45 protein-coding genes and 4 pseudogenes (1 of these 49 cut by a window edge) are annotated in these 55,876 nt (G+C 45.3%); 11 read left to right on the top strand and 38 right to left on the bottom strand.

Annotated elements, in window-relative coordinates; genetic code table 11:
• Positions 1-351: 351 nt before the first annotated feature.
• A pseudogene (locus A372_RS35120) lies at positions 352-1,025 on the bottom strand (ABC transporter ATP-binding protein).
• Positions 1,026-1,165: 140 nt separating this feature from the next.
• Between A372_RS35120 and A372_RS0130905 the strand changes: the two are divergent.
• Positions 1,166-2,194 (top strand): LacI family DNA-binding transcriptional regulator, encoded by a 1,029-nt coding sequence (locus A372_RS0130905; protein ID WP_019424819.1) that lies wholly within the window; start codon positions 1,166-1,168, stop codon positions 2,192-2,194.
• A gap of 159 nt (positions 2,195-2,353) precedes the next feature.
• On the opposite strand, the gene A372_RS0130900 is transcribed toward A372_RS0130905, so the two are convergent.
• The 4 genes from A372_RS0130900 to A372_RS0130885 form a co-directional block, all read right to left on the bottom strand.
• A complete protein-coding gene (locus A372_RS0130900; protein WP_019424818.1) occupies positions 2,354-4,801 on the bottom strand; it encodes a glycoside hydrolase family 31 protein in 2,448 nt (815 codons plus the stop codon).
• 53 nt (positions 4,802-4,854) lie between these two features.
• Entirely contained in the window at positions 4,855-5,697 is an 843-nt protein-coding gene (locus A372_RS0130895) for a sugar ABC transporter permease (protein WP_019424817.1), read from the bottom strand.
• A complete protein-coding gene (locus A372_RS0130890; protein WP_019424816.1) occupies positions 5,694-7,085 on the bottom strand; it encodes a carbohydrate ABC transporter permease in 1,392 nt (463 codons plus the stop codon). Before A372_RS0130890 ends, A372_RS0130895 begins: the two co-directional genes overlap by 4 nt.
• A 177-nt stretch (positions 7,086-7,262) precedes the next feature.
• The gene (locus tag A372_RS0130885; protein ID WP_019424815.1) at positions 7,263-8,567 is read right to left on the bottom strand and encodes a sugar ABC transporter substrate-binding protein; all 1,305 of its coding nucleotides are present in this window, start codon (positions 8,565-8,567) and stop codon (positions 7,263-7,265) included.
• 275 nt (positions 8,568-8,842) lie between these two features.
• Here A372_RS0130885 and A372_RS0130880 point away from each other — a divergent pair, with 275 nt between their 5' ends.
• The 4 genes and pseudogenes from A372_RS0130880 to A372_RS38940 form a co-directional block, all read left to right on the top strand.
• On the top strand, positions 8,843-9,871 hold the full coding sequence (locus A372_RS0130880) for a LacI family DNA-binding transcriptional regulator (protein WP_019424814.1): 1,029 nt from the start codon (positions 8,843-8,845) through the stop codon (positions 9,869-9,871).
• A gap of 64 nt (positions 9,872-9,935) precedes the next feature.
• A complete protein-coding gene (locus A372_RS0130875) occupies positions 9,936-11,708 on the top strand; it encodes an alpha-glycosidase (protein ID WP_019424813.1) in 1,773 nt (590 codons plus the stop codon).
• A gap of 120 nt (positions 11,709-11,828) precedes the next feature.
• Entirely contained in the window at positions 11,829-11,918 is a 90-nt protein-coding gene (locus A372_RS39200; protein ID WP_254912210.1) for a putative holin-like toxin, read from the top strand.
• Positions 11,919-12,183: 265 nt separating this feature from the next.
• Positions 12,184-12,429: pseudogene (locus tag A372_RS38940) on the top strand (IS1380 family transposase); the annotation flags it as partial.
• A gap of 155 nt (positions 12,430-12,584) precedes the next feature.
• Here the strand turns inward: A372_RS38940 and A372_RS0130865 are convergent.
• Positions 12,585-13,124 carry a hypothetical protein gene (locus A372_RS0130865; RefSeq protein ID WP_019424812.1) on the bottom strand — a complete coding sequence of 180 codons (540 nt, stop codon included), beginning with the start codon at positions 13,122-13,124 and terminating at the stop codon, positions 12,585-12,587.
• Positions 13,125-13,324: 200 nt separating this feature from the next.
• Here A372_RS0130865 and A372_RS39735 point away from each other — a divergent pair, with 200 nt between their 5' ends.
• The 3 genes from A372_RS39735 to A372_RS39370 all read left to right on the top strand — a co-directional run bounded on the left by A372_RS39735 (position 13,325) and on the right by A372_RS39370 (position 14,010).
• Positions 13,325-13,528, top strand: coding sequence for an alpha-amylase family glycosyl hydrolase (locus tag A372_RS39735; RefSeq protein ID WP_083858984.1), 204 nt, complete (start codon positions 13,325-13,327; stop codon positions 13,526-13,528).
• Complete coding sequence (locus tag A372_RS36850) at positions 13,488-13,808, top strand: DUF3459 domain-containing protein (RefSeq protein WP_083858983.1); 321 nt, start codon at positions 13,488-13,490, stop codon at positions 13,806-13,808. The genes A372_RS39735 and A372_RS36850 overlap by 41 nt, the downstream gene beginning before the upstream one ends.
• Positions 13,809-13,920: 112 nt before the next feature.
• Positions 13,921-14,010, top strand: a complete 90-nt coding sequence (locus A372_RS39370) for a putative holin-like toxin (protein WP_254912210.1) — start codon at positions 13,921-13,923, stop codon at positions 14,008-14,010.
• 182 nt (positions 14,011-14,192) lie between these two features.
• Here A372_RS39370 and ligA read toward each other — a convergent pair whose 3' ends face one another.
• The 6 genes from ligA to A372_RS0130825 all read right to left on the bottom strand — a co-directional run bounded on the left by ligA (position 14,193) and on the right by A372_RS0130825 (position 22,557).
• The gene (ligA, locus tag A372_RS0130850; RefSeq protein ID WP_036705727.1) at positions 14,193-16,205 is read right to left on the bottom strand and encodes an NAD-dependent DNA ligase LigA; all 2,013 of its coding nucleotides are present in this window, start codon (positions 16,203-16,205) and stop codon (positions 14,193-14,195) included.
• A 97-nt stretch (positions 16,206-16,302) separates the two neighbouring features.
• A complete protein-coding gene (pcrA, locus tag A372_RS0130845; RefSeq protein WP_019424808.1) occupies positions 16,303-18,699 on the bottom strand; it encodes a DNA helicase PcrA in 2,397 nt (798 codons plus the stop codon).
• A gap of 200 nt (positions 18,700-18,899) precedes the next feature.
• Positions 18,900-19,610 (bottom strand): heptaprenylglyceryl phosphate synthase, encoded by a 711-nt coding sequence (locus tag A372_RS0130840; protein WP_019424807.1) that lies wholly within the window; start codon positions 19,608-19,610, stop codon positions 18,900-18,902.
• Positions 19,611-19,968: 358 nt separating this feature from the next.
• A complete protein-coding gene (locus A372_RS39195; RefSeq protein WP_019424806.1) occupies positions 19,969-20,094 on the bottom strand; it encodes a hypothetical protein in 126 nt (41 codons plus the stop codon).
• 83 nt (positions 20,095-20,177) lie between these two features.
• Positions 20,178-21,584: an undecaprenyl-phosphate glucose phosphotransferase gene (locus A372_RS0130830; protein ID WP_019424805.1), complete on the bottom strand. Its 1,407-nt coding sequence runs from the start codon at positions 21,582-21,584 to the stop codon at positions 20,178-20,180.
• Positions 21,585-21,657: 73 nt separating this feature from the next.
• Positions 21,658-22,557 carry a glycosyltransferase gene (locus A372_RS0130825; RefSeq protein WP_019424804.1) on the bottom strand — a complete coding sequence of 300 codons (900 nt, stop codon included), beginning with the start codon at positions 22,555-22,557 and terminating at the stop codon, positions 21,658-21,660.
• A gap of 1,090 nt (positions 22,558-23,647) precedes the next feature.
• Here A372_RS0130825 and A372_RS0130820 point away from each other — a divergent pair.
• The gene (locus A372_RS0130820; protein WP_157259870.1) at positions 23,648-24,529 is read left to right on the top strand and encodes a class I SAM-dependent methyltransferase; all 882 of its coding nucleotides are present in this window, start codon (positions 23,648-23,650) and stop codon (positions 24,527-24,529) included.
• On the opposite strand, the pseudogene A372_RS39730 reads toward A372_RS0130820, so the two are convergent.
• The 10 genes and pseudogenes from A372_RS39730 to A372_RS0130775 form a co-directional block, all read right to left on the bottom strand.
• Positions 24,530-24,699: pseudogene (locus A372_RS39730) on the bottom strand (sugar transferase); the annotation flags it as partial.
• 198 nt (positions 24,700-24,897) lie between these two features.
• The gene (locus tag A372_RS0130815; protein ID WP_157259864.1) at positions 24,898-25,098 is read right to left on the bottom strand and encodes a hypothetical protein; all 201 of its coding nucleotides are present in this window, start codon (positions 25,096-25,098) and stop codon (positions 24,898-24,900) included.
• 52 nt (positions 25,099-25,150) lie between these two features.
• Positions 25,151-26,095 carry a glycosyltransferase family 2 protein gene (locus A372_RS0130810; protein WP_019424801.1) on the bottom strand — a complete coding sequence of 315 codons (945 nt, stop codon included), beginning with the start codon at positions 26,093-26,095 and terminating at the stop codon, positions 25,151-25,153.
• 18 nt (positions 26,096-26,113) lie between these two features.
• The gene (rfbD, locus tag A372_RS0130805) at positions 26,114-26,953 is read right to left on the bottom strand and encodes a dTDP-4-dehydrorhamnose reductase (RefSeq protein ID WP_019424800.1); all 840 of its coding nucleotides are present in this window, start codon (positions 26,951-26,953) and stop codon (positions 26,114-26,116) included.
• Between the two features lie 3 nt (positions 26,954-26,956).
• Positions 26,957-27,973, bottom strand: a complete 1,017-nt coding sequence (gene rfbB, locus A372_RS0130800) for a dTDP-glucose 4,6-dehydratase (protein ID WP_019424799.1) — start codon at positions 27,971-27,973, stop codon at positions 26,957-26,959.
• Positions 27,974-27,984: 11 nt separating this feature from the next.
• Positions 27,985-28,533 carry a dTDP-4-dehydrorhamnose 3,5-epimerase gene (rfbC, locus tag A372_RS0130795; RefSeq protein WP_019424798.1) on the bottom strand — a complete coding sequence of 183 codons (549 nt, stop codon included), beginning with the start codon at positions 28,531-28,533 and terminating at the stop codon, positions 27,985-27,987.
• A gap of 14 nt (positions 28,534-28,547) precedes the next feature.
• Positions 28,548-29,291, bottom strand: coding sequence for a sugar phosphate nucleotidyltransferase (locus A372_RS0130790; RefSeq protein WP_019424797.1), 744 nt, complete (start codon positions 29,289-29,291; stop codon positions 28,548-28,550).
• Between the two features lie 75 nt (positions 29,292-29,366).
• Positions 29,367-29,708, bottom strand: a complete 342-nt coding sequence (locus tag A372_RS0130785; RefSeq protein ID WP_019424796.1) for an EamA family transporter — start codon at positions 29,706-29,708, stop codon at positions 29,367-29,369.
• On the bottom strand, positions 29,705-30,082 hold the full coding sequence (locus A372_RS0130780; RefSeq protein WP_019424795.1) for a DUF2304 domain-containing protein: 378 nt from the start codon (positions 30,080-30,082) through the stop codon (positions 29,705-29,707). Before A372_RS0130780 ends, A372_RS0130785 begins: the two co-directional genes overlap by 4 nt.
• A gap of 8 nt (positions 30,083-30,090) precedes the next feature.
• Positions 30,091-30,792 carry a glycosyltransferase family 2 protein gene (locus A372_RS0130775; protein ID WP_019424794.1) on the bottom strand — a complete coding sequence of 234 codons (702 nt, stop codon included), beginning with the start codon at positions 30,790-30,792 and terminating at the stop codon, positions 30,091-30,093.
• Between the two features lie 246 nt (positions 30,793-31,038).
• Here A372_RS0130775 and A372_RS39725 point away from each other — a divergent pair.
• Positions 31,039-31,162: pseudogene (locus A372_RS39725) on the top strand (IS3 family transposase); the annotation flags it as partial.
• A gap of 726 nt (positions 31,163-31,888) precedes the next feature.
• On the opposite strand, the gene A372_RS0130770 reads toward A372_RS39725, so the two are convergent.
• From A372_RS0130770 to A372_RS0130735, 8 genes are all read right to left on the bottom strand, one after another.
• A complete protein-coding gene (locus A372_RS0130770) occupies positions 31,889-32,485 on the bottom strand; it encodes a hypothetical protein (protein WP_019424793.1) in 597 nt (198 codons plus the stop codon).
• Between the two features lie 57 nt (positions 32,486-32,542).
• Positions 32,543-33,721 (bottom strand): ArnT family glycosyltransferase, encoded by a 1,179-nt coding sequence (locus A372_RS0130765; protein WP_019424792.1) that lies wholly within the window; start codon positions 33,719-33,721, stop codon positions 32,543-32,545.
• Between the two features lie 248 nt (positions 33,722-33,969).
• Positions 33,970-35,073, bottom strand: coding sequence for a hypothetical protein (locus A372_RS0130760; protein ID WP_019424791.1), 1,104 nt, complete (start codon positions 35,071-35,073; stop codon positions 33,970-33,972).
• Positions 35,074-35,087: 14 nt separating this feature from the next.
• Complete coding sequence (locus tag A372_RS0130755) at positions 35,088-35,927, bottom strand: glycosyltransferase (protein WP_019424790.1); 840 nt, start codon at positions 35,925-35,927, stop codon at positions 35,088-35,090.
• A complete protein-coding gene (locus tag A372_RS35705) occupies positions 35,920-38,307 on the bottom strand; it encodes a class I SAM-dependent methyltransferase (RefSeq protein WP_019424789.1) in 2,388 nt (795 codons plus the stop codon). The genes A372_RS0130755 and A372_RS35705 overlap by 8 nt, the downstream gene beginning before the upstream one ends.
• Before the next feature lie 32 nt (positions 38,308-38,339).
• Positions 38,340-38,906, bottom strand: coding sequence for a hypothetical protein (locus tag A372_RS0130745; RefSeq protein ID WP_157259861.1), 567 nt, complete (start codon positions 38,904-38,906; stop codon positions 38,340-38,342).
• Positions 38,907-39,254: 348 nt separating this feature from the next.
• Entirely contained in the window at positions 39,255-39,983 is a 729-nt protein-coding gene (locus A372_RS0130740; RefSeq protein WP_019424787.1) for an ABC transporter ATP-binding protein, read from the bottom strand.
• Positions 39,984-39,997: 14 nt separating this feature from the next.
• Positions 39,998-40,777: an ABC transporter permease gene (locus A372_RS0130735; protein WP_019424786.1), complete on the bottom strand. Its 780-nt coding sequence runs from the start codon at positions 40,775-40,777 to the stop codon at positions 39,998-40,000.
• 1,173 nt (positions 40,778-41,950) lie between these two features.
• Between A372_RS0130735 and A372_RS0130730 the strand changes: the two genes are divergently transcribed.
• Positions 41,951-43,711 carry an O-antigen ligase family protein gene (locus A372_RS0130730; RefSeq protein WP_237728694.1) on the top strand — a complete coding sequence of 587 codons (1,761 nt, stop codon included), beginning with the start codon at positions 41,951-41,953 and terminating at the stop codon, positions 43,709-43,711.
• A gap of 173 nt (positions 43,712-43,884) precedes the next feature.
• Here A372_RS0130730 and galU read toward each other — a convergent pair whose 3' ends face one another.
• The 8 genes from galU to A372_RS0130685 form a co-directional block, all read right to left on the bottom strand.
• On the bottom strand, positions 43,885-44,766 hold the full coding sequence (gene galU / locus A372_RS0130725) for a UTP--glucose-1-phosphate uridylyltransferase GalU (RefSeq protein ID WP_019424784.1): 882 nt from the start codon (positions 44,764-44,766) through the stop codon (positions 43,885-43,887).
• 292 nt (positions 44,767-45,058) lie between these two features.
• Positions 45,059-46,621 (bottom strand): ABC transporter substrate-binding protein, encoded by a 1,563-nt coding sequence (locus tag A372_RS0130720; RefSeq protein WP_019424783.1) that lies wholly within the window; start codon positions 46,619-46,621, stop codon positions 45,059-45,061.
• A gap of 135 nt (positions 46,622-46,756) precedes the next feature.
• Positions 46,757-47,638, bottom strand: a complete 882-nt coding sequence (locus A372_RS0130715; protein WP_019424782.1) for a carbohydrate ABC transporter permease — start codon at positions 47,636-47,638, stop codon at positions 46,757-46,759.
• A gap of 85 nt (positions 47,639-47,723) precedes the next feature.
• A complete protein-coding gene (locus A372_RS0130710) occupies positions 47,724-48,674 on the bottom strand; it encodes an ABC transporter permease subunit (protein WP_019424781.1) in 951 nt (316 codons plus the stop codon).
• Between the two features lie 170 nt (positions 48,675-48,844).
• Entirely contained in the window at positions 48,845-51,295 is a 2,451-nt protein-coding gene (locus A372_RS0130705; RefSeq protein ID WP_019424780.1) for a helix-turn-helix transcriptional regulator, read from the bottom strand.
• A 715-nt stretch (positions 51,296-52,010) separates the two neighbouring features.
• Positions 52,011-52,736: a hypothetical protein gene (locus A372_RS0130700; protein ID WP_026011396.1), complete on the bottom strand. Its 726-nt coding sequence runs from the start codon at positions 52,734-52,736 to the stop codon at positions 52,011-52,013.
• Between the two features lie 8 nt (positions 52,737-52,744).
• Positions 52,745-53,359 carry an ABC transporter substrate-binding protein gene (locus A372_RS0130695; protein WP_157259858.1) on the bottom strand — a complete coding sequence of 205 codons (615 nt, stop codon included), beginning with the start codon at positions 53,357-53,359 and terminating at the stop codon, positions 52,745-52,747.
• Between the two features lie 718 nt (positions 53,360-54,077).
• Positions 54,078-55,876, bottom strand: partial view of a U32 family peptidase gene (locus A372_RS0130685; protein ID WP_019424778.1) — the 3' portion only. The gene runs 727 nt beyond the window's last position; the window shows 1,799 of its 2,526 coding nt (coding positions 728-2,526); its start codon lies off the right edge, out of view — the gene reads right to left on this strand; it ends in the stop codon at positions 54,078-54,080.

The raw sequence follows: 55,876 nt of genomic DNA, 5'->3' as shown, positions 1-55,876 counted from the left end.
AAAGTTAGTTTGACTTGCTCATTGTATTGCTGACGAGAATTTTCATTCTCTTGCTTTGTCATTTGTTCAGTTTTCAAGGAACTCATATTTCTTATTTAACTTTCGTGCGTTGATGCCTTTCGGCGTCAGCGCTTAACTACTATATCAAATCGACATTTTGTTGTCAACACTTATTTATTTCATTGTGTTTCAGCAAGTTTCGCGTCGAATCGACAAGAAATAATGTACCATATTTGCTTTATTCGATGCAACAAGAAATAAATTACAAATGATATTTGGGGATGCGGTGTCAAGCTGCATCCCATTTTGTCGAGAAACCTAATTCAAAAGAGAAGGAACTAATCACACGAGTCAGCTGCGCGCCATTTCTAATTGTTTCGCCTGAACCGTATGACTTCGCTTCTGCGCTTGCTCTTCCACAAGCGCGCCATCCTTAATAGTGACGATCCGATCACATAAATCCAATACACGTTCATCATGTGTAACCATGACCGCAGCCTTGCGTCTGGCCTTTACTTCAGAAGCAAGCATTTCCACGACCGACCGTCCCCGCTTGGAATCTAAGCTCGCAGTAGGCTCATCGGCCAATATAACCTCAGGATCGTTCATTAACGCACGCGTAATCGCAACGCGCTGACGCTCCCCTCCCGACAGCTTATCAGGATAGTGATGAAGACGATACAGCATGCCGACATCTTCTAATAATTGTACAGCTTTTCGCTCGGCTTCCTTCGCACTCTTCTTACTCAACCGGGCCACTAGCAATAATTGATCCACAACGGTTAAATACGGAACCAAATTAGAACAAAGCCGATATGGTCCAAACGGACACGATTCAGCTTCTGCGTTGTAATTCCCGCAATATCCGTCCCATTAATTAAAATGCGTCCGCTTGACGGCGTGAGCAATGTCCCTGCAATCGATAAAAAGGTGCTTTTCCCCGAGCCAGAAGGGCCCACAACGATAATGTCCTTTGGGCATATCAGGATGTCGCTTCGGACTTTTATATTGTAGAAAGAGAACATGAACCGAATATGAACGACAGATTACAAATGAATGAAATGGATTGTTCAGCGGAGTCTTCATATATTGTTGCAAATGCTTTGCACCCGCTCCGGTTATGACTTATACTCTGGGTACTATTTTGCAAAGCGAGGACAATCCGATGGCAGTAACGATTATTCATGTAGCTGAAAAAGCAGGCGTGTCTCCATCAACCGTATCACGTGTCATCTCGAATGATTCGCGTATTAGCCAGAAGACGAGCCGCAAGGTGCGCAAAGCAATGGAAGAGCTCGGGTATCACCCGAATATGCTTGCGAAGAGTCTGGTCACGAAGACAACGAACAATTTGGGCATCGTCCTGCCTCGCCCTGCGGATGAGGTGTTTCAGAATCAATTTTTTTCCGAAATTATTCGCGGCATCGTTACGAAGGCAGCTTCCAGCCGCTATGATGTGCTCATGACTGCCGGAACAAGTCAGATGGAAGAAGAGAAGGCGGTCGAACGGTTAGTGCATGGCCGAAATGTGGATGGCATCATTTTATTGTCCTCTCGCAGAGACGATCAGATTATTTCCTTTTTACGGGACAAGCAGTTCCCATTCGTGCTGGTCGGCCGCAGCGATCAGTATTTGGACATCATTTCGGTGGATAACGATAATATTGCTGCATCGTATGACATTACACGCAGGTTGATCCAGTTGGGTCACCGCAATATCGCCTTTGTGAGCGGTCCATTCAATTTGACGGTATCGAAGGATCGGCTGGATGGATTCAGCAAAGCATTGATGGAGGCGGGAATCCCATCTCGCGAAGAGTACATATTGGAAGGCGAATTCACTCAGGAATCGTCGGCGCAAATGACGGAGCGAATCTTAAAGCTGGAGGAACGTCCGACGGCCATTGTTGCGATCGATGATGTTGTCGCATTCGGCATCATTCGTTCATTGCGAAGCAACGGCTTGCGCGTACCGGAAGACTGCAGTGTGGTTGGCTTCAATAATACGTTGTTGTCTGAAATGTGCCTGCCTCCGATCGCCAGTATCGATATCGGTATTTATCAGATGGGCAGTTCGGCGGTCCAAGCGCTCATCCAGCGTATTAAGGGCGATGGCTTCGAGCAAGCTCGGATCATCATTCCACATCAGCTCATATGGCGCGACTCGGTAATAGCGTTCAATTCGGATTCGTAAGCAAGGGCGATGACCCGTGTTCATGTTAAGTTAAGCGATTAATCAATTATTTTTGGTGAAATAGAAATGTTTGGCGGGAAAAGTTATCAATAAGAAAAGCGATGGGACATCCCGGCCTCACAGCCGAATGCTCCATCGCTTTTTCAGTTCAATCTACTTTTACAATGTGATATTCATTTCGATTCCATCTGTAGTGTTAGGCAACTTCAACCACAGCTCACCGCGCTCGGCTTCATAAGCCCAGCCCGATGCTTGCTGAGCCAGCTGCGCAGCCTGAACCTGCTCACCCGATCCAGCAACGCCCTTCGGAGCGGCCGCAAGGCCGATGATGCGGAATTGGATGCTTGCCCGCTGCGAATCGTAACCGCGAGTTGTATACTTCGCCGTCACGTTCAGCGCTTGCTCAGACTCTGTCGCTTCGATAAGCATCTTATTCCATTCCCCGTCTTCATAGGCAAATGTCAAGCCGTCATCTTCGTACCATTCCAGACTGCTCGTCCCGCTTCTGCCCTGCAGATAGATGGATGCCGTCACGAACTCATCCGCAACCGCCTCATCCGCATACTGGCGAACCGGACCTTCCAACAGAATAGCGCCTGCGCGGATAAAGATTGGCAGCTTCGCAAGCGGCGCATGCACATGAATGTGCTGCTGGCCCGCATAGCGCTCCCCGCTCCAGTAATCCACCCACTCGCCTTCCGGCAAATACACAGATCGCCATTCCGTATTCGGGCGGTATACCGGAGCAACGATAACCGAATCACCCACGAGGAATTGGTCGCACAAATTATATACTTGTGGATCGTTCGGATATTCGAGCACAAGCGGACGCATAACCGGAAGCCCCGTTTTGGAGGCTTCATAGAACCAATGATACAGGTAAGGCATCCATTGGTAGCGCAATGAAATGTATTGCCGGCAGATGCGCTCGATCTCTTCGCCGAACGACCAAGGCTCCTGACGCAGCGTATCAATGGCACTATGATTGCGGCAGTACGGGAAGAAGACACCCATCTGCATCCACCGTGCCAGCAGCTCGCCGCTTGTATGATGGGCGAAGCCGCCGATATCCGGTCCCGCGAACGGAACGCCGGACATCCCCAGGTTGAGCACCATTGGCATCGCCATCGACATATGCTCCCAGAAGCTGCGGTTGTCGCCTGTCCATACGGCTGCATAGCGTTGAATACCACTGTAGCCTGCGCGCGTCAATACGAACGGACGCTTGCCGTCGAGCAGTGCCTTCAGTCCTTCATAGCTCGCCTGGGACATGCACATGCCGTATAGATTGTGCAGCTCGCCGTGGGTCTTGCGATCGCCTTCGTTGCCGTGCATGACATTGACGTCCATCGTCTTCGTCTCATTGAAGATGGCCGGCTCGTTCATGTCGTTCCAGATGCCGTCGATGCCCAAGTCCGTATAGAAGCGCTGCTTCTCCGTCCACCAATCGCGCACGCGCGATTCAGTGAAGTCCGGGAACGCGCTCTCTCCCGGCCAGACCGGACCGGTATATATGTCTCCTTCGGCCGTTTTGCAGAAGAAGTTCTCGTCGACGCCTTCCATATAGACGGCATACATCGGATCCTTCTTCACGCCCGGATCCACGATCGGAACGATATGGAAGCCGAGCTCGCGCAGCCGCGCCATCATCTGCTCCGGATTCGGGAAGCGGTTCTCATCAAACGTAAAGACGCGATAGCCGTTCATATAATGAATGTCGAGATGGATGACATCGCAAGGGATCTCCTTGTCGCGGAACGTATGCGCCAGATCCATCACTTCTTTTTCATCCATATAGCTGTAACGTGATTGGTGATATCCGAGCGCCCACTTCGGCGGCAGCGGCATGCGTCCGGTCAGCTCACTGTAGCGGACGATAACTTCCTTCATGGTCGGCCCCTCAATCCAATATAGATCAAGCTCGCCAGTCCAAGATTGAATCATCGCCATGTTCGCATAGGTACGCATATCAAATACGGTCTTGCCCGGATTGTCCAAGAACAATCCATAACCGTTGCCGTTATTCAACACCGTCAGGAAAGGAATGGATTGATATAAGGCTTCCATTTCCGGCACATGAGGGGCGTATACGTCGGTATTCCACATCGTATAGCGCTCGCCGCGCTTATCCAGAAATCCTGTCTTTTCCCCGAGGCCATAAATATGGTCATCTTCACTCAGCGAAATAAATGTCGTATAGTCGCCTACAGACTCCCGATTTCGCTGCACACTGAGGATGTTCACCTGTTGTTCTCCGTTGCGGATGGACAAGGAACCTGTCTTCCGATTCATTTCAACCGTTGTGCTTCCGCTAACAACCGACACCCGCTCTTCATCAGCCGTCCACTTCAGCGGCTCTTGAGTACGGGTCTCCGACGCTATAATCGCCGGAGTCGTCTTCCAATTCGGCTGCTGTCCGCGGAATGTCTTGATGCGAATCGAACCGCCGTCTACCGATGTTATGGCCAGATTAAAATGCTCTCCCATAAGCAGAAGCGCATTATTCTGTTCTGTAATCTGTGTAATCATCCCAAGCTGCACGCCCGTGCTTCTCTCTGTATGCTGGCTTGCATTCTCTGGGTGTATCGCTGCACTTGTGTCTAGCATCGTAATCCCTCCTGCTCCTACTTCTTTCTAATTTAATCCCATTCCAGCTCCTACTATCCTTTGCTCGCCCCGGCTGTAAGTCCTTCCACGAGGAAGCGCTGCAGGAATAAGTACAAAAGCGCAATCGGAATGGCTATCAACACGGCACCGGCCGCAAACATCGTAAAGTTGGTCGATGCGTTGTTGACCATATCCCAAAGTCCGATGGCAAGCGTCCACTTTTCTTTCGTCCGCAATACGAGGCGGGCAAAGATGAAGTCGCCCCACGCGCCGGCGAAAGTGGTAAGACCAACGTATGTGATCATCGGCTTGGAAAGTGGCAGCATAATTTTACGAAATACGGTCCAATGGGAGGCTCCATCAATGCGAGCCGATTCCTCCAGACTCTTCGGAATGGTATCGAAGAAACCTTTCACGACAAACGCTCCTAACGGAGCTCCCGCAGAGTACACCAAAATCAGGGCCATATGCGTATCCAGCAAATTAAGCTGCATCAGCAGGATGTATATGGCGATCATGCTCATAAATCCAGGGAACATGCCGAGCACCAGCATCCCCGACATCAAATTTTTGCGTCCGTAGAAACGAAAGCGCGACAAGGCATAAGCGGTCATAACGACCAGAATAACACCGAAGATCATGTTAAAGGTCGCTATCTTTAATGTGTTCAAATACCAGCGGCCATACTGGTATTGGTCCGATGTGAATAAGCTAATGTAATGCTCAAACGTCGGGTTTTTCGGAATTAACGTTTCGCTGTAAATAGACGTTCCCGGCCGGATGGAGGACATCAAAATCCAAATGGTCGGATAAAAGACGCTTATTGCAATGATGATTAACAGCAGGTAGCTAAATGTAAGACGCAGCTTTGAATTTTTCTTTTTCCCCACACTCATTGGATGAGATCCTCCTCTCGGAATGAACGTGTACGGCGATAGCTCCATATCGATAGCGAGGCCACAATAATGAAGATAATGATGCCTATGGCTGCCGCCATATTGAACTTGTTGTTATCCAGCGTCAACTTGTACAGCCAGGTGACAAGCAAGTCGGTGCTGCCCGCATATTGGTATTCGCCGTTAGGCGGGTTCCCGTTGGTCATCAGGAAGATGACGTTAAAATTATTAATATTACCTGCAAATTGCCCAATTAAAATAGGTGCTGTTGAGTACAGAATCATCGGCATCGTGATGGAGCGGAATTTGTGCCATGCCGTTGCTCCGTCAACATCCGCAGCTTCGTACATATCTTTCGGAATCGTAGTCAATATGCCGATGACAAGCACCATCGTAACCGGAATACCTACCCACATATTGACCATAAGCACAGTTACTTTGGCCCAGAACGGATCGGACAGCCAAGGCAGCTTGCCTAACCCGAAATAGCTCAAGTATTGGTTGATTGGACCGAATTCACCGTTAAACATGTTGCGCATAATGAGAAACGACAACATTTGCGGAATCGCATACGGAATAATAAAAATAGTGCGCCACATCGTCTTGAAACGAATTCCCGCCTGCTGCACCAACAGCGCTACTAGAATACCGCCAAAATAACAAGTGACGGTAGCCAAGATGGCCCAAATGATCGTCCACGTCAATACGCCGTAGAACGTGTCACTCCATGATCCAAGCTGCAGCAAATCTTTAAAGTTCTGCAAGCCGACCCAATCGACCAGCTTCGCCGGCGGAATATGCTCAGGCGCCGAATAGTTCGTGAAGGCAAGTAAAATCATGAAGATGATCGGCATAATCGTAAAGAACAATACAGCCGCTGTCGGCAGAGCCAAGAACAAATAGGCGAATTTGTTCTCTTTCACATATTCCAAGCTCTGCAGGAAACGATTCGGTGTATCGCCCCGCTCACGCAGACGTCCGACTGCAAGGGCGTCCTTCACAACTAAAATGTACATCCAAATAAATACAAACAGGACAACCAGGGTAATTAAGCTGCTAATAATGAGGTGGATGGAATGATCACCAGCCACCATCTTGTACAGCTTGCCGACCTTCTGCATTTGGGAAGGCGTCTCGCCGAGTGTGTATAATCCCCATAATGCACGCGGCAATTGATTGATTAAATAGTAAAGCCCCAAGGCTTCACACAGCATGAGCAGAATACCTTTGAGATACTGACGGTTAAATAGTTGCCCTAGACCCCAGAACACCCCAGAAAGAACGGCAGCTTTACTGGCGTATTTCGCATGTGTCTCACCTGGCGTCGGCCCTGTCTGATGAAGTGCAGATGGCGCATCACCCGAAGAAGACGATTGTCGAGTGCTCATAAAGGACTCTCCTTTCTCCATATCCAATATCGTTATGTCACGACGTCCGACCAATTTAAACGACCCGGGCAAGCGATTGCTCCCCCGGGCTTTTTCTCTCTTTATTTATAGGAAGTTAATAAAGCTGCCTTCCATTTTTGATCATGAGTCAAGTTGATCTGTTTGGAGCACGTACTTTTATTTATTGGCGTCTTTAATTTGCTGTACGGCGTTGTCAAGCGCTGCTTTCGGATCTTTTCCTTTGTTCAGCACGTCTGCAAGGCCTGCCGCCATCGGGCTCCACACACTGCCCATCTCTGGAATAGCCGGCATTGGGTAAGAGTTCTCGAACTGCTCTAATACCGCAACGGTGAACGGATCGTTGGCTACTGTTGGATCGGCTGCCGCTTCTTTGTTGGAAGGGACAACGCCGTTCAATTCGAAGGCTTTCAGCTGAGCGTCTTTCGTCGATGCATATTCTGCGAACAGCTTAGCCGCGTTCGGATATTTCGTGTAAGAGTTGACATACCAAGCTTTCACGCCGGAGAACGTCTTGGAAGGCTGGCCATCGATGCTAGGGATCATTGCTGCGCCGAGGTTGATGCCTGCTTTCTTCAAGTCCGGAATCGCCCATGGTCCGTCGATATTCATCGCCAATTGACCGCTGGAGAACAAGCCCTTTTTCACATCGCCCGTTACATCGGATGTCGTCAATGGAAGCACCTGCTTAGCAAACTGCTGCAGGAACGCCGCCCCTTTAACCGCACCTTCGTTGTTCAAGCCAATGTCCGCTTTATCGCTGCCATTGTTGCCGAACACGTAGCCGCCTGTTGTTGCCAGATACATGTAGTCATAATAGAAGTTCCCAATTTCCCACATGTACGTGTACTTTTTGTTAGGTATGTCGTTCATTTTCTTGGATAGTTCAACAACCTCTTCCATGGTCTTAGGTGCCTCTGGCAGCAAGTCTTTGTTATAGAACATGATGAGCGTTTCTACAGAACGCGGATATCCGTACAGCACGCCATCAAAGGATGCTGCATTAACTGCTAATTCGGAGTTCGCTTCACGTGTCTGTGCCTCATGGAAATCATTCGGGAACACGAGACCAGCCGTTACCGCTTTACCCAGGTTGTCATGCGGGAAGACTACGATATCCGCTGCAATGCCGGCAGGACCGTCATTGACCAGCTTATTGACTTGGTCAGGAGCCGCCACTTCTTCAAACTTGACGGGAACGTTGTACTTCTCTGTGAATTCCTTGGTGATAGCCTCGATGAAAGGACGGCTTTCTTTACTCTCCCATACGATCAAGCTTGCTCCTTCTTCTGGAACCAACTGATCGCTTTCCGCTGCCCCGCTGTCCGTCGCCGTGTCTGTCGACTCCGCAGCATCTGTCGTTGCTCCCGCCCCGCTCGTCGAATTATTGCCGCCGCCGGAGGAACAAGCCGTAATTGTAAATACCATCATGACCGACAAAAGCGTTACTACCCATTTCTTCATGTGTGAATCCCCTTTCAATTGTGCAAGTTTGCTGATTTCAAAGCGTGCAAAGTTGAAGCTAGGTACCATGGTGCAAAATTGTTCCTAGATCTATGCAAACCTTTGCACAAATCGTTAAAAAAATAAACCCTTTAATACAAAGGCATTGTAAGCGGTTGCGTATATGTGGATTATACAATTCAACTTTTATCTTGTAAACCGTTTGCACAAAAAAATATTTTATTTTATACTGTGATTCATACTTGAGAACATTTATAGTAAGTGAGGTTTTCCCGATGGCAGTAACCATAATTAATGTGGCCGAAAAGGCTGGCGTCTCGCCTTCTACGGTGTCGCGCGTAATCTCGAACGATTCGCGTATCAGCCAGAAGACAAGCCGCAAAGTACGCAAGGTCATGGAAGAGCTTGGTTACCACCCGAACCTTATGGCCAAGAGCTTAGTTACGAGGACAACGCACAATATCGGCATTGTTCTCCCCCGCCCCGCAGAAGAACTGTTCCAGAATCAGTTCTTCTCCGAAATTATTCGGGGCATCGTGACGAAGGCAGCTTCCAGCGGTTATGATATTTTGATGACCACCAGCACCAATGAAATAGAAGAATGGAAAGCGGTAGAGCGGCTCGTTCAGGGGCGCAACGTCGACGGCATTATTTTGCTCGCCTCTCAACGAGAGGATCCGAATATATCGTTTTTGCGGGAGAAAAAGTTTCCGTTCGTGCTCGTTGGGCGCAGCGAGGATTACAGCGATATCACTTCCGTGGATAACGACAACATTGCAGCCGCGCAGGCGATAACTCGCCATCTAATTGAACTCGGTCACCGCCGTATCGGCTTCGTCAGCGGGCCATTCGAATTGACGGTATCGAAAGACCGATTGGACGGATATAGCAAGGCCTTGCTCGATGGGGGCATTCCGTTCCGGGGCGACTATGTTTTTGAAGGCGCATTCACGCCTGACTCGGCGATGCAAGTCACCGAGCAGATTTTGAAGCTTGAAGAACGACCGACCGCCATCATTGCAATCGATGACGTCGTTGCCTTCGGCATCATTCGCTCGCTATGGAATAACGGGCTCCGAGTTCCGGAGGATTGCAGCGTCGTCGGATTTAACAACACATCGCTGGCTGAGATGTGCTTGCCACAGATTTCGAGCGTCGATATCGGCATGTATCAAATGGGCCAATCTACGGTTCAGGCTCTAATCCAGCGCATCAAGGGCGATGGGTTCGAGCAGGCTCGCATCATCATTCCGCATCAGCTTATATGGCGAAGGTCAGTGACGTCTCCCGATTCCGAAGCGTAAACATCAATCTTTCGTTCGTCAGTCTGCAAGCAGTTCGATATAAGCCAAAGGAGAGGACATTATTATGCTGCTCGAAGCCATTTACCATCGCCCTAAACAGAACTGGGCATATGCTTATGACCACAAAACCATTCACGTTCGCATCCGCACGAAGAAAAATGACGTAAATCGTGTCACCGTCTATTACGGGGATAAGTTCAACAGCTGGGAGGGAATAGAGAAGACCATCTCTGTTCCGATGACGCGCATGTATCAGGATGATCTGTTCGATTATTGGCAAGCGGAGACGATTCCTCCATTCCGCCGTCTCGCCTACGCGTTCAAGCTGGAGGATGCGCATGACGCGGTGTGGATGACCGAACGCGGCTTCCAACGGGAAACGCCGGAGCCGACGAAGAGCTGGTTCGAGTATCCGTTCCTGAACCCTGCGGACATCTTTGCGCCGCCGGCTTGGGTGAAGGATGCGGTGTTCTATCAAATTTTCCCGGAGCGCTTTGCCAATGGCGATGCCAGCAACGATCCGGAGGAAGTGCTGCCTTGGGGCGGCGATCCGAAGCCGGACAATTATTTTGGCGGCGACCTGCAGGGGGTTCTGAACCACCTCGTTCATTTGGAACAGCTCGGCGTAACGGCGATATACTTCACCCCTATTTTTGAAGCGACAACGAACCATAAGTACGATACGAAAAACTACATGATGGTCGACCCGCACTTCGGCACGAATGAAAAGCTGAAGGAATTGGTGCAAGTGTGTCACGACCGCGGCATTCGCGTCCTGCTCGATGCGGTATTCAATCATTGCGGCCACACGTTCCCGCCTTTTGTTGACGTGCTCGAAAAAGGCGAGCAATCCGCCTACAAGGATTGGTTCCATGTCCGTCAGTTCCCGCTCGAGGTGATTGACGACGTGCCGACCTTCGACACATTTGCGTTCACGCCGATGATGCCGAAGTTGAACACGGAGCATCCGGAAGTGAAGACCTATTTGCTCGATGTGGCGCGCTACTGGATTGAAGAGGTCGGCATCGACGGCTGGCGTCTCGATGTCGCCAATGAAGTGGACCACCAGTTCTGGCGTGAATTCCGCCAAACAGTTAAAGCCGTTAACCCAGACGCTTATATTTTGGGCGAGATGTTCCACGAGGGCATGATGTGGCTGCAGGGCGATCAGTTCGATGCGGTGATGAACTATCCGTTTACGTATGCAATGCATGATTTTTTTGCACAGGAATCGATTGACGGACTCGGATTCGCGCAAGCGATCCAGCATCAGCTGGCAAGCTACCCGCTGCAGGCTAACGAGGTCATGTTCAACCTGCTGGACAGTCATGATACGCCGCGTCTGCTGACGCTGTGCGGCAACGACAAGCGCAAGATGAAGCTTGCTGCGCTGTTCCAGCTGACGTTCTTGGGAACGCCGTGCATTTATTATGGCGACGAGGTGGGATTAGACGGGGATCATGATCCAGGCTGCCGCAAATGCATGGAATGGGATGAAAAGCGGCAGGATGCCGGCCTGCTGCACTATTATCGCAGCATGATCGCGCTGCGGCATGCGTATTCCGCGCTGCGGACGGGCAGCTTCCGCTTCGTTCATGCAGAGGAGAACGACCGGGTCATTGCGTATGAGCGGGCAGACGCGAATGGGCGCTGGCTCTTCGTGCTGAACGGATCTGAGCAAAGCCAGACGGTAATTTTGCAGATTTGTGAAGGTGTATGGCAGAGTGTCAGTATCGATGATAGGCCTGATTCGGGTGAAATGCTGGCGGGAAATCACAAGGGCTTGCAGGTAGAGGTCGAGGGTATGGGCTGGCGGATATTGAAACTGGAGCAGTAGTTCGCACTTCGCAAGCAATGCAGGAGCACACTATCTAGTTCAATTGGAAATATTATGATATAGTCATAGGAACACAATAATGGCTTTTGGGCGGTTGGCTAATCTCCTGCAAAGGAGGTGATGCCAGTGAGCGTATTTGAAGCATTGAGTCTAATGTTCCTTTTCGGAATGTTTATTCTAGCTTTGCTCACTTACTTAAAGAAAAAGTAGACCGCCCTGTCTCAAAGGTCTGCGGTCTACTTTCGCACCTTGTAAAAAGCCAACCGCTCTTCATGCGGTTATTGTGGGAAGAAGGTCGTAATTGCCGCTACGATCTTCTTTTTATTATACGCAAATTGTATCATACATATTCTTACTGTTCAACGGTGTGGTCTATCGCATGACGGAACGAGCTGTCGAAGCGAATGGATAGATCCCACTCACGCAAAGCGTGGAAGCAGAAGTGTACTGGACAACCCTAACCTGTTCACCCTCGCAAATCGTAGGTTTGTATCGCGAACACGCCACCAGTGAACAATTCCATAGCGAGTTCAAAACAGATCTGAAATTGGAAAGACTGCCGTCAGGGAAGTTTGCCACCAACGATTTGATGCTGTTGAAAATTTTGATTTGGATGGCCTCTCGATTGGTTCAGCATGCACGGGAAACGAATCTAAGATTTGGCCGCCATAGTCCGTGGTACCTGACCTTACGATGCATTTATATCGTGCTGTCCGGCTGAGAGGTAGATCCAAGACTGGGTTTTCCCAATAGGGTAGGTCTGTTTGCACCTGGCTATTTGCGCTTCGAAAACAAGCCGCACTTCATTTTCTATTCCATTCCCAAGAATCGGGGCTTAAACACCCCCTGGACAACAATCTTTCACGGATTCAGGACTTACTCTATCGTATTTGCAATTTCCAGCAGTTGCTCGTTGCTATAGAGAGGGGACGTCGTTCCATTCGTCTCTTTTCCAGAGAACAGCACATAGGTGAGCCCATCATGTCTCCAATACAAAGCACTGAAAAATTCATTGGCTTGATCCCAAGTTTGAGCTTGATTGTCAAGCTTGCGGTATTTCTTGCCTTTCGGCCCTGTGTCATGCTGGGAATTGGTTATCGTCAACAGGAGATTAAGTCCTTGCTTGGTGTTGAGGTATGATATTTCGATCGCATCGAAATTCATCTGGGTATGAAATACTCTTGCTGATTTGTCCGTTACTTCAAAGGGGACTTCTGGCTGCATTACCGTAAATGGAACTTGCTTCACAGCATCCTTGATGGGGAGCGCTTTTTCGGGTATGTTGTGTGCAGATTCGTTTGACTCCATATAGTTATTTGGTTGCTGATGGATGCTCGTTTCAGTAGGGGCTTGATTGTGGTAGCATCCGGATAAAATGATAAAAGGAAGCAGTAAACGAATTCTCAATCGCCTCATGATAATCACCTCAAAATAATTATACTGCAACACGCGCTTGTATGCGGATTATAAATTAGTAGTGGCTCAACCCTAAAATCAATGCTGCGGAGACGATTTGTCCGGGCAGTGCTATTCGATGTCGAATGGCCTCTTAGGATGCATCATGATCAAAAGGGGACTTTTTAAACAACCGAAATAAGCAAAGGAGAGAACATTACCTGCTGGACAGCCATGACACGCCGCATCTGCTGACACTGAGCGGCAACGACAAGCGCAAGATGAAGCTGGCCGCGCTGTTCCAGCTGACGTTCATGGGCACACCGTGCATTTATTATGGCGACGAGGTCAGATTGGACAGGGAGCATGACCTAGGCTGCCGGCCTGCTGCACTATTATCGCAGCCTGATCGCGCTGCGGCATAAGTATTCCGCGCTGCGGACGGGCAGCTTCCGCTTCATTCATGCGCAGGAGGATGACCGGGTCATCGCGTATGAGCGTGCCGATGCGAATGGGCACTGGCTCTTCGTGCTGAATGGATCCGAGCAAAGCCGGACGATAAGTCTGCAGATTTGTGAAGGTGTATGGCAGAGTGTCAGTATCGATGATAGGTCCGATACGGGCGAAATGCTGGCGGGAAATCACAAGGGCTTGCAGGTAAAGGTCGAGGGTATGTGCTGGCGTATATTGAAACTGGAGCAGTAGTCCTTGTTACGTAAGCAATGCAGGAGCACTCTATCTAGTTCATATTATGATATAGTCATAGGAACACAATAATGGCTTATGGGCGGTTGGCTTGTCTCCTGCAAAGGAGGTGATGCCAGTGAGCGTATTTGAAGCATTGAGTTTAATGTTCCTTTTCGGAATGTTCATTCTCGCTTTGCTCACTTACTTAAAGAAAAAGTAGACCGCCCCCACCAAGGTCTGCGGTCTACTTTTTAGATTGCTCACCTAATTAAGCCAACCGCTCTTCATGCGGTTATTGTGGGAAGAAGGTCGTAGTTGACGCTACGATCTTCTTTTTATTATACGCAAATTGTATCATACATATTCTTACTGTTCAACGGTGTTCCGAAGTGCAACGACTGTTCAATTTAGACTGAGCGCTTCATTCAACAGCCGCACGAGCTCGTTCTCGTCCGTAATTACGGGAATGCCCAACTGTTCTGCCTTGGCCAGCTTGCTGCCCGCCTTCTCTCCGGCGACGACAAGATCGGTCTTCTTCGATACGCTGCCTGTCACCTTCGCACCGCACGCTTCCAGCTTCTCTGTCGCTTCCTCACGCGTCATCAGGTGCAGCGTTCCGGTCAGCACGACCGTTTTGCCATAGAAGAACGAATCTTCGCTTACCGGTGCAGGCTTCTCTACTGCTTGCGGCTCTACGCCAAGCTCGAGCATCCGGTCGATGCTCGCTCGGTTCACAGGGTCGGCAAAGTAAGTTACGATGCTGTCCGCCACGATGTCACCCACATCCGGAATGGCGATCAATTCCTCGGTTGTGGCTTGCATGACGCCCTCCAGCGTCCCGAAGTGATCCGCAAGCGCCCGCGTCGTCGACTTGCCCGTATTCGGAATGCCGAGCGCAAACAAGAAAGCTGCCAGGTCGCGCGTCTTGCTTTTATTCAGCGCCTCCAACAGGTTGTTCGCCTTCTTCTCTCCGAACCGATTGAGAACGACCAACTGTTCGAAGGCGAGCGCGTACAGGTCAGAGGGTTCATGTACGTTCAGCTCATCATGCAGCTGCTCCGCAGTCATGACGCTGAACGTCTCGATGTCCATCGCATCACGCGATGCAAAGTGCGCCAAGCGGGCGACGATCTGCGGCTTGCAGTTCAGCTTGTTGTTGCAGAACAAATGCGCGCCGCGCATTTCAAGCGTGTATCCGCAAGCTGGGCACTCCGTCGGATACACAATTTCTTCGCCATCCTCTTCATCTGGCACGCGACCGAGAATTTCGGGAATGACATCATTCGAACGGCGGATGAAAACACGTGCGCCCAGTGCATGCTTCAGGTTCTTCCGCTCGATGTCGCCGACATTGTTCAAGGTGCAGTTCTGCACGGTCACCCCGGCCAGCTCAACCGCTTCTACACGCGCGACCGGCGTGATTTTACCCGTACGTCCGACTTCCCAATTGACCGACTCCAGCACGGTCGTCGTCTCTTCTGCCTCGAACTTGAAGGCAACGGCCCAGCGCGGGAATTTATCCGTGTAGCCGAGCACCTCGCGCGTGCGCATATCGGTAATCTTCACGACTGCCCCATCGATCAAATAATCCAAGGATGGGCGCTGCTCCTGCACGCGATGCAGTTCCTCGCGCACCTCTTCTATCGTATCAAAGTACGTAATGTACGGATTCACCTTGAATTGGTTCGACTTCAGAAATGCCATCATTTCTTGATGGGTGGTGAACGTTACGTCATCGGAGTAGCCAACATTATAGAAAAAAGCACTCAGCTTCCGCTGCGCCGTTACTTGCGGATTCAAGTTGCGGAGCGCTCCCGCCGCCGCATTGCGCGCATTTTTAAGCGGCTCGGCCGCTGTCTTATTATAGGCATCCAGCACAGACAGGTTCATAATGCCTTCGCCCTGCACTTCAATCGTGCCGTCCTTGTACGGAATCGTCAGCGGGACAGAGCGGATCGTCTTCACCTGCGGCAAAATCGCCTCGCCAACGACGCCGTTCCCGCGCGTCGACGCCTGGACCAACTGGCCATCCGTATAGGTCAGATTGACGGTCAATCCGTCATATTTCAACTCCACCACATAAGCGGGCGCAGGAAGAGGCTCTGCCTCTGGATTTTTCGTGTTGTAGTCTTGAATAAGGCGCAGGACCCGTTGATGCCACGCATACAGATCGTCTTCATTCTGCGCCTTGTCCAAGCTCCACAGCCGCGACAAGTGACGGTGCGGATCGAATCCCTTCAGGATCTCGCCTCCGACCCGACTCGTCGGTGAATCGGACAATACAACCCCCGTTTCTCGCTCCAACGCGACGAGCTCGTCATATAGCTTGTCATACTCTTTATCCGAGATGACAGGCTCGTCGAGCGTGTAATAATGATAATTGTAACGGTTCAGATCCGCCACGAGTTGTTCCATGCGGGAATGTGCATTCGACACGGAGGGTGCCCCTTTCTTACTCATATCTACAAAGTCACTTCAAGGTCATCACCAGGATATTCTACCTGCTGTTCATTTATACTTTCGTAACCGGCGCAAATGCCGCCAGGAGACGCTTTACACCGACAGGCGCCGGGAAGGCAATCTGCAGCTCCGTATCGGTACCCGTCCCTTTGACGGAGACGATGACGCCGACGCCCCACTTGGCGTGGGACACTTTGTCGCCAGCTTGGATGCTGCCGTCTTGCGCTCCATCCTGCTTCGCCTTGTCGAGCGAAGTCGTGACAGTGACGCCACTGGCGGCCGGTGCCTTGCTTCCTGGAGTGGATGTGCGCCATCCGCCCGGCGCCTGGCTTGACGCGCCTGTGCCGGACGCTTGGTTCGCTCCTGCGCCTCCGGCGTAGCCGAGACCGCGCCCGCCATAGGAGGCGGAGGATGCATTGCGGCCGTAACGGTCGCCCCCGCCGTAGCGCGTGCCCGACGAAGATGCGTCTTCCATCAGTTCTTCCGGCACTTCCCTGAGGAAGCGTGACGGCGGGTTCGCATTCGTCCGGCCGAACAGTGTGCGCGTTCGTGCACACGTCAGGAAGAGCTGCTGCTCTGCGCGCGTAATGCCTACATACGCGAGACGGCGCTCTTCTTCCAGCTCCTCGTTGTCGCTGAAGGCGCGGCTGTGTGGGAAGACTCCCTCCTCCATACCGATGATGAAGACGACAGGGAATTCCAATCCTTTGGCGCTGTGCATCGTCATGAGGATGACCGCGTCTTCTTCCTCTTCGTCGGTATCATTCACCGAATCAATGTCCGCGATGAGAGCCAAGTCGGTCAGGAACGACACGAGCGACTTGTCATCATTGCGCTGCTCGAATTCCTGCGTTACCGACAGGAACTCCTCGATGTTCTCAAGCCGCGCCTTCGATTCCAGCGTGTTCTCCCGATGCAGCTCAAGCTTGTACTCAGACATCTCCAGCACTTTTTCCGTCAATTCCGTGACAGATAAATATTCAACCATGTGATGCAAGCCATCGATCATCGACCGGAATTCACGCAGTGTGCCCTTGGTCTTTGGAGCGATGTCCAAGTCGTCCATATTCGCTATGACTTCCATGACCGACGTGCCTCGTGCCGACGCCGCGTCGGACAGCTTGGCTAACGTCGTCGCCCCAATGCCCCGCTTCGGCACATTGATAATGCGCTCCAAGCTGATATCATCGTTCGGGTTAGATATTAACCGCAAGTATCCTAGCAAATCCTTAATCTCTTTGCGGTCGTAGAACTTGATGCCGCCGACGATCTGATATGGAATTTCGGACTTGATGAGAATTTCCTCTATTACCCGGGACTGGGCATTCGTTCGGTACAAAATCGCGTGATTGCTGTACGATGTGCCGGTCATCTTGTTCTTCTTAATTTCCGCCGTCACGAAATAGCCTTCATCATGTTCCGTATCCGCTTGATAGACTTTAATCTTATTTCCCTCGCCGGAGTCGGTCCACAACTTCTTCGGTTTACGGCCCGTATTCTGCTTAATGACTTCATTCGCCGCATTCAAAATATTCGCGGTAGACCGATAGTTCTGTTCGAGGAATATTGTGGTTGCCTTCGGGTAATCTTCCTCGAAGTTCAGAATGTTCGTAATGTCCGCCCCACGCCAGCGGTAGATGGACTGATCACTATCCCCCACCACGCAAATATTATGATGCTGATCTGCGAGCATGCGGCACAGCATGTACTGCGCACGGTTCGTATCCTGATACTCGTCAACGTGAATATATTTGAACTTCTTCTGATAAAAGTCGAGCACTTCCGGCACTTCCTTGAACAGATGGATTGTCGACATGATCAGATCGTCAAAGTCGAGCGAGTTGTTGCTCTTCAGCCGCTTCTGGTACAGCTTGTACACCTTCGCGACGATACCGTCGAAAAAATCGCCAATCTTCTGCTCTAGCCGTTCCGGGGAGACAAGCTCATTTTTCGCACTGCTGATGGCCGCTTGCACTGCCCGGGGTTCAAACTTTTTCGTATCAAAATTTAATTCCTTCATGCAGCCTCGAATGACAGACAACTGGTCCGCCGAATCGAGAATGGAGAAATTGGACGTATAACCGATTCGTTCGATATCTCGGCGCAGAATGCGCACACACATCGAGTGGAACGTAGATACCCAAATGTCCTGTCCTTCCGGACCGACTAGCTTCGCTACCCGATCCTGCATTTCACGGGATGCTTTGTTCGTAAATGTAATGGCCAGGATGCTCCATGGCGCAGCTTTGCGCGTAGCGATAAGGTAAGCGATACGGTGCGTCAGCACGCGCGTCTTCCCTGATCCCGCTCCCGCCATAATAAGCAGCGGCCCTTCTGTCGCCTCTACCGCGCGGCGCTGCTCTGGGTTAAGGCGCTTAATCGCATCCTGAATGTCAATACTTGCTCGTGAAGCTCCCGTCTGTGCACCTGATTCTAAAAATTCAAACATAAGTGCGCAATCTCCTTTCTGTTGGACAAGTAGAACAGGCATGATCAATCCGTGTCTAGGGATGTGCCGATTCTGCTAGATGAATCAGCAATAGATTTGTTCAATGAAAAATAACCTGACTGATTCATCGCTGATCCAAAAATAAATCTATCCTCTCGGCTGGTATGCCGATGTCTCATTCTTGTGTTCAATCATATTTCCTATTTTAATGGCGCTACCTTCACGGCGTCTACCGTAGCTAAGGCCGCATCCAAATCTTCATATACTATGTTACCCACCACGACCGTATCTGCCGCTGCGGCTGCTGCTCGTGCTTGCTCCATCGTGCGGATACCGCCACCGTAGAACAGCTGAGCCTGACGAAGAGCACGCTTAACCTCGCTCACCCGCTCCATATCGCCATACATGCCGCTATATTCGACGTACACGATGGGGAGACGCATTAGCTTGTCCGCTATTTGCGCATACGCGACCGTTTCAGCGATTGTTATACTCGCATCCGCCTCCGTAATCTTAGCCGCCGTCGCGTCAGGATTTAATATAATGTAGCCTTCTGGTATTAGCAAATCCCACGGAATCATGTAACCATATTGCTGTATCGCACGCTGATGCTGCCCGATGATCCAATCCGGATTCGGTGTATTCAGCACCATTGGGATGAGGTACGCGTCGAATCCCGGCACCACGGCATCCAGATTGGACACCTCCAGCACGACCGGCAGCTCATACCGCCGAATGCGCGACAACAGATCCACCGTATTCTCAAACGTTACCCCGCTCGACCCGCCGACTACGATTGCATCCGAGCCGGACATACATATCCTGTCCAGTGCTTCATCGCCAATTTCTTTATCTGGGTCCAATTTGAACACGTGCCGCCACGAGTCTATAGGTATAACAGGCGTATTCAAGGTTGTGTTCCTCCATGTCCGTCGCTCTTTTACGCATAATGCAATACACATGCCTCGATCAATATTGCTACATGCGTAAAGGCTGCATGCTGTTCAAAATTGCATGTCTCCGCCAAAGAGCGTTCGCTTCATTTATGCTCGTATATATAGTGTACCAAAGTTAAGTCTAAGGGTGCACGTAGGGGGTGTCAATGAAGAGAAGGATGAATATATAGGTTGCCTACAATAAAGAGAATGTATGTTCTTATTGTAATAAAAACGGGAAGAGTTGTCACGGTGAAAATGATGGAGAAGTGTATTGCGTTTGCAATTTGAAATACACAATGCAGAAGGATGCAATGACCGCATAGATTGAAGATTAGAGTACACGGACGACAATGACGGCAATAGCAATCCACATGGCTGAACCGAGTATTAGCGCGATAACCCAACCGCGTCCTACTTCCGTGTGATCGGTTTCCATATCTTTTTCATGTTGGCTCATGATACAACAACTCCCCAAAGCGTGATGGTATTCACAGTTTGGGGAGAAAAAAGTTTAATTTATACCTTTTTCGTACAAGTATTTTAGTAGGCATTTTTATTAATAAATCCGTTCATAATTGTCTTCCAAATAATTTTAATATCAAATAATAAAGACCAGTTTTCAATATAGAATATATCGTAACGAATCCGTTCCTCAATTGAAGTGTCTCCGCGTAAGCCGTTGCTCTGAGCCCAGCCAGTAATGCCCGGGCGGACATGGTGCTTCACCATATATTTCGGAATTTCCTCTTTGAATTGTTCCACAAAATACGGACGCTCCGGTCTTGGACCAACTACGCTCATATGTCCGAAAAGCACATTGAAGAACTGAGGAAGTTCATCCAAGCTGGTCTTTCGCAAGAAAGAGCCAAACTTCGTACGACGCGGATCATTTTCCGTTGTCCACACCGTGTCTGATGTATTCTGCTTACTCACCTTCATTGAACGGAACTTGTACATCATAAAGTGACGCCGGTTCAATCCAACCCGCTCCTGCCTAAATATGATTGGACCCGGGGAGGTTAACTTTAGCCCTATCGTAATAACAAGCATAACTGGCAGCGTTATGATGATGGCCACTAATGAAAACGCAATATCAAAGGCTCGCTTGAGCACCCTGTTTCGCAGTACATCGAGCGGAATATCACGCACGTTAATCATTGGCATACCCGCAAAGTTATCAAAGTATGGTCGTGAAGGCAGATAGTCGAAGAAGTCCGGAATGATGAGTGTACGCACTCCTGCTTTTTCACATGTTTCGATAATGTCTGGGAATTTATGATGTGCGTCTAACGGGAGAGCAACAATGACTTCATCGATCAACTTGTCATTCAGTACTCGCTCTAATTCATTCAAAGTTCCTAAAATTGGTTCATACCGTTTCTCTTCAATGAAATCCCACTCTGCCCGATCATCTAAAAACCCGATAACCTCATAACCCATTTCCGGGTAATTCCGCAAATTTTCATAAAACCGTTTCCCTAGTGTGCCTGCTCCTAGAATAATGATAAATTGCTTGTTATACCCTTTATGACGTAAGGAGCGCAACATAATCTTGACAGTGTATCGATAGACGATAGTTCCCATTGTTGCAGTCCCTACGAAGACCGCCAGGAATTCACGGGATATATGGATTTGTTTGAAAAAGAACAACAAACTAAGCAACACGAACAAGCTAATCGCATGCGTTTGAATGATGCGAACAAGCTGATCCGAGAACCGCTTTTTCCGATGGAAATGATATAGCGAAGACATGGTGCCAACAACAATAACGGTTGCTGCGTATACAACTCCCCAACCCATATAAGTCCTGTAAGACAATGAGCCATCGTTATCCAACCAGCCACTATCGAATTTTACCCACCAAGCCAATCCGAATGCGATCGCGATGACGAGAATATCGAAAATCATATATATTTTCGACAAAAACTTCTGATTTTTGCGAATCATGTATAAGAACCTCATTTTACCGTATTTGATTAAGACCATTATACTAGAGATTCATACTGTAAGGGAATGGTTGTTATTTATTTGTTTGCGGTCTCCGAAAAATGGCCAAGCCTTTCGCTATCGCGTTCAATGTCAAAGCTGCAGCCAACTTTGCACCCATACCGGCATACATTAGCGCGTTCACCCAAAACGGATATTGCTTTTTGAAATGTTTATTGTAGAGGACATATATCGCTCTATGAAATTCATACGTGATTTTAAAAGGTTTATTCCGGCTGCTTGCCCGCTTATAGTGAACAATTTTTGTCTTTGGATAGTAATAGTTAACCCAGCCTGCCTGCTTTATGCGGTAACACCAGTCAACATCTTCCCCATACATAAAAAAGTCTTCATCCAGCATCCCGACCTGCTCTATCGCCTCACGTCTCACCATCATGAATGCTCCAATTAAGCAATCAATCGGATAAGCCTCATCAGGGTCTAAATCTTCACGGTGGTACGCATTGATTCGCGGATTTTTGGGGAACAGCTTCGATAAGCGAGACACGTAAAAAAACGTAGCTGAAGGAGTTGGAAATCCTCTGCGGCACGCTTTATCCAGTGTCCCATCCGGCAGAACGACTTTGCAGCCCGACGCCCCAACTTCAGGATGCTCATCCATAAACCGAATCATAACATCGAGCGTATCCGGTTGAATAACTGTATCGGAATTAAGCAGAAGAATATAGCGTCCATTAGATATACGCATGCCCTGATTGTTGGCTCTAGAGAAGCCCAGGTTATGTTCGTTGGCGATAAGCTCGACTTGCGGGTATTTTTGCCGGAAGACTTGAACGGAGTCATCGCGTGAAGCGTTGTCGATTAGGATGACCTCGTATTGGTAGTCAGTTACGGATTGATAGACAGACTCCAAACAGTTAAGGGTTAATTGCCTAGTATTATAGTTGATGATAATGATGGATAGATCTATCATTTTAAAATATCCCCTCTAATCATCATAAGTCGAATTACAAGATTATCCAATGTTGACTGACGGTTTAAATGTGTAGTAACAGCCTATCTCATTCGCCATAATATTCAGCGATTCGGAAGCATAAATCGCTGTAATTCGATCTCAAATCCAAAGGTAGCTGCTCTTCAGCATCGTTCAAACTCTTTGGTTTAGTTCCAATAGATTTTAGCCTCTCAATGCTTCAAGTAATTTTTTTTATTTCTTATTCGCGTATCTTTAATACCACTTTGTCCACCTACAATGTTGCTTTGATGCTACCGATAATAAAATAGTTGGTTTCATATTATATATTATCATATATGACTTTCCCAAATGCAGAAACGACTAAATATGCCCACCAGTCATAAATAACGATACTTTTAGAATGAGGCACATTCTTCTTCATCATTTCTTTTAAGCCCCGAAATTGGATTTGAGTTTAGCACACTTAACAGTGTAAGCTAAATGTAGAACCAATGGAGGGGGACTATGCAACGGAGAAGATTCACATTTAAAATCAAACACCATCTAAACTAAGCAGCTCAGGGAATGCGGCGTAGGTAGCCCGCCGCTATGCATCGCTCCTAAGATACTTTATCGTTGCATGAAGCAAGCATAACTTAGTAACTGGCAGCATACAGTTCCAACCTCGAAGGCTGTTGCAACGTATACGCCTTCCCCCACAAGAGTTTCGATCGCTGGAGAGCGAAAATAAGCACTTAAAAGAAATCTGGCGACTTCGGGTATTATAAAGTATTTTTGTTGAGTTAGCATTCTAATAAATTTGTATTTGTATAATGAAGAAGAAAGAGCCTTTTAAAAAGTGCCGCAAAAACTAATATTCTAGGATAACTTATAATTCACTAAAAAAGCTTAACATAGTATAATGAAAGTCTACATAGACACCTTATGTCGACATATGCATATTAATCAGATATAAACGTAAGCCTTGATATTAACAAAGAAACCTAATATATAAAAATCACAGTTCACAAAGCAAACTATCTAATTTTCATAATTAGATTACATTTTGATTCACCTATTTCGTTTTGCGAAGGGGTCATTTAAATAATTGAAAGAAGGTATTGTCTTGAGTTCAACATGCAGTGTATGTAATTCAGAAGCAAGCATTAGAATGAGGTTGACAAATGATGTATATTACTGCAAAAAATGCAAATTATACTTTGCACCTGATGTACGGTTTAATCAAAGCTATATTTCTGAATTAGATGAAACAACTCGTTATAAGGCATTGGAAAGTTTACGTTATAATAATTTTTCAATTATAATAGATAAATTAAAAAAAATTACTGAAAAATCAGGGCAACTAGTTGGATTAGAAGTTGGGAATGGATATGGATGGTTCTTGGACATTGCCAAGAAAAACGGAATAAGTTGTGTTGGAATCGAACCAGAAGAAGAGATGTTTAACTTTTGCGTTAGCAAAGGTCACCAAATGGTTAGGGGGTTTTTTCCCGATGACCTAGTTAATGAAGATTTGTATGATTTTATCATTTTTAATGATGTATTGGAACATATTCCTGACATAAACTTGGTGGTTGAAAATTGTTATAAAAGACTGAAAGATAATGGCTATGTAATAGTTAACATCCCTCTACATACCGGTTTCTTCTATCGGATAGGGAGTGTCTTTTATAAATTGGGTATCACCACTTTTATGAACAGACTCTGGCAGTTTAATTTCCATAGTCCTCATTTTTATTATTTTAATCATAAGAGTTTGAAAAAAGTTTTTGAAAAGAATAGTTTTAGTCTAGTCGATAATCATAAACTTGAGAGTATTGATTCCACAGATATTAAAAGTCGTATTCTTATGGATAATAGTTTAAAAAAATATGCCAATATTATTAGCCCTCTCATCAAACTATCTTTACTAATTAAGGGTATTTTCCCTGAAGACATCGGTTGTTTTTATTTCAAAAAAAATAGTTGATTAAAGTAAACCAAAGGAATCTCTTCCTGCGGTGTACTTTAATTTTAATAGGCATTTTTTGTTTATGAAACGTTCAGTATCGTCTTCCAGATATTTTTAATATCAAATAGCAAAGACCAGTTTTCTATATAGAAAATATCATAACGAATGCGTTCCTCAAGCCAAATGTCAAAAACGCTTAACACCCGGTTGCGCACCACATCAAACGGACACGTACGTTAATCATCTACATCACGGCAAAGTTATTCAGAGTACGGCCGCGACGGCAAAAAACTGTGGTGCGCATTGAATGGGATGTTTTGGATCAGAAGCGGTATAAGGCGATATTGGGGACGCTTGGCAATTAGAGCGTGTCATGAACGAGAAGCTTAGCCATCCAAGGAACCGTCCGAGAGAACGGCTTTGTACCGTGCCGTCCCGACCTGCGGATGCTCACCCATAAAGCGAATCATTATATCGGGCGTTTCCGGTTGGATGACGGTGTCAGAGTTTAGAAGCAGGAGGTAACGCTCTTCCGCAATGCGCATGCCTATCGTTTTGGAAAAGCCCAGGTTGTCCTGGACCATCACCTGCGGATATTACTGCCGGAAGACTTGTTATGGATGATGGCGGATAGATCTATCATCTTAGTATATCTCCTTTAATCATCATAAGTCGAATTACGAGATTATCCAACGTTGACTGTCGGTATAGATGTGAAGTCAATGCATATTTTATCCTTCCTAATATTCCTCGACTCGGAAGTAGAAACTGTTGTAATTCAATTTTCAACTCAAATGGGAGCTGCTCCCCCCAGCATCGTTCAAACTCTTTAGCTTGGTTCCAATAAACTGTCGTCTCACAATGTTTCAAATAGTTTTTCCATTTTCTTGCCAACATATCTTTAATCCCGCTTTGTCCACCTACAACATTATTTTGATGCTGCCGATAATAAATACTTGGTTTTCCATCATAAATCACTTTACCAAATGCAGAGACGACTAGATACGCCCACCAGTCATGCATGATGATATTTTGAGGATGTGGTATATTACACTTCATCATATCAAATGCTCGACGATTTATCATAATCGTGGCTCCAACTGCTATATTCTCTACCAGTGCATTAAAAAAAGATGGCCCTCGTTGTGGAACTGGGGGCCAGCAGTTGATAGGCTGTAACGCATCATCCACCATGAGTGTAGGAGTTAGATACATCATAGGTATATCACGAGAATTTTCGCTTAATGAACGTATGCCTCTTTCCAGCTTATCTGGCATCCACACATCATCTTGGTCACAGAAACATATATACTCCGTATCATCATGGATATAATCGGAAATCAGTTCAAAAAAACTTGCAATAACTCCAATATTTTTTTCATAAAAAGCTTCAATCTTGTTTGGATAGTTAGCCACATATTTATGAATAATTTTCGATGTATTGTCAGATGAACCGTCATCACGTATCGTAATGAAGAAATGAGAATGGGATTGCTCCAGTAGACTATCAAGCTGTTCCGCCAAATATTTCTCCCCATTATAGGTTGAAACAAGAACCTGAACTTTGCCTTGTTGCTCCCCCATACTCATTCACTTCCCATTCTAATGTTGATTTATATAATCTTGTAGCGCTTCTCTCCAATGTCGGATTGGAGCAAAGCCATTTACTCGTATCCCCATCGGTTCCATAGCTGAATATCGAGGCCTTGGCGCCGGACGTGGAAATTGGTCTGTCGTGCACGGTTCAACTGTGACAGGGATTTTTACCTGTTCAAAAATGGCCTGGGCAAATTCATACCATGTGCATATTCCCGAGTTAGTAGCATGATATATACCATACTTCTCTGTCGTTGTAAGTTCCTCTAAAAATAATGAAAGATCACATGTATACGTTGGCGAACCCCATTGGTCATTAACTACCTGCAGGGAGTCGCACTCTTTTCCTAGTTTCAACATCGTCTTGACGAAATTGCTACCTGAAGCTCCATACACCCAGGAAGTTCTTACAATAAACCACCGGGAGCATAAGGACTGTACCAATTGTTCCCCTGCCCGTTTCGATTTTCCATACACGGTCAATGGATTAGTATTGTCATATTCATAATAGGGGCTTGAGCTGGTCCCGTCAAACACATAGTCCGTACTAATGTAACACATTTTGGCCTTCACACGTTCTACAGCAACGGCGATGTTTCTGGTTCCGATAGCATTAATCAAGTAGGCATTATCTTGATCCGTTTCCGCATTATCGACAGCTGTATAGGCTGCACAGTGAATGACTGTATCTGGCTGTAGTTCCGAAATGGCATCATTACAAATCTGGTCATCCGTGATATCTAATTTCGCTCTACCCAGTCCAACAACATCATGTCCTTTTTCAGAAAAAAGGCGGACTACGTCCGCACCTAATTGCCCATTAGCGCCTGTAACGAGTATTCTCATATCCTACTCCCCCAGCCGTTTCCTATATTGTTGTTCGTAATAAGTTTGGTATGCGCCAGACTGTATTCTTTCCCACCAAGTCCGATTATTCATATACCAATCAATTGTTTCTTTAATTCCTGTTTCCAAAGTATGCTTAGGTTTCCAGCCGAGTTCGGTCGTTATCTTAGTCGCGTCAATTCCATAGCGACGGTCATGGCCGAGTCGGTCTTCAACGTATTTAATTAATGATTCTGGCTTTCCAAGCTGCTCTAGTATCGTTCTAACAATGTGGATGTTCGTGCGCTCATTATTACCGCCTACATTATAAACCTCACCATTACGACCTTCGTGGATAACGAGATCGATTGCACTGCAATGATCCTCAACGTACAACCAGTCACGAATATTAAGCCCGTCCCCATATATCGGGAGCCGCTTATCATTCAAAGCATGGGTTACCATTAATGGGATAAGCTTCTCAGGGAACTGATAAGGCCCATAGTTATTCGAACAGCGCGTAATATTTACAGGAAGGCCAAACGTTTCATGATACGACCGTACCAGAAAATCTCCTCCGGCCTTGCTGGCTGAATATGGGCTATTCGGCGTTAGCGGAGTCGTTTCCGAAAACAATCCCGTTTTTCCAAGAGAACCATAAACCTCGTCCGTCGACACTTGAACGAATTTTGAGACTCCGTGCTTTTTGGCCGCATCGAGAAGTACTTGTGTTCCTAGTACGTTCGTCTTTACAAATATTGCAGGTTCTAAAATACTGCGATCTACATGAGATTCTGCCGCAAAGTTAACAACTACGTCGACACCTTCGCTAAATAATTGGCCCATCGCTTCGGCGTCTGCAATATCTGCTTTCACAAAACGATAATTTGGGTTGTCTTGAATATCAGTCAAGTTCTCGAGATTACCAGCGTAGGTTAGCGCATCTACGTTGACAATTATATTGTTAGGGTATTTTCTCAGCATGTATATGACAAAGTTGCTTCCGATGAATCCGGCTCCACCAGTTACGAGTAATTTCACTTGACTATCCCCTATTCAAAATTTATTTCTGCTTCTTTAAGGACAGGATGTGCCTTGTCCTTATCAGACAGTATAGGATATGTTGTTGACCAATCAATACCCAAGGCCGGATCATTCCATAGAACGCCACGATCATGCTCCGGTGAGTAGTATTCATCCACTTTATATAAAACCTGAGTATTTGGCACTAAGGTGCTAAAACCATGTGCAAATCCCTTTGGCACCAAAAGCTGACGGTGGTTATGCTCACTTAGAATTACTCCAACCCATTGCCCAAATGTCGGTGACTTTTTACGTATATCAACAATGACATCATAAATTGCTCCAGAAATCACTCTAACTAACTTCGTCTGGGCCTTGGGATTAAGCTGATAATGCAATCCTCGAACTACGCCTGTCTCAGCAGACAGCGATTGATTGTCTTGAATGAAATTGAATGAAATCCCTTGTTCCTTCAGCTTCTGTTCATTATAGCTTTCCATAAAAAAGCCCCGGTGATCCCCATGGATTACCGGTTCGATAACATATGCGCCTGCGAGGGATAAAGCTTCTACTTTCATGTCTTAAACACTCCTTACAGCTTCAATTTCCCAAATTCCTCACCAAACGTAATATCCTTGGCAAGCTCATTCGCCCGTGCAAGTGATGCATGAGTACCAGCATCTGTCCACCAGCCTTGAAGAATATCGAACGTAAGTTCATTCCGCTTTATGTAAGCGTTATTGACGTCTGTAATTTCAAGTTCTCCACGACCAGAAGGTTTAAGTGTTTTGATAATATCGAATACTGTGGAATCAAACATGTAGATTCCAGTTACTGCGTAATTACTTTTTGGTTCTTGGGGCTTTTCCTCAATAGACATAATATGATCACCTTGTAATTCTGCAACACCGTAACGCTTAGGATCATGCACTTGTTGCAGAAGTATTTTGGCACCACGTTTTTGCTGGCGGAAATTATCTACGTATTGGGCAATATCATCTTCGAATACATTATCCCCCAGTATAACGATCATCTGATCGTCACCCACAAACTGTTCAGCTAAATCAAGTGCTTGAGCAATACCACCCGCTTCGTCTTGAACTTTATAGGTAAAGCAAACTCCCATATCGCTCCCACTGCCAAGGAGATTAACGACATCTCCCATATGTTCTTTACCTGTGATAATAAGAATATCCTGAATGTCAGCTTGCTTCAATTTATTTACCGAGTGAAATATCATTGGGTATTTGCCCACTGGCAATAAATGTTTATTTGTTACTTTTGTTAGAGGGTAAAGGCGCGAACCAGTGCCGCCTGATAGAATAATCCCTTTCATATCTATCCATCCTTACTAAGTTATTTTAATTAGTGTAAATATCCTATAAATAAGACGATCTACTTTCAGACAAGTTTATTTTGATATCAATATTACTCCAAAGATAATGATACCTGCACCTATCCATTTAGTTATGGATACGGGTTCGTTAAATACAATTAAAGCAACTATCATTCCGAATACATATGCTAAACTCGAGATAGGATATGCTGTGCTCAATGACATTCTAGAAAGAACAACAAACCATACCAAAGTTGCTAACGCATATAATACCAATCCTACTAAGATATGCGGAATAAACAATGCTTTCCAAGAAGTGACTAAAGTGACTCCACCCATTCTATCTAAACCCATCTTAAATAAAACTTGGCCAGCTACGAGCATAGTAATATTCATAAACAGAAGAAGTGCATTCATTTATTTTTCTCCTTTACCCGCAACTCTTCCGTCAAGCGGCTTACTTCTAATTTTAATAGCCCTAACTCTTGTGAAAGTTCTTTTATTTTTGTCGCAGACCTGGATGCAGTTATTGTCATCGAAAATAAGATTGCAAAGGAACTAAATGAAACTAATAAAAACAAAGCATTTACCGGAAGTTCAATTCCCATTGCCTTTGCAAGAAGTCTAATTAAGCCAGGGAAAATAGCTAAATTAAGTATAATAAACATCAAAATCAACCACAACATCGTATACTTTAATTCTAATCGATATTTTTTGATTAAATTAAATAAAATCAGGGCACAAATCACGGAAGCAATTATCAGTATTACTTGTAATTTTAGTGATATCATATCTACCTCTAAACTATTTGTTTTCTAAATCTATCAATTAAAATGGCTAAAGAAACCTTTATCATGTAATAAATTGACTTTAGAGCCGTAATTGAAGACCTTCCTTCGATTCTCTCTTGCATAACTACTGGTATTTCCTTGATTCGATAGCGATTTCGCAACAGATACATAATAGATTCGGGCTCTGGATAATCTACAGGGTACCTTTTTGCAAATATACCTATTATTTTTTTGTTACATGCTCTAAATCCAGAAGTGGGATCTGTTATTTTTTCTTTAGATAGAAGCTTTAGTAAATATGTAAAATAAGCAATACCTACTCTCCTCATTAAAGTTGATTGAAACCCCTCTCTATTAATAAAACGAGAACCAATAACCATATCTGCTTTATCCTCAATAATATATTGAACTAGGTTTATTATATACTCAGGTTTATGCTGACCATCTCCGTCTACTTGAATCGCAATGTCATAATCGTGTTGATGCGCATATTTATACCCTGTCTGCACAGCTCCACCAATTCCTAAATTACAAGGTAAGTTTATAGTATATACACCTATTTTGTAACAGACTGATTTAGTTTCATCTAATGAACAATCATTAATGACCAATATATCCACTGTTTTACCATAAATGGAGTATATTCTATTTATTAAATTTTCAATGTTATTTTCCTCATTGTATGCGGGTATTATCAATAAAATCTTCATGCAAAAAGAATCCCTCCATTTATCTATTCTGATTTTAGGCTTAACATTTGACACGGAGAACCGATAGGCGTTACGTGACCTCCAAAAGCGAATTCGTGATCTGGAAGAGGAGGATAAAAAATATAAATAAGGCGATGCACTAATTCGTAAAAAAAGACCGGCCTGATCTACTCCTTCATTCACGAGTATCGCTTCAAACTCCTGCGCAGTGTTTCAAGTTTCCCGAAGCGGCTATTACGAATGGAAGGCATTCAGGTATCCCAGAAAACAGTAGCACGTGTAGTGAGGCGACTTGGGTTAAAGTCCCGTACCGTCAAGAAATACAAAGCAGCTACGAATTCGAAACACAACTTACCCGTTATACGAAACGTGCTGAAACGTTCACTAGCGTGCCGAAAAAGGCCTATATGACGAATATTACCTATCTAGCTCTGTATTTGAAATTATTGTAATTCTTTCGTCTATGTGGTTAACTACGATTTTGCGTATACAAAATCATCTCGTATTTCCTAAGTCACTCCTGGTAATCAGCCGATGCTTACTAGCTCCGCGATCAGAGTGTTGTATCCTTGGAAGTGGTCGCTGGCAGTTGGAAGCTCTGGTAGCAGGAGCCGTAAGGTGAACTGCTATGATAACATCTGCATTGAATTCTTTCATAGAGTGCGAAAAATGAACTGATCAATCTAGAAACATTCAAAACGAAAAAGCAAGGTAAAGAGTCCTTCTCACCTAATTAATACGAACATATGTACATAGATGAAGTATAATTCTCTCGGTTATAGTATCCAATCTATTTACATAGCCCCTATCCAATTATCTACCCGGCATTGAAAATTGCCTCAATATGGGGCCAGCTTGCATGTAAACACGGTTTAAAATTTTAAACAAAATCTGACATATTATTCACAAGTAAAAGTGATAAAAAACATTCTTGCGGTTACTGATTTTAGCAAACCAGCATAGTTTATAGTAACAGATATATGAGAGAAATGCTCCCAAATAAGCTAAAACATATGAATCCGTTTAATATAGACCTGATTACATAGAATAAAACCGATTGTAGACACAGCGCACAACCGGTTTTATTCCTCTACCTCTATTGTTCAACACGGTATTTCTTCACTTCTATGGAATCTACTTTAAATTCTCCACCACTATAAACAGCCGGTACAAGCATTAATGATTGTACATCATCATCTATATAAATTTTATGATTTTTTTGTTGTGCATTAATAGGAAATTTATAGACGCTGTTTTCTGTAATTTCAGGTGTGTTTTTTCCAGTCCAATAAATTGTCATATAGTCAAACAGGTAGCCACCCTGAATGTTAAGATTTATTTCAGAAGCAATTTTATCATTATCTGACCCCTCCTTGCTTTCTACTTCGAGCCTAATAATTGCTGGGGCATTTACGTCATTCTTATAGATATTCTTCCCGTTTCTAATTACTGGGTTTGCATTTTCTATTGATAGGCTATCTGTACTATATTTGCTGGCCGATATGATGTCTTTTGGTTGTAATGACTGAGGAGACGTCCCCATATATCTACTCAAACGGTACTCTGACATTTCTTCGTTTATTCCATAAGCAAAGATATAAACACTGTACAGTAAAACAACAGAAAAAAGAATGGAAAAGACCAAATAGCACTTACGCATCCATGAATCGATCATACGCTGCCAGTCATACAAATAAATATCCCCTACTGTTGAACCAACATTGGTTGACTTCAGCTTTGTCCCTATTTTTTAAAAAAAAATCCCTGCCAATATGAAAATAAAAGGAACTGATGGAGATACATAGCGTGGCAATCCATGAAATGGCATATTTATTATAGTAAATGCTATAGGAATGCATGAAATAAATATAATTTCTCTCTTGCAACTTTTAACTATAATCGGAATTAATGCTATGCATGGAACTACTAACACTTGCTGAAGTATGATGAATGGCCTTAAAAGAAAGTGTGGATGAACAAGGTTTTCATCCCAAAGATCTCCCCACATGTATTGAAAAAAACCAAAAATTCTCCACTTGTAATACACCCATGGATTCGGAGTAATATTATTGTCTAAAATGGTACTTAAAGGCAGATTAGACACAGAACCCATATCAATAAAGTACGGAACAGCCCCCCAAACTGAAGCATTATTACCGGATTCCGAAAAAAATATGAATTTATCAAATGTAATCCAATTTCGAATCCACCAAGGTAGCATGAATAAAAGAAAAATTCCGAAAAAAACAGCTATATTTCTTAAAATATATTTTTTATCATTACGTTCATAAATAATAAAGAAGAAAAGCACTACAAGTATGAAAGGAAATGCCAACGGACGAACATGCGTTGCACAACTAAATAAAATTGCGGAAATACCGATCAAACAGATGTTGTTATTCTGCGTGCCTTTAAAAAAAACATAAACAAATGCAATTAATAATGTGGTAAATAACTGTTCTGTAAGCATTCGTTCAATATTATATAAAAATCCGGGGTACACTGTTGCAAGTAGTAATGTGACGACAACATACGGCGTCTTAATCTTTAGCAATTTGAGTATCTTATAAATAAGGAAAAGACAAATCATGCTAAGAATTAACTGGGAAAACAGAACCGCCTGAGTGGAATGATTAAACAATTTATAAATTATGGCCACATAGATTGGATATCCAGATGGTATGATTGTAGTAGGTTTTAGCTCTTCTATACCATGAAACATATCACCATTGCGATCATATGTTAACGTTCCGTATTTCAACAAATTTTCCGCCGCATAATGATAAACTAATTCATCACTCCCAGGTCTTAATTCTCTCGTTATGTCGACAGCATAAATACGTAGCATTAAAGCTAATAAAAAGATAAATATAATGGAAAATCGTAGTATCATCGGTTTTTTATATCTAAGACGTAGATCCTGCAGCATAAAATATTATCCTCCGATAACAGTCCAACATTGTTTTACAATAAAGTCTGGCTCTCATATATATGAACACAGAAAAATCTAATTTAAACTCTAATTCAATGAGACTATTCATATATCCTCTGTTTCATCTTGACTTCGCTATACTTGCTTGTCATTCGTAATCATGGATTATCGACACATATAATAGTCATTCAGAGTTGGAATCCCTGTCCGCAATTATCAAAATTTTAGTAGTTATACAATTCTAGCTATTTCCTATTGAACAATTTATTAAAGACTTTTTTCAAGAAAACCCTTACACCTTGAGTACGGATAATATAGACCGCTTTAGTGACTGTTTTTTTTGATTTATTAATAGCGCTACCAACATTTAATCTACCAGCAAAGTAAGTGTTGCTTAACTCGAAGGGATCTTCCACGCTAAACATCACATCGTAGTCTTTACGATATGCGATTCTAATTGGATTATCAATTTTTTCACCTGAAGTATAGCAGCTATATGACCATTTAGTCTTTGAAATACCATCCGAATTATTGGAATCATGGATTTCAGAATATTTAGAATAAAGCTTTTTAAACGGATGCTCCCCTTCAGGAAGCCATTCACTCATACACTTTTGTGCCGAATCCCCGTAACCTGAAAAATGAATAAATCGTAATGGATCTCCTTTGATATAAAAAGCTCCGTTTTCTTCAGTCATTTCACAGTTAAGCAGGGACCAAGGGGCAAAATCATAACCTCTGTGCTTAAAGATTTCTACGTCGAAAAAGCACGGAGCTAGATCAATCCATTTTTGATCAGTGAAAATTCCATTAGCAATATCATCATAGCAGAATAGATAGAGGCGCTCCGCCCACCAGTTAATAAACTTTTCTGCCTCGTCACTTCGATTAACGCCTAAGAAACCTAAATTATATACACCGTGAGCTGTACTAGAAAGTTCCATGTCAATATTTCCAGGATCAAGCAAATGAGGACACAATACAATCGGACGCTTATTCAAAAGGGTTCTTAATTCAATAAAATCAGAATAGACGTAAACATCAGGATCAAGATATACAAACTGTTGCTCATCCGGAAATGCTTTATACAAATATCTAAAAAATTGTCCTTTCACCGCAGTTGAAGCTTCAACAATTGCATGTTTAAATATAAACCGATTAAAATTACCTTCCCAGGCATCCTTAGCCAAAACGATCTGATCAAAATACGGATATTCATATTGCGGAAAAAGTTCACGCTCTGCTAAACAAACTATAAATGTAGCATCTGGTATGTTTTCTTTTACTGATTTAGCCAGTGTACGAGCTTTATGTAAATAATTCGCACAGATGGATGTGAATATTATCATTTTTTACCTCTTTTTCACTTCATAATATATTTTTTAATAATTGATTTAAGAATAGGTATACGCTTAATTTTTTCTAAAACTGAAATTCCTTCTTGCAATGCTTTATTTAAAAATATTTGTTCAATTAGGGCTTCCCTTAGCCCAATGGCATATTGATCCTTGTGCTTCTCAAAAAGCACTGGATGATTCTTATAGATATGACGATAAGTTTCTTGAACAACATGGATATTGGTCATAAACTCGGTTGTTCGCGAGGTAGGTTTAATCCGATAATGGAATAATACTTCTGGAATCTGATAAATTTCCCGCCCAATTTCCAAGATTGAAAGCCAGAAATCATAGTCTTCCATACCATGATGCATCTTTGTGTTAAATCCTCCGACCTTTTCCCAATCCTCTTTGCAAAACAATGCTGTCACAAAAACGATATTATCCAGAAGCATTTTTTCCAAAGAGTAGTTAGGAAGATCCCACCTGCCACTCCGTTCACCGAATAACTCTGCGTAGCAGTACACAACTCCCACTCGTTCGTTTTCTTCCATAATCTCAACTGCTTTTTTGACATATTCTGGTTCAATAATATCATCTGAATCCAGGGGCAAGATATACTTTCCTGTTGCTTGGGATATCCCCTCATTTCTTGCTCCAGCAGGTCGGAGGCGCTTGGTCCTTAAGATTTTAGTATTTGAATTAGAAATTTGATTTAAAATATCTAACGTATTCTGATCATCAGACCCATCGTCAATTATAATTAACTCTATATCCTTGTAGGTTTGAGCATAAACGGATGCTAGAGCTTCCCCAATATATGCACCATCGTTGTAGCAAGGCATAATTACACTAACTTTACTCACTGGAGCCCCCCCTAGTAATACCACCAAAAAGTAAAATTTTCATCATTGTCTTTACTCTATGTTCTTTCATTTCCGTCATAATGTGATCTAAGTTGTTTTTTGTTTGATTAAAATCTTTTTTAATAACCTGCATCTCTTCCTGTGCAACCATCAACTTGCTCTGAATTGACTCCAGTTCTGTTTCCTTTTCTTCTAGCTGAGCTTTTTTAATACTATTTAGTTTTTGGATATCATTTATTTCGGTTAACAATTGCTGTTTTTTTAATACCTGCTCCTCTAATTTAGTTTGAAGTTGAATATTTATTAATTCTTGTTCTGCTACTTTTTTGTTACTGAGATATAACTCTTCTTCCCGCTTATGATATCCCACTGTCCAGTCCAAAATCCTGCAAGAGAAGTAGATTTTTAGGTAGGTTGCATTCGAAAAATCACCACTTAACTGAAACTGTGGATCAAAAGTAAAAAATTCATAACCTATATCCTCTGTATACCTTTCAGCATTAATCGAATCAAGATCCGTAAATATCCCATCAGTTTCAACTTTCTGTATTTGAATGCAACAAGCACGTCCTTCAAGCGGATCCCATCTCAACGTTTTTGCTTCCCTTAATTTTTCCTGTGAAAATGCCACTACAAAGCCGGTCGAAGTATATACTGCACGACTAGTTTCGTAATTAACATCTGAAAATCCATTTCCCAAATCAAAAAACAAGCTACTTTGTAACACATTCTCCTTCATTTGTTGTGTTACTGCTTGTTCAATATCAATAGGAACTATATCTTTAGTAAGATGGTGTACCTCTTTCATTCCTACATATTCACTTATGAAGTGAGACTCCCAACCAAGAAAGCATTCCTCTGTTTGCTCGTTGATACCGATTAAATCATACAACGTAGGTTTCGTCAAAAAACCACTAAGGGTGTGTTCTTCTGCAAATTGTTTAAGCATACGCCATATAAGGAACTCCATAGGTACTTTACATGCGACATGCCATTCATAGTCTATAACTTGATAACCGTCGTTTTGAACAAAAATATTCCCTGAGATCATATCGACGTTGGCATTATCTTTCCAACGAAGTTCCTGATGGCATTTTCCTTGACCAAATATATCTTCAAAAGATGCCGAAATAGGCTGTTTTTGTAATGGTATATCTTCAAATAGAACCTCTCGAAAATCATTGATTTGAGCAAAGAATTTGTCGGTATCATTATGTTTGCATGCTTTGAGCAAAATCCCCTCTAAACTATCTGCTGTTATGAAAGGAAAGGATAAACTATCACCTTTTTGTTGACATCCTATGTTCTTCAAGCCAGAATTACCATATTCAAAATTACTGTAGTGCTCCATTCTATACAAATGTTCTTTCCCAACTGGCCATAGAGCTTTCTTATAAACAACTCTCTTATCAGTATCAAAATAAGTGCAAATCTGAAATTTTTGATTTCTATTTGCACTTATTTTAACGTATGAAATATTTGCTGGCTCTTCTTCGGGACTAGCAGCTATTTCTACCAAAAATGAATTACTGAATTTATCAATAACACCCAATTTCATGAGTGATTCATAGACCTTTTTCTCTTCAAAAAGCTTTACTCTCGACATATCCATAGGATTATCAGGAACAGTCGGTGTTCTATCACAAATTGTTGCATCTGTATAAATTTCAACTGGGAACTTATAATCAGGAAAAGGATGATAATACTTCAATGGATAAAGCTGTGCATTGCTAACTTGCTCATCTAATTCCGCCCTGGAAAAAGTCCTCACTTGTTCTCCATCAGCATACCCGTTTATACCGGAAAAAAACTTTCCTGTATGATCTTCCCTTGAACCTGAAAAATATTTCAGTCCTAGCCTATTTTCAATAGATAGCAAAATTCTTCCTTCGGCATTCATATGTTTTGCAGATAGTTTTAAGAAGTCTACGTATGGCTGTTCACTCTTAACCATATAAGCTGCGTACTCTAGTACACCGTTAATAATTATATAATCAAACTTCCACTCAAGAGGAATCTTCTGGACGTCACAAACGACAATTTCAAGATTTTCAAAATGCTTATGACGCTGATAATTTACTTCTGCACGTCTCTTAGTCAGTTCTACCGCAACAACTTTTGCCCCTAACTCACATAAAAGTCCTGTTAACGCACCACAACCGGCGCCAATTTCCAATATGCTGCATTTATCTCTGAATGGAAACCAGTTTAATATATTGTGTCGGAGATGGGACATATGGTAAACAACAGGCCATCTTCCATCACGATACCAATCACAATCCGCATTTATTGCATACTGCAACAACTCGGATTCAATATTTCCATCAGAGTAAATATCGTCAGTACTTGGCTCATAATAGTCCAGGTTAAGTTTTGCCACACCATCCCACTCCAATCACTGTTTGTTTCCACTTATTTCCTTTCACGTTGCCTCATTGAGGATTCGTTTGGTTTACCCATATCATAATGTACCTGAACATCGCATATCTTGTCATCGACAACCATAAATGACCTAATAGCTGAATAGGAGTCAATTTCCGTCAAAAACACTCTATCATCCAAAAATGAAAAATAATAAGGAGTCCCCTCCAAATTCAGTAACTCATAAATATCTTCATAACAGGTTTCTAGTTCTTTTAAATCTCGAACTCTGACTAATCTTGGAGCAATATCACCGGTTCCAGTTTGATATACACTAAGATAAAAATAAGAACCGATTTTAGCTATATCATTCATTCCTTGAAATTCAAACGGAACTTTATACTCACACAACAAATTAAAAGATAAGTCAGCTACTTCAGCTACAATAATCTTTCCCGGACCAGATACAAAATATATTTTTCCATCGATGATGCTAAATGACCTAATATACGCACTCCCCAAATACTCTAGTTTCACAATTTTTTCTACAATAACTTCAGTTTCAATATTTCTTAGTACAAATACCTGTTGCGACGATGCCGATATCCCGTAGAACAATTTGCTTTTCTCGTCAAAAAACAACTTATGTGGCTGATCTCCGATGTCTCTGATTGTTTGTGTTTCAATAAAAGAGTCCCCATTTTTCCTATAAACTCTAACGATATTATTATCTGTGTCATCTACTAATAAGACTTCTCCATCACTGGTAATCGAATGAAGGTTGATAAATTCCCCATCCAGTACTCTCCACTTTTGAATAGGATCAATTAAATTATGATGATATATGACGCGGTGATGCCAACAATCAACAATAAAGTATAGATGATTATATTTTGTAATAAATGTAGGCGTATATAACCTATCTTTATAACTTAATCCCTCTGTAGGTTCTAATATACTTTGTGATTAATCTTTCATACTACTCATATATGCATTACATACCTCATCTGTGTTCCCAACCATTTTTAAAACACCGCGTTCAAGCCAAATAACTTTGGAACACATCTCACGAATTTGTTCGATACTATGTGATACCAAGATTACTGTAGCCCCTCCATTGATTAGTTCGTGCATCCTTCGGGAACTTTTTTTTTGAAAATGAGCATCACCGACCGATAGAATTTCATCCACAATCAAAATATCCGGATTGACTAGCGTGGCAATAGAAAAAGCCAAACGCATCGTCATTCCTGACGAAAAATTACGGATTGGAACGTCCATGAATTCTTCCAATTCAGAAAACTCAACAATTTCATCATATTTACCGTTTAAATATTCTTTTGAGTACCCTAGCACTGCTCCATTTAGAAAAACATTTTCTTTTGCTGTTAGATCAGAATCAAAGCCTGCCCCAAGCTCCAGCATAGGTGCAATGCTTCCATTTACCCTTACGCTCCCCTGAGTAGGCGATAAGATTCCTGAAATAATCTTAAGTAAAGTACTCTTGCCAGCTCCGTTGCCACCAACAATACCGACTACCTCGCCTTGTTTTATGGAGAAAGTCACATCTTTTAAAGCAACAAATTCTTTATATTCTAGCTTTCCTGTTATCTTCTTCACCATAAATTCCTTAAGGCTCATTATGCGGTCGTTAGCCATGCGAAATTTCATGGATACGTTATTTAATTCAATCAAGCGAATCCTTCTCCTTATAAATTAAGAATAAATTTATTCTGAGTTCGTTTGAACACGTATATCCCCAACAAAAGCGATAGAATTGCAAAAATAGCACAATATAGCCATGCTTTAAAGTCAGGAATTCCATTGTATAAAATAATAAATCTCATAAATCTAATAAAATGGTACATCGGATTAAATCCCAACAATGACAACATATGCGGTGGAAGAATAGTTTCCGGATAAAAAATAGGTGTTAAATAAGTCCAAATCGTTAATGCAACACCGTATAGAAATTGTGTATCTCGAAAGAAGACCATCAATGACGCCAATAACAGTGATAACCCTAATATAAATACAAACATACAACCTATGACATACAAAATGGATATATGCGCAAAAGTGACTCTCATTCCTGAGAAAATTATAACAAGGTATAATGCCACGAGAGAAAACAAGAAATTTACACCCGTAGACAAAACACGAGAAAACGGGTAAATATACTTAGGAATATAAACTTTGTTTATTAAAGAAGCATTTTGTAAAATACATGTCATTGATTGAGTAGTGGCTTCTGTTAAATAATTGAACATAACGATACCACTGAGCAAATAAACAGCATAGTTAGGAATGTCAAAACGAAACAAACTGGAAAACACCATGTACTGTACGATTGATATAAACAAGGGATTTAAAAGACTCCAAATAATGCCTAAAAATGATCTTCTATATTTCGTCTTAAAATCTCTTTTTACCAATTGGGAAAGTAAAAAACCATATTTGCGATAAACATTAATTGCTTTAGTAATCATGCTCTAACCCCGCGATTCCTAAATTAAAGTCATATAATATGCGCATCGTGGCACATGCCTGTTACAAGCCACTTGTCTCACAGTTTTTCCACCGAATCATGTTACCTGCCAATTCTCAGATCCCATATGGAAAAGTCTTTTATATTATAGCTTAACTATCCTTATTGCCCTCTTAGTATACAGCGTATTTAGAATTTATCAAAACTCTCAATTTCCCTCCCCTTTCCTTTTATGATAAAATAAACTCGAATTTCATCAGTCGCAAAAGGTTTCCAATTCCATCAACATAATATCATTGGAGAAATTATTTAAATCTTAATTAGTATGTGATATTGGACCTCAAGCTTGGCAAATGAAACAATGATAATTTAGGCGAAGTCAATATATACATATATTTGGATTTATTTATGAATATAGATAGTAAAACAGAAATTTACTGCAAAGGAGAATAAAACTTTGTCTACATATGGCTATGGGGCTTCTAAGCCTAAGCAAAGAAACGACAAAAACGACAAAAACGACAAATTCCCTCTTCTTCATTGGGGAATGTTAATTACTCTTATTTTGTTCTTGATCTGGTCCCCATTTCAGTTTGCTTTGTTTAACGGTCAAATGACATACTTTGAAAAACCGATATACGGGTCAGTCCTTATCGCTTCTATTCTATCATTCTTGGCGGCAGGGTTCCTGCTTCAGTTCAAAAAAAGAAATTATCAATCCGACATATTTACATCTATTGTATTTTTACTGCCTTTAACCTACGGAGTTTCGTCATTTTTTGCAGCTTCCAATTATTTGGCGGTAAATGCTGTTCTAATCATGTTTACGTATGCTGTTTTCTTCTCTCTTGCCTATTTTATGTCTGGGGAAGAAAGATTGAATCGTATTATCCAGTTCACATTAACGGGCTCCGCCTATGCCATTGTTTGGTTCGGACTGTTGAATTGGCTTGGAAACGGTAAATTTGCAGCTGTATTCATTGGATGGTTTTCGAGGCTTAATGCGGACGGGTTGTATGAGCAAGCCATATGGATAGATGCCAACGGCCCGCGCCTTGCCTCCGTGTTTCAGTATCCGAACACTTACGCGGCCTATCTCATGGCATTTTTGTTTGTAGCCGTGTTCTATTTAACGACAACTCGCAAGGCGGTAAGTCATGCGGTTCATGGCTTCATGCTGGTACCGATTATTTTATCCATCTTTCTGACGCTCTCCCGCGGCGGCTTGGTTCTGCTCCCGGTCGTATTTATCGTTGTGTTGTTATTTGTTAAGCCTGCTCGGCAGCTGCTATGGATTTTGCATTTGGCCATAAGCGGTGCGGCAACGTTTGTAGTATTGAATCCCGTTTCGGAAATCGGCATTCAAGCTCAACTGAACCCAACGGAGGCTTCCTCCTTGAAGGGCTGGATGTATGTCCTTGGGGCATCCGTCGTGTCTGCTGCACTAAGCTGGGTCATTCAGAGGTTTGTTGCTCCTTGGCTGGAGAAAAAGCTTGAGAACTTCTCGGCCAAGAAATGGGCGAACGCCCTCATCCCTGTCGGCGGCACTGTTGCAGTAGCATTGCTTTTATTCATTTTCATCGGGACTAGCGCGAAAAATATGTTGCCAGAAAGCATTTCTTCCCGTTTAGGGTCCATTAATTTTCAACAGCACAGTGTTTTGGAACGTATAACTTTTTACAAAGACTCGTTGAAGCTGGTGGCAGACTATCCACTGCTTGGCGCCGGTGGCGGCGCATGGAGCGCGCTCTATGAGAAGTATCAAAACAACCCTTACGAATCAGCGCAGGCACACAGTTATTATATGCAATATCTGGTCGAAGCCGGAATTATTGGTTTTGTCGTTTTAATCGCATTTTTAGCATTCGTATATTGGAAATACATTCGATCTTTCATTACGGCAAATGAAGAAAAACGCAACAGTTACTTTATGTACTTCATTCTAACTACTAGTATCTTGATACATAGCGTTATGGATTTTAATATGAGCTATGTATACATTGGCATCCTCGTCTTCATGAGTCTTGGAGGTATGACAGCCTCGGTAGAATCGAAACCGTTTGAGAAACTCAAACCTAAATCGTTCCGGATAGCCATGACAAGTATCCTTGGCGTCGTTGGGCTTGGGATGTTTATTACGTCGCTACTATTCCTGCAAGCTTCCAGTTCCTTTACAAAAGCACAAGAAACTGTGGCTCTAACGAAGGATTTTAATCAAACAATGGTTCACTTGGACAAAGCAATGAACATTCGACCAACAGTTCCGGAATACGCGGATTTTAAAGCTTATTTGTTCCAACAGATGTATCAACTACAACAAGACGAAAAGTTTTTCACCATTGCAGAACAGACCTTAAAAGAAGCCCTAAAAAAGGAACCTTATAACAAACAGTCTCTACTCAAACGTCTTATTAACGGTTACGAAATGAAAGGTATGGAGACAGAGTTATATCAGGTTTACTCTGAACATGCATCTAGTTTCCCATGGGATATGGTATGGTACGATAAATATATGGAAGCTGCCCTGCGTCAAGGTGTAATTGCAAACAATGAGGCACCTGATAAGAAAAATGAATATATGGATGAAATCATTTCCGCATTTGAACATGTCAAAGCAGGAGTCGAGCATTTGAAGACGCTCCCTGAGGGGCAATTGCAAGGTAATGAGTTCTATGTCACCTCCCGCATGGCAATGAATGCAGGTCGGGCTTACATCATGAAGGGCGACCCAGGGCAAGCTGCAGAAGCGATGAAACCTTATTTGCAGGAAGACTTAAACGACTCCAATAATAAGGAGCTTGCACGCTGGTACGTTGCGGCAACCATGCAGCAAGGACAAGTCGACCAAGCATGGTATGACAAGCTCGTAGCAGCAGATCCTTCTGAGAAAGAACAAATCGAGCAAGTGGCAGCGATGCGCTTTAATGCAAAATAGCTCTTAAACCGAAAGACCCTAATCTCGATGGAAATTGAGATTAGGGTCTTCTGTATTCACATTCTGCGCCAAAATCACTCGTTGGTCACTTCATTAGTATGACAGGTACGGCTGGCCGATGCTAAGATGATCGTTCACTGTTACAGATGCAGATGTTGCTGTCATATCACAATTTATTCCGTTCCCTCATATTGCTCAATCATCCGTTTCATATAGTCCAGCAGATCACCTTGCAACTCTGGCCGCTGTAATGCATAATGCAGTGTTGTCTCAATAAAGCCAAGCTTCTCCCCTACATCATGACGATGCCCGTCAAAGTGATACGCCAATACGGTTTCTTCCCGCCCTAATTGGGCAATCGCATCGGTAAGCTGGATTTCTCCGTTCACTCCTGCCTCCTGCTGTTCCAACAATCCAAATATGCGCGGTGTCAGCACATACCGCCCCATAATGGCCCAGTTCGACGGGGCCTTCTCTTGTGCTGGCTTTTCAATGAGCTGCTCCGCTTTGAGAATGCGTTCATGAATAAGCGATCCGGCAACCACACCATAGCGGGATACCTGTTCCCACGGCACCGGTTGGACGCCAACGATGGACGATTCGTATTGCTCATACACTTCCAGCATCTGTTTTAAGCACGGCGTATCTGCTTGGACGATGTCGTCGCCCAGCAGTACGGCGAACGGCTCATTGCCAATAAACTTGCGGGCGCACCAAATGGCATGCCCCAGTCCGCGCGGCTCCTTTTGACGAATGTAGTGAATGTCCGCCAACTCTGACGGCTTTCGCACCTCTTCCAGCAGCGAAAGCTTATCCTTCTCGCGCAGCATGTGTTCGAGTTCAAACACGTTGTCGAAATGGTCTTCAATCGCCCGCTTTCCCTTTCCTGTGACGATAATGATATCTTCGATACCCGATGCAACGGCCTCTTCGACTATATATTGGATGGTCGGTTTATCCACTATTGGCAGCATTTCTTTCGGCATCGCCTTCGTCGCTGGGAGGAAGCGTGTGCCGAGTCCCGCCGCAGGAATGATCGCTTTCCTGATTTTCATGTTTACCTCCATATCCATCAGTAATCCGTTCCAAGTACTCCCTGTAAGTATACATGAATCTAAAGGCTATCTGCACATCGATCTTATTGCATCTCTTCCAAATTGTATGTAGCAACAAGCCGGAGTTATTACATTCAAAAAAAAGCAGAACTCCAACGTCCGAAGCCCTGCTTCACCACTCTATCCGTTTACAAGCTACTGATTTCCATACAGCCAAAACATCAAAGTTTCTACATTACTTAAAACCACTTGCTTGTTCGTTCTCTTTCCCTACTATTTATCACTCTCTATGTCACTTCCCCGTTTTCTCCCTCCACTCATCCAACTGGCGCTGAATTTCCCCCAGCACCTTATCAATCCCCGCCTGCTTGCGCTTGTCAATATACTCCTGCAAAAACTGCGCCGGATCAACCGTACCCGTATCCAGGCCAGGGCCATATTGGTCGTTCACGGCTTGAATGTTGGCCATTTCCGTTAAGACGGGCTGCGGATCGAACGTGAAGCCGAGAATCGGCGAAGGGCGGGCGCTCTCGTTCTCCTTGATCGTCTGATCGCGCACCTCCTGCGACTGCCCTTCACGCAAGAACGCTTTAAACGTGTTGCCGAACACCCACGTCTGGTTCGGGTCATACCCGCCGCCTTCAATTAGCTTGACGGTGTTCTCGTTCACTTTCTCGTAATGCTTGCCCTCCACCCCGAACGAGATAAGGTTGATAAGCCGCTCATCCTTGTTCAATAGCTCGAGGAACATGAGCGTCCGTTCTGGATTTTTCGAATTTTTGCTAATCGCCTGCATCGATTGAATAATCGTATTCGTGCCGACATACGGCTCCGTTAGATGGACAAGCGCAATGTCTTTGCCGCCGAACGAAGCCTTCTCTTCGATATCCCGTCCCGGCTTCAAAACATTATGGAAGACAGACGCGATCTTGCCGACCTTCTTCAAATCATTCACGCTCTTCAGGTTGGCCGCATCCTGATTAATAATCCCCTTTTTGAACCAACCATGCATCAATTCGGTATATTCCTTATACTCCGGGGTCTGGATGATGTCGATTGCCTTCAATTCCTTGTCATCCTGATAAATACCGATAATGGCGTGATTATTAATGAACTCCAAGCGATTGAAGGAGTTTTTCATAACCTCGAAGGAACCGCCGCGTGTCAGCGCGAACGGGATAATGCCGGGTTCCCCGTTTTTGACGGCAGTCAGGAACGGCTCCATGTCTTTGACTTGCTTAATAGAGGCCGGATCAAGCTTGTACTTGTCCGCATACTGCTTCTGTACAATGAATCCTTCCCGGTTCGTAATCGTCTGGTAGTTCAATATGCCGTACGTCTTCCCGTCCACCTTCAGCGCTTCCCAGACGACGCCTGGCAGCGTCTTCTTCAATTCGGGCATATGAGTGTCGATTAAGCCGTCCAGCTCCAGAAAAGCCCCTTTGCGCGCGTTCTGCGCATAGTCGAACATCCAGAACGAAGTCCAGGCGATGTCAAAGTTCTCGTTCGACGCGACCATCGTGTTCAGCTTCTGCGCGTAGCTGCTGTTCTCGATTGGCTTTAGCCGAATCGTCGCTTGAATTTCCTTCGTCGTTATGTCGTTGATCGCTTGCTCGACCGTCTTCAAGTCCCGCTGTGTATTCCACTGCGGATAGTACCAGGTCAACTCGACTGACTCCAGCCCGCCACTGCCGGACGCTCCAGTGGATGTCTCGCTGGACGCCCCCTTGGCGTCGCTCTTATCAGAAGAAGCTCCACCTCCGCCGCATGCATTTAACAGCAGCATAAAAAGAAGCAGCGTAACACTCCATATCCTCCATTTGCCGCGTACATGATTCCCGTCTTGCCTCTGCATGTTCATTCCCCCATATCATTAACGTTCTATACTTTTAGAGGTCGTTCAAAAAGTCCCTTTTGATCACGAACTTTTAATTTCATTAACCTTTCATGCCATTAACACTTAACATAAGAAACGAATCCAGCCTTCACCCTATTCCTTCAAGGAGCCGATCGTCAGCCCCGTCACGAAGAAGCGGCGGAACAGCGGGAAAATAAACATCATCGGTCCCGCGCCCACTATTGCCAAAGCCATGCGTGCCGACATGCTCGGAAACTTCGACAGATCGACGAGACCGTCGACGTATTGCGCATTTTTCGCGATAAATTCAATCGAGCTCATCGTGCGGTATAACAGCAGCTGCAGCGGCACCCATTGCTCGTTGTCGATGAACAGCAGCCCGAGCCACCAATCGTTCCAATACGCGAACGAGATGAACAAGCTGACCGTCGCCAATGCTGGCGCCGACAAAGGCAGGATGAGCTGAAAGAACATGCGCCACTCCCCGGCCCCGTCCATTTTTCCGGATTCAATCATCTCGTGCGGCAGCTTATCCATGAACCCTTTCATAATGAGCACATAGAACGGATTCAACAAATAAGGAATAATGAGCGCCCAGACCGTATCCTTTATGTGCAAATATTTCGTCACCAACATATAGAACGGAACCAACCCGCTGCTAAATATCATCGTAAAAAAGACGTAGAACGTCAGCATGCGCCGATACTGGAAGTCTTTGCGCGCCAGCACATAGCCCGTCATCGCCGTCAGCAAAATGCTGGCCAGCGTGCCTGCTATCGTCACCAGAATCGTCACGCCATAGGCGCGGATCAGATCGACCGGATATTGTAATATGACCTCATATCCTTGCATGCTGAACTCCTGCGGAAAGAATGAGTAGCCCGATAAAATAAGCTCCTCCTCTGCCGTGAACGAGGCGGACACTACCAGCCACATCGGCGCGATAATCGCGATGCTAAGCACAAGAAAGATCCCGTGTATTACACCTCTCGACCAACTCCATTTACGTTCCATCCTGCCCCCTCCTTTTTCTGCGCATCGAAATCCGAAATTCGAAATTTAAAAACCACCATTCATGCTGCTTGCATTAGTTACCTCGTCACCACATCGCGTTATCCCGATTGATCCTCCGCACGAGCGCGTTTGCGGAAATAACCAAAACAAATCCGACAACCGACTGATACAATCCCACCGCGGCTGTCATGCCGATATCGCCAATATTTTTCAAGGAGCGATACACATACGTGTCGATAACATCCGTCGTCGAATAGAGGAAGCTGGAATCGTTCGGAATGAAATAGAACAACCCGAAGTCCGCGCGGAAGATTCCGCCGACCGCCACAAGGAACAAAATAACGACGAGCGGCATCAGCATCGGTATCGTAATCTTGGTGGCCAGATGCCACTTGGAAGCGCCATCAATTTGCGCCGCCTCATAGTAGCTCGGGTGAATCCCCAATATGCCTGCAAAATAAATAAGAGCGGACAAACCGACCGATTTCCATATATGGAACAAAGGCAAAATAAGCGGCCACCATTTCGATTCCTGATACCAGGCGACGGGTTGTTCGCCCATGGAGAGCGCCAGCTGATGCAGCAGCCCTTTGCCCGGTTCAAAGATGGCTAGCGCGATGTAGCCTACCACAACCCATGACAGCAGGTGCGGCAAAAAGAGCACGGTCTGGTACATCTGGATCCGCCGTCCCATAATCTCTCGCAGCAGGATGGCAAGCAGCAGCGCGCAGACCGTTGTAAGCAGGATGAAGGCGCCATTGTACAGCACCGTGTTGCGGGTGATGATCCATGCTGTCTGTGAAGTAAAGAAGAAGGTAAAGTTGTTGAATCCATTCCAATCACTCCCGAAAATACCTAAATCGTATCGATAGCTCTTAAAAGCAATGACCAATCCAATTAAAGGGAGATAGCTGAAAATGAGCTTGAACAAAATAGCCGGAGCACTCATGACGAGGAGCGAGCGCTGCCGTTTCATCATTTTCCATTCATGCTTCCATTTTGAAAATCGTTTCGCAGGCTGCATCACATTCAACATTCCTCCTTTTTCGGCGTTCACGCCAAGCTAAAGCCTCATCTCCAATGTAAAAAAGCGGGCTAGGCCCGCTCAACCGTTCATATTAAACTCGACTCCTCAACCATACTGCTCAATTCGAACTGAACTGCTCAATTCAGCTTCGAGGGTATAAAAAGCATCGTCACCGCGCCTTACAAAGCATCCGAATCACTCAAGGCTTGAATCGCTTGGCGGGTGCGGCACTGCTTCGGCGTACCGCCGAACTTTTGCTTGAATCGCTTGAAAAAGTGACTCTCCGTCCGGTAGCCGACCTTCTCCATCACTTCTGCAATCGTCAAGCTGTCGTTCATAAGCAGCTCCATCGCCCGTTGCAGGCGAACATCATGCAAATAATCCAAGTAGCTTATACCTGTGCCTTGGCGGTAGACACGGCTAATATAAGCAGTGCTCAATTGCAGCGCATCCGCCACCGCAGCCAACCCGAAATCAGGGTTCGCCAGCTCCACCCGCGCCAAATCCTGCATGGCAGCGACGATCGCTTGTCTGCACCGTTCCTCCTCCTCTTCTGAAGTAGGACGGATTTGCTCCAACCAATGTGCCAGCACACCTCGGGCTTGCTCTAAATCGTCAGCCTGCTGCAGCTCTGTTTTCAAATTACGCCATTGTATAAATCCCGACGACTCCGACTCTTTGCCGTAGCTAGCCCGTTCCTGCCAGACCGTGAACAACTCCAAGGCAAGCAGCAGCAGCGCCGAGCGAACCATATCCGGCACACAGCTCCGGGCCGTATCGAACCAATCCGCCAACGCATCGTCCAGCTGCGCCTGACGGTTCATCCGCATTGCCTCGCATGCTTTCGTCGTGCAGCGCGTGAGATCACGCTCCTTCACCTGCATCGTGAAGCTGCTCGTCGCATGATGACGCAGCAGCCCGGAATGGATGACGACAGCCGGTCCGTAGACAAACCGGTACGTCCAGCGTTCATCCACCTGTTGCTTGGCGTCAGGCACCTCCTCAATACCGCCAACGACATCGCTGATCGCCACGGTGACCAAGACCTCTTTAAAGCGCCCATCAGACGCCGCCCGGCTCTGTTGAGCTGCCGACTCAAGCAGCCGCTCTGCCTCAAGCTCCGTTCCAATAGCCGCTGCGGGAAGGGAGAACCAGAGCAGCTCCTCGCCGCTCCGTTCCGGCACCGAAGTCATGCGCCAACTGTCAGGCAGCCTTCGGACAATCTCTTCCTTCACCATCTCCAAGAGATCTTCAGCCTCGACCGCTGCTTCATGTGTGTCAGCATCCGGCTTCGTGACCGAAATGCGCGCGAACAGATAAGGACCATCTGTAATTTCATGACATTCGCGCTTCTCCAGCCACCGTTGAAAGTCGGCCGTATCGCCGCGAATATATCCGTCAATCCACTTCCTTAGCTCTGCCTGTACGGCCAGCGGCCGATCCTGCTCGACGCGGTTATGCAAATGCTCCAGTCGGGACATCATCCCGCGGTACATCTGCTGCAGCCAGGAGAACTCATCTTGGGTGTGGGTGTGCGAGCCTCCCCGAGGAGACAGATTCCATTGTTGCACGAGGCGGAATAACGGACGATACAGCTTCAACGCAAACAAATAAGAAATGACAACCGAAGCGAGCAAGGTTCCCCCGCCCACGGCCACGAAAGTAAAGGCCAACCGATCCATGCGCGCAACAATTTGCCGATACGGCTGCATTTGATACAACGTCCAGCCGTAAAATTCCGTCGGCGCATAGCGAATAACCATCTTCCCCTGAGCAGAAGAATGGACGAAGGAACCGGATTGGCCTGGATTATGGTGGACGTCCTCGTACGCAAGTGCAAAGGCTTCGTCCGTTCCGTCACGCAGCCCCTTCCGATCGCGGTCCAGCCTTCGTCCGTCTTGATCGAACACGATGCCGTCCGGGGTGCCGACGAAAAACTGAGAGCTTTTAGAAAAAGGCCCGCTGTTGACAGACAACTGCTGAAACAACCAGCTAGGGCGGATGAACAGTAAGATGGAGCCAGGCTCTGGATGCGAGGAATTTCGGTAGGTAACGGAAAAATCAAATAATCCATACAGCAAGCTATCGACTTGTTCAGCTGTGCCGGAGGCATTCGGAACCGAGAAAGGCATCAGCTTGAAGGAGGCGGGATCGGACAGAGTCAATTGCTGCAGAACAGCGTCCCTTTCACCGCGAGCATTTTGTTGAATGACGGCGCTCGTGGAGAATAACTGCTCAGACGGCCCGTTATATAGCGCAATCGATTCCAAATACCCCGTTGCGTTCGCGATTTGCTCCACCTTGCGCATCTTGGAGGCAATTTCGATAATAGATAGCTCTTCCCCATGCATCAGCGTATACACTTCCGGGTCAACGTATAAACTCATAATTAAATTTTTAAGCGTGTCCCCCATGAACGTGAGCTGCGCATTGAACTGCTCCCTTTCCTGCACATATGCTTCCTGCTGCATGTCCAGCGCGGAGGAGTGAGCGACGATATATAGAGAAATGGTCGTAAATACCAAGGCGCATGTGACCAGGACGACCAGCGTGCGGATGAGACGATGCTGATATAGACTGCGACCTTTTGCAATCGCTTTCAATTTATGAGGGAAATTCCATCTCTTCACCACACACAACTCCTTATCTCTAATAGCTCCTATCATCCCCTTTGAAGTCTACTCTTGTTGATTGCTGTCACGTAGTTGCCGAAAAGAACCAAATATTCATGTAGTCTCATTTTACACTCCGATCGAGATCCAGTCTACGGTATCCTGCACCGCTTTCCTTCACTGCAACCTCAACCCTGTTCCCATTCCGAGGCGCTAATGCTTCTTATTATGGGGATGATATTGCCGGTATTCGCAGTTCGATGCTATTCATCCCTCTTTCTCCTCTGCTAAGAGAAAACGAAGAGCCGAAGAACGGGTTCTATCTCCGGAGTCCCTTTGTCTCACCACCCCTGCATTGGATTTCGTACAGTCAAACAGCCACATAAATCTCCTAACGGCGGGTTCCATTGGAATTCATACAGTGGTTTGGCACTTATTCCGCAGCAATACTAAAAACAGCCAGATCCACTGGACGAAATACAGCCCAAGCGCCATTTAGCCGCCGCATCTGTACATTCCACTGTACATGTTCCAATAGGACTCCACCCACCCGCAGAAAACAATGTGTTAAATGAAAACACTCCGCACAACACCCGAGAATGACACAAAAAAAGAACCCATCCTGCGGAAGGATAGGCTCTGCTTTACTCCTTTATGAACTTTGCGACGTCCACACAAGTTTGATCTTATAGCACAGCAGACTGCTCCTGCTCCATCACACATGCATTATTGGTTATGGTGCAGCAAACTGCTCCATAGCCGATTGAACATCACGCTGAATCCCCTCCAGCGCCGCAGCAACCGTCAGCTTATCCGCTGATACCTCCCCTAAATATTTGCCCGCGCTTTGATCCAACTGCTCCAACACCGGCGGAGGCAGAAATCGCAAATATTCCACAATGTTATTGTTCGTTTGCTCCAGTTCGTAAAAAGCTCCGATGTCGGGATGCTCCAGCTTTTCTGACAAAGACTTGCGCGCTGGCAGCTCCTCTGTATTGGAACGCATCATTAATTTACCGTATGATTCACTTGAAATCGTCTTTATAAATTCCCATGCCACCTCTTTATTTGCAGAGTTCTCACGAATCGAAAATATTTCGTTCATGCTGATGCCGTTCCCCATGCTCGGATTTTCTGGGTGCACAGGCATGGAGACTACACCCCATTCGAATTCATCAAACGGCTCCTTATTGGCGATTAACGTTCGCAGCAAATCGGACCGTTCTACTGCCATGGCAACATTACCGTTCAAGAAAGGATAATTCCTTTTAAGAATGCCGTTCTTGTCCATTCTGTCCGGTTCCTTTTGCACCCCCGCTTGATAGCAGGCTCCGGATTTTATACATGTCATCGTCTTTTCAATCACCTTATGCCAAGCGTCTGTATGAAGTGTAAATTGTTCGTTCACCGGATCGTAAATAGACAATCCTCCGCCCTCTCCTATATCCAATGCCATCATAAAGGGACTCATGCTGTACTTGTGATACAATCCGAACTGAGGCGTTCTTCGTTCACGTTCGATGACGGTCTCGCGAACCGTTCAGCCATTTGAAATATATCATCCCAACTCATATGATTTTTCGGCAACGGAATTCCATGCAATTGAAATATGCTCTTATTATAATAGAGACCGATTCCGCTAAAAGTAGAAGGTAACCCGAACAGTTCGCCACTCTTCTTGTCCTTAAGCGCAGCGAGCACCGCAGGGACATAATCATCGAGACTATAGCCATCTTTTCTGATCAGATCATCTATTGGCTCAAGCATGCCTTCTTTCACAAGAACCTTATAAGTATCCAAGTCTGGCTGGATAAGGTCAGGCTGTTTATCGCGGATCACCTTCATCATAGAATCAACTGGGGCTTTGCCTGGCTTAAGCTCATCTTTAAGTGGAATAACTTCGATATTATAGTCAGGATGATTTGCAAGGAACAGGCTTCCGTGCTTTTTAAAAAAGCTGTCCTCATCCCAATAGAGAACCCGTAATTGCGGATTGTCGATTGACTGCTTCTCTGTTTGGCACGCTGTCAATAGAACAATAAATGCAGATACCAATATTGTCTTTATGATTTTTTGCATCATGCCTTCCCCTATCGCTAAACAAATAAAATATCTACTCTCACCAAACGTTATCCGTTCTACCGCCATTCATTATGCTTTCAAGCTTCACAGTTGAAAATATTGAATACCAATCCATCTTAAGCAACATGATATCCCATAAATCCGTATTTTTCCATATAACTTTTGTGATTCCCGCATTTGCTTACAGTAGAAACTCCCTCCTGAAAAGCTCCATCGAGGCCTTGTTCCTTTCATACAATAACGCATTCAGGCTGAAGGAGATTCGCTCCATCCGCCTCTTTGCTTCATTCTCCCCTTCCATCAGGAGACGGCACGCCTGCCCAATGACTCCTCTGGTTCCACTGCCATCACAAGCGGCCGCTTCATGACTTGATATACGAAACGACACGTGCCTTATCCTCAACGTTATCCCTCCTGACTGTAGGGGAGAACGGACATAAGGGCCATTGCACCACGGAAGCCAACAACGTATTCTCGTTTGAAAAAGAAAGGGCGGCTTCCATTCTGAATAAAGGGGAGAGTGAAGCAATGGATGGAACAGGCATACCTTTTCAAGGAAGGGTAAAGAGAGGAAATGAAATTCGTTTTGTCGCTTTACAGAAGAACTTAACCATTCCTTAATGGCACAACAAGAACCCGAATGAATGTGCAGTCTCACTCACTGCACTTCCATTCGGGCTCCCATTTTCGCATTCTATTTACTCATGCTGCGCTAGTCTTACTTCACCAATTGCCCGCGGGTTACGCCGAGCTGATTCGTTGCTTTCAGCTTGCGCCACACTTCAGTGCCGTTAATCTCGCCGCGCAGCGCACGTCCGTACAGGTCAATGACCTCGTGCACCTGTTCTGTCGTCTCTTCCAGGAATTCAACGCGGTATGAACCAACGCCAAGCTCAAGGAAATGCGTCAAATATTCCGCACCAGACTGCTCGATCGCGTTGTAGACCGTGTTGCGGCAGCCTTCATCTACCCGGACCGGGTGGGACATGCCGATGCGGTCGCGCAAGGAGACGCGGTGCTCCTCGCATGGACGGCCACAGTTCGTGTAATCCGTTCCTTCGCTCAGGAACGTGCAGTATACGCAATGCTCCGTATGAAACATCGGCATATGCTGGTGAATGACGATTTCTAGCTTCGCTGTATCTGCATGCTGCAGCATATCCACCATTTGCTGAATGTTCAAGTCATAGGAAGGCGTGATGGTATCCAGTCCTGATTGCGCGAATAGCTCCACGGCCTTATGATTGGCCACGTTCAAGGAGAAGTCGCCAATCAGCGTTGGGAACGGCTCACCCTTGGCGGCCGCTTCCGCCTTCGCCTGCACGTAGAAGTGCAGCGCTCCCGTGTTCCGAATGAGCACAGCATCCGGCTTCAACTTCAGAATGTTCCGGTGGTAGCCGTTCTCGTTCGGCATATGGATGCGCGGCGTCACGAGCGCGATTGGCTTGCCTGCAGCACGGCATGCTTCGACAGCTGCCGGGAACTGCTTGATGAACTCGAAGTCCGCATAGATTAACGCGGCTTCCGTCTTCACCGCAGCCTCCACCTGCTCAAGCGAGCGGCACAACGCCGTTAGCTGCGCGCCGCCAAACGGCACGGCGACATGCTCGTTCACGGCATCGCCGTACACTTCGGTGTCGCGCTTCACGTATACCGGCGGCTTCGGACGCTCGCCAGCCAACTGATCGACCGCATCGCGGCGAATCGCGTTCAGCTCGCGCATCGGTACGATGACGTCGCCCTCAAGCGCCGCCTCCAGCCGCTCCAGCTGGTACACCGTTCCGCCCAAGCGGCCGAACTGCTCCTCCAGCAGCGCCGAATCCATCGGACGCTTCTGCGCCACGTCAAGCTCCAGCTCGGAATCGACCTGCACGGTCGTTCCCTTCTGCACGTCGGTCCACCATGTGCGCAGCGGCTCGCCAGCGCGGCCTTCCACGCGCACATGCACCGGGAACACCCGATACGGCTTCTCCGTCTCGAATGTCGCGCGCATGCGCTTCTCCAATGCCGGGTCGCTCGTCTTCCAGATGCGATCGCCGACGTGAACTCGGCGCAAGTCCACATCCTGCCGCCCCGGCACGATGTCGACGAGCCAGCCTTCTTCCGCCTCGCCTTCCACCTTCACGCCTTTGCGGCGCACATCATATACGCGTCCGCCTTCTTCCTTCTTCGTCGGATCGCCCGCATCGAAGCCGATGCCGTCGCCGCGCTTCAGCGGAGCTTCCAGCTTGCAGACGACACCATCGCGCAGCACCTGCTGCACCGTGCCGAGATAGACGCCGCGGCTCTTCGGGAATGTCCCGTCCACGAGCTGCTTGTTGTTCGTCCCCTTCAGGAAGCCGTGCGTAAAGCCGCGCGAGAAGCTCTGCTGCAGCTCGCGCACGTCTTCCTTCGTCGGCCCCGTCCAGCGCCCGTCGAAATAATCGTCGATCGCCTTGCGGTACTTGCTCACCACGTTCGCCACGTATTCCGGCTGCTTCATGCGGCCTTCGATTTTGAACGACGTTACGCCCGCTT

The sequence above is a fragment of the Paenibacillus sp. OSY-SE genome (assembly GCF_000283315.1).
GTDB lineage: Bacteria > Bacillota > Bacilli > Paenibacillales > Paenibacillaceae > Paenibacillus_B > Paenibacillus_B profundus.
The sequence above is the reverse complement of the archived record's forward strand: the minus strand, read 5'-3'. Positions and strand labels throughout refer to the sequence as shown.

What these genes read in the sequence shown, in the direction of transcription:
- A372_RS0130905 (WP_019424819.1), top strand. Translation starts at nt 1,166, where the DNA reads ATGGCAGTAACGATTATTCATGTAGCTGAAAAAGCAGGCGTGTCTCCA.
- A372_RS0130765 (WP_019424792.1), bottom strand. Translation starts at nt 33,721, where the DNA reads ATGCTGCAGGATCTACGTCTTAGATATAAAAAACCGATGATACTACGA.
- A372_RS0130695 (WP_157259858.1), bottom strand. Translation starts at nt 53,359, where the DNA reads ATGATGCAAAAAATCATAAAGACAATATTGGTATCTGCATTTATTGTT.
- A372_RS0130895 (WP_019424817.1), bottom strand. Translation starts at nt 5,697, where the DNA reads ATGAGTGTGGGGAAAAAGAAAAATTCAAAGCTGCGTCTTACATTTAGC.
- A372_RS0130775 (WP_019424794.1), bottom strand. Translation starts at nt 30,792, where the DNA reads ATGAAGATTTTATTGATAATACCCGCATACAATGAGGAAAATAACATT.
- A372_RS0130715 (WP_019424782.1), bottom strand. Translation starts at nt 47,638, where the DNA reads ATGGAACGTAAATGGAGTTGGTCGAGAGGTGTAATACACGGGATCTTT.
- pcrA (WP_019424808.1), bottom strand. Translation starts at nt 18,699, where the DNA reads ATGTTTGAATTTTTAGAATCAGGTGCACAGACGGGAGCTTCACGAGCA.
- galU (WP_019424784.1), bottom strand. Translation starts at nt 44,766, where the DNA reads ATGAAAATCAGGAAAGCGATCATTCCTGCGGCGGGACTCGGCACACGC.
- A372_RS0130880 (WP_019424814.1), top strand. Translation starts at nt 8,843, where the DNA reads ATGGCAGTAACCATAATTAATGTGGCCGAAAAGGCTGGCGTCTCGCCT.
- A372_RS0130825 (WP_019424804.1), bottom strand. Translation starts at nt 22,557, where the DNA reads ATGATAGATCTATCCATCATTATCATCAACTATAATACTAGGCAATTA.
- A372_RS0130810 (WP_019424801.1), bottom strand. Translation starts at nt 26,095, where the DNA reads ATGGGGGAGCAACAAGGCAAAGTTCAGGTTCTTGTTTCAACCTATAAT.
- ligA (WP_036705727.1), bottom strand. Translation starts at nt 16,205, where the DNA reads ATGGAACAACTCGTGGCGGATCTGAACCGTTACAATTATCATTATTAC.
- A372_RS0130730 (WP_237728694.1), top strand. Translation starts at nt 41,951, where the DNA reads ATGCTGGTACCGATTATTTTATCCATCTTTCTGACGCTCTCCCGCGGC.
- A372_RS0130710 (WP_019424781.1), bottom strand. Translation starts at nt 48,674, where the DNA reads ATGTTGAATGTGATGCAGCCTGCGAAACGATTTTCAAAATGGAAGCAT.
- A372_RS0130890 (WP_019424816.1), bottom strand. Translation starts at nt 7,085, where the DNA reads ATGAGCACTCGACAATCGTCTTCTTCGGGTGATGCGCCATCTGCACTT.
- A372_RS0130760 (WP_019424791.1), bottom strand. Translation starts at nt 35,073, where the DNA reads ATGATAATATTCACATCCATCTGTGCGAATTATTTACATAAAGCTCGT.
- A372_RS0130720 (WP_019424783.1), bottom strand. Translation starts at nt 46,621, where the DNA reads ATGCAGAGGCAAGACGGGAATCATGTACGCGGCAAATGGAGGATATGG.
- A372_RS0130780 (WP_019424795.1), bottom strand. Translation starts at nt 30,082, where the DNA reads ATGATATCACTAAAATTACAAGTAATACTGATAATTGCTTCCGTGATT.
- A372_RS0130735 (WP_019424786.1), bottom strand. Translation starts at nt 40,777, where the DNA reads ATGATTACTAAAGCAATTAATGTTTATCGCAAATATGGTTTTTTACTT.
- A372_RS0130875 (WP_019424813.1), top strand. Translation starts at nt 9,936, where the DNA reads ATGCTGCTCGAAGCCATTTACCATCGCCCTAAACAGAACTGGGCATAT.
- rfbC (WP_019424798.1), bottom strand. Translation starts at nt 28,533, where the DNA reads ATGAAAGTAGAAGCTTTATCCCTCGCAGGCGCATATGTTATCGAACCG.
- A372_RS0130885 (WP_019424815.1), bottom strand. Translation starts at nt 8,567, where the DNA reads ATGAAGAAATGGGTAGTAACGCTTTTGTCGGTCATGATGGTATTTACA.
- rfbD (WP_019424800.1), bottom strand. Translation starts at nt 26,953, where the DNA reads ATGAGAATACTCGTTACAGGCGCTAATGGGCAATTAGGTGCGGACGTA.
- A372_RS0130785 (WP_019424796.1), bottom strand. Translation starts at nt 29,708, where the DNA reads ATGAATGCACTTCTTCTGTTTATGAATATTACTATGCTCGTAGCTGGC.
- A372_RS39200 (WP_254912210.1), top strand. Translation starts at nt 11,829, where the DNA reads ATGCCAGTGAGCGTATTTGAAGCATTGAGTCTAATGTTCCTTTTCGGA.
- A372_RS39370 (WP_254912210.1), top strand. Translation starts at nt 13,921, where the DNA reads ATGCCAGTGAGCGTATTTGAAGCATTGAGTTTAATGTTCCTTTTCGGA.
- A372_RS39195 (WP_019424806.1), bottom strand. Translation starts at nt 20,094, where the DNA reads ATGAGCCAACATGAAAAAGATATGGAAACCGATCACACGGAAGTAGGA.
- A372_RS0130700 (WP_026011396.1), bottom strand. Translation starts at nt 52,736, where the DNA reads ATGATGGCATTGGATATAGGAGAGGGCGGAGGATTGTCTATTTACGAT.
- A372_RS0130900 (WP_019424818.1), bottom strand. Translation starts at nt 4,801, where the DNA reads ATGCTAGACACAAGTGCAGCGATACACCCAGAGAATGCAAGCCAGCAT.
- A372_RS0130830 (WP_019424805.1), bottom strand. Translation starts at nt 21,584, where the DNA reads ATGATTCGCAAAAATCAGAAGTTTTTGTCGAAAATATATATGATTTTC.
- A372_RS0130865 (WP_019424812.1), bottom strand. Translation starts at nt 13,124, where the DNA reads ATGAGGCGATTGAGAATTCGTTTACTGCTTCCTTTTATCATTTTATCC.
- A372_RS0130790 (WP_019424797.1), bottom strand. Translation starts at nt 29,291, where the DNA reads ATGAAAGGGATTATTCTATCAGGCGGCACTGGTTCGCGCCTTTACCCT.